At 63.4% G+C, this 55,992-nt stretch carries 52 protein-coding genes and 5 pseudogenes (1 of these 57 only partly in view); 38 read left to right on the top strand and 19 right to left on the bottom strand.

Features of this window, described 5'->3' with window-relative positions:
* Positions 1–702 carry the 3' portion of a PhzF family phenazine biosynthesis protein gene (locus tag FBY03_RS16650; RefSeq protein ID WP_147173476.1) on the top strand. It extends 171 nt beyond the left edge of the window, so 702 of the gene's 873 nt are visible here — the last part of the coding sequence; its start codon lies beyond the left edge, outside the window; its stop codon occupies positions 700–702.
* 69 nt (positions 703–771) lie between these two features.
* Positions 772–1,647: a neutral zinc metallopeptidase gene (locus tag FBY03_RS16645; protein WP_147173475.1), complete on the top strand. Its 876-nt coding sequence runs from the start codon at positions 772–774 to the stop codon at positions 1,645–1,647.
* Positions 1,648–1,949: 302 nt separating this feature from the next.
* Here the strand turns inward: FBY03_RS16645 and FBY03_RS16640 are convergent, their stop codons facing one another.
* On the bottom strand, positions 1,950–2,837 hold the full coding sequence (locus FBY03_RS16640; RefSeq protein ID WP_147173474.1) for a PA4780 family RIO1-like protein kinase: 888 nt from the start codon (positions 2,835–2,837) through the stop codon (positions 1,950–1,952).
* A gap of 108 nt (positions 2,838–2,945) precedes the next feature.
* Positions 2,946–3,836 (bottom strand): LysR family transcriptional regulator, encoded by an 891-nt coding sequence (locus tag FBY03_RS16635; RefSeq protein WP_147173473.1) that lies wholly within the window; start codon positions 3,834–3,836, stop codon positions 2,946–2,948.
* Positions 3,837–3,937: 101 nt separating this feature from the next.
* Here FBY03_RS16635 and FBY03_RS16630 point away from each other — a divergent pair, with 101 nt between their 5' ends.
* The 3 genes from FBY03_RS16630 (at position 3,938) to ada (ending at position 6,146) form a co-directional block, all read left to right on the top strand.
* On the top strand, positions 3,938–4,579 hold the full coding sequence (locus tag FBY03_RS16630; protein WP_147173472.1) for an NAD(P)-dependent oxidoreductase: 642 nt from the start codon (positions 3,938–3,940) through the stop codon (positions 4,577–4,579).
* Between the two features lie 95 nt (positions 4,580–4,674).
* Complete coding sequence (locus tag FBY03_RS16625) at positions 4,675–4,956, top strand: DUF2218 domain-containing protein (RefSeq protein ID WP_147173471.1); 282 nt, start codon at positions 4,675–4,677, stop codon at positions 4,954–4,956.
* A 146-nt stretch (positions 4,957–5,102) separates the two neighbouring features.
* Positions 5,103–6,146, top strand: a complete 1,044-nt coding sequence (gene ada, locus FBY03_RS16620; RefSeq protein WP_147173470.1) for a bifunctional DNA-binding transcriptional regulator/O6-methylguanine-DNA methyltransferase Ada — start codon at positions 5,103–5,105, stop codon at positions 6,144–6,146.
* Between the two features lie 107 nt (positions 6,147–6,253).
* Here the strand turns inward: ada and FBY03_RS16615 are convergent, their stop codons facing one another.
* Positions 6,254–7,825, bottom strand: a complete 1,572-nt coding sequence (locus FBY03_RS16615; protein ID WP_256677953.1) for a BCCT family transporter — start codon at positions 7,823–7,825, stop codon at positions 6,254–6,256.
* A gap of 373 nt (positions 7,826–8,198) precedes the next feature.
* Between FBY03_RS16615 and FBY03_RS16610 the strand changes: the two genes are divergently transcribed.
* The 8 genes from FBY03_RS16610 to FBY03_RS16575 all read left to right on the top strand — a co-directional run bounded on the left by FBY03_RS16610 (position 8,199) and on the right by FBY03_RS16575 (position 15,007).
* Positions 8,199–8,789, top strand: coding sequence for an amino acid synthesis family protein (locus FBY03_RS16610; protein WP_147173469.1), 591 nt, complete (start codon positions 8,199–8,201; stop codon positions 8,787–8,789).
* 25 nt (positions 8,790–8,814) lie between these two features.
* Positions 8,815–9,648 carry an alpha/beta fold hydrolase gene (locus tag FBY03_RS16605; RefSeq protein ID WP_147173468.1) on the top strand — a complete coding sequence of 278 codons (834 nt, stop codon included), beginning with the start codon at positions 8,815–8,817 and terminating at the stop codon, positions 9,646–9,648.
* Positions 9,645–11,126: an aldehyde dehydrogenase gene (locus tag FBY03_RS16600; protein ID WP_147173467.1), complete on the top strand. Its 1,482-nt coding sequence runs from the start codon at positions 9,645–9,647 to the stop codon at positions 11,124–11,126. Before FBY03_RS16605 ends, FBY03_RS16600 begins: the two co-directional genes overlap by 4 nt.
* A 34-nt stretch (positions 11,127–11,160) precedes the next feature.
* Positions 11,161–11,646, top strand: a complete 486-nt coding sequence (locus FBY03_RS16595) for a flavin reductase family protein (protein ID WP_147173466.1) — start codon at positions 11,161–11,163, stop codon at positions 11,644–11,646.
* 79 nt (positions 11,647–11,725) lie between these two features.
* Positions 11,726–13,177, top strand: coding sequence for an NAD-dependent succinate-semialdehyde dehydrogenase (locus FBY03_RS16590; protein WP_147173465.1), 1,452 nt, complete (start codon positions 11,726–11,728; stop codon positions 13,175–13,177).
* Positions 13,178–13,202: 25 nt separating this feature from the next.
* A complete protein-coding gene (locus tag FBY03_RS16585) occupies positions 13,203–13,595 on the top strand; it encodes a carboxymuconolactone decarboxylase family protein (protein ID WP_025164413.1) in 393 nt (130 codons plus the stop codon).
* 91 nt (positions 13,596–13,686) lie between these two features.
* Positions 13,687–14,439 (top strand): GntR family transcriptional regulator, encoded by a 753-nt coding sequence (locus FBY03_RS16580; protein ID WP_025164412.1) that lies wholly within the window; start codon positions 13,687–13,689, stop codon positions 14,437–14,439.
* 4 nt (positions 14,440–14,443) lie between these two features.
* Complete coding sequence (locus FBY03_RS16575) at positions 14,444–15,007, top strand: NUDIX hydrolase (protein WP_147173464.1); 564 nt, start codon at positions 14,444–14,446, stop codon at positions 15,005–15,007.
* A gap of 35 nt (positions 15,008–15,042) precedes the next feature.
* Here FBY03_RS16575 and FBY03_RS16570 read toward each other — a convergent pair whose 3' ends face one another.
* The gene (locus tag FBY03_RS16570) at positions 15,043–15,336 is read right to left on the bottom strand and encodes a DUF1330 domain-containing protein (RefSeq protein WP_147173463.1); all 294 of its coding nucleotides are present in this window, start codon (positions 15,334–15,336) and stop codon (positions 15,043–15,045) included.
* A 94-nt stretch (positions 15,337–15,430) separates the two neighbouring features.
* On the opposite strand from FBY03_RS16570, the gene ribBA reads away from it, so the two are divergent.
* The 5 genes from ribBA to FBY03_RS16545 all read left to right on the top strand — a co-directional run bounded on the left by ribBA (position 15,431) and on the right by FBY03_RS16545 (position 20,831).
* Positions 15,431–16,540, top strand: a complete 1,110-nt coding sequence (ribBA, locus tag FBY03_RS16565) for a bifunctional 3,4-dihydroxy-2-butanone-4-phosphate synthase/GTP cyclohydrolase II (protein WP_147173462.1) — start codon at positions 15,431–15,433, stop codon at positions 16,538–16,540.
* A gap of 364 nt (positions 16,541–16,904) precedes the next feature.
* Complete coding sequence (locus FBY03_RS16560; RefSeq protein WP_147173461.1) at positions 16,905–17,930, top strand: ABC transporter substrate-binding protein; 1,026 nt, start codon at positions 16,905–16,907, stop codon at positions 17,928–17,930.
* Positions 17,931–17,994: 64 nt separating this feature from the next.
* Complete coding sequence (locus tag FBY03_RS16555) at positions 17,995–18,846, top strand: ABC transporter permease (RefSeq protein ID WP_256677957.1); 852 nt, start codon at positions 17,995–17,997, stop codon at positions 18,844–18,846.
* A gap of 6 nt (positions 18,847–18,852) precedes the next feature.
* Entirely contained in the window at positions 18,853–19,662 is an 810-nt protein-coding gene (locus FBY03_RS16550; protein ID WP_147173459.1) for an ABC transporter permease, read from the top strand.
* Positions 19,663–19,679: 17 nt separating this feature from the next.
* Entirely contained in the window at positions 19,680–20,831 is a 1,152-nt protein-coding gene (locus tag FBY03_RS16545; protein WP_147173458.1) for an ABC transporter ATP-binding protein, read from the top strand.
* A 348-nt stretch (positions 20,832–21,179) separates the two neighbouring features.
* On the opposite strand, the gene FBY03_RS16540 is transcribed toward FBY03_RS16545, so the two are convergent.
* The 3 genes from FBY03_RS16540 to FBY03_RS16530 all read right to left on the bottom strand — a co-directional run bounded on the left by FBY03_RS16540 (position 21,180) and on the right by FBY03_RS16530 (position 23,880).
* Positions 21,180–21,731 carry a YdeI/OmpD-associated family protein gene (locus FBY03_RS16540; RefSeq protein ID WP_147173457.1) on the bottom strand — a complete coding sequence of 184 codons (552 nt, stop codon included), beginning with the start codon at positions 21,729–21,731 and terminating at the stop codon, positions 21,180–21,182.
* A 303-nt stretch (positions 21,732–22,034) separates the two neighbouring features.
* A complete protein-coding gene (locus FBY03_RS16535) occupies positions 22,035–22,823 on the bottom strand; it encodes an alpha/beta fold hydrolase (RefSeq protein ID WP_147173456.1) in 789 nt (262 codons plus the stop codon).
* Positions 22,824–23,313: 490 nt separating this feature from the next.
* Positions 23,314–23,880, bottom strand: a complete 567-nt coding sequence (locus FBY03_RS16530) for a hypothetical protein (RefSeq protein WP_147173455.1) — start codon at positions 23,878–23,880, stop codon at positions 23,314–23,316.
* A gap of 174 nt (positions 23,881–24,054) precedes the next feature.
* On the opposite strand from FBY03_RS16530, the pseudogene FBY03_RS16525 reads away from it, so the two are divergent.
* Positions 24,055–25,313 (top strand): annotated as a pseudogene (locus FBY03_RS16525) (IS4 family transposase).
* A 293-nt stretch (positions 25,314–25,606) separates the two neighbouring features.
* Here the strand turns inward: FBY03_RS16525 and FBY03_RS16520 are convergent.
* Positions 25,607–27,187: a P-loop ATPase, Sll1717 family gene (locus tag FBY03_RS16520; protein ID WP_147173454.1), complete on the bottom strand. Its 1,581-nt coding sequence runs from the start codon at positions 27,185–27,187 to the stop codon at positions 25,607–25,609.
* A gap of 126 nt (positions 27,188–27,313) precedes the next feature.
* On the bottom strand, positions 27,314–27,697 hold the full coding sequence (locus tag FBY03_RS16515; protein ID WP_147173453.1) for a hypothetical protein: 384 nt from the start codon (positions 27,695–27,697) through the stop codon (positions 27,314–27,316).
* Positions 27,698–28,226: 529 nt separating this feature from the next.
* On the opposite strand from FBY03_RS16515, the gene FBY03_RS16510 reads away from it, so the two are divergent.
* The gene (locus FBY03_RS16510; RefSeq protein WP_147173452.1) at positions 28,227–28,712 is read left to right on the top strand and encodes a flavin reductase family protein; all 486 of its coding nucleotides are present in this window, start codon (positions 28,227–28,229) and stop codon (positions 28,710–28,712) included.
* Positions 28,713–28,947: 235 nt separating this feature from the next.
* Here the strand turns inward: FBY03_RS16510 and FBY03_RS23540 are convergent.
* Positions 28,948–29,433, bottom strand: a pseudogene (locus tag FBY03_RS23540) (methyl-accepting chemotaxis protein); the annotation flags it as partial.
* A 369-nt stretch (positions 29,434–29,802) separates the two neighbouring features.
* Positions 29,803–30,894, bottom strand: a pseudogene (locus FBY03_RS23535) (cache and HAMP domain-containing protein); the annotation flags it as partial.
* 212 nt (positions 30,895–31,106) lie between these two features.
* Between FBY03_RS23535 and FBY03_RS16500 the strand changes: the two are divergent.
* Positions 31,107–32,150, top strand: a complete 1,044-nt coding sequence (locus FBY03_RS16500) for an LLM class flavin-dependent oxidoreductase (RefSeq protein ID WP_147173451.1) — start codon at positions 31,107–31,109, stop codon at positions 32,148–32,150.
* Positions 32,151–32,286: 136 nt separating this feature from the next.
* Here FBY03_RS16500 and FBY03_RS16495 read toward each other — a convergent pair whose 3' ends face one another.
* Positions 32,287–33,564 carry an acetyl-CoA C-acetyltransferase gene (locus FBY03_RS16495; protein ID WP_147173450.1) on the bottom strand — a complete coding sequence of 426 codons (1,278 nt, stop codon included), beginning with the start codon at positions 33,562–33,564 and terminating at the stop codon, positions 32,287–32,289.
* A gap of 258 nt (positions 33,565–33,822) precedes the next feature.
* Between FBY03_RS16495 and FBY03_RS16490 the strand changes: the two genes are divergently transcribed.
* The 11 genes from FBY03_RS16490 to FBY03_RS16440 all read left to right on the top strand — a co-directional run bounded on the left by FBY03_RS16490 (position 33,823) and on the right by FBY03_RS16440 (position 44,791).
* On the top strand, positions 33,823–35,178 hold the full coding sequence (locus FBY03_RS16490; protein WP_147173449.1) for a 3-oxoacyl-ACP reductase: 1,356 nt from the start codon (positions 33,823–33,825) through the stop codon (positions 35,176–35,178).
* Between the two features lie 61 nt (positions 35,179–35,239).
* A complete protein-coding gene (locus FBY03_RS16485; protein WP_147173448.1) occupies positions 35,240–36,094 on the top strand; it encodes a MaoC/PaaZ C-terminal domain-containing protein in 855 nt (284 codons plus the stop codon).
* A 103-nt stretch (positions 36,095–36,197) separates the two neighbouring features.
* A complete protein-coding gene (locus FBY03_RS16480; protein WP_147173447.1) occupies positions 36,198–36,503 on the top strand; it encodes a nucleotide pyrophosphohydrolase in 306 nt (101 codons plus the stop codon).
* Positions 36,504–36,645: 142 nt separating this feature from the next.
* Positions 36,646–37,395, top strand: coding sequence for a methyltransferase (locus tag FBY03_RS16475; RefSeq protein ID WP_147173446.1), 750 nt, complete (start codon positions 36,646–36,648; stop codon positions 37,393–37,395).
* Between the two features lie 271 nt (positions 37,396–37,666).
* The gene (locus FBY03_RS16470; RefSeq protein ID WP_147173445.1) at positions 37,667–38,263 is read left to right on the top strand and encodes a DUF4136 domain-containing protein; all 597 of its coding nucleotides are present in this window, start codon (positions 37,667–37,669) and stop codon (positions 38,261–38,263) included.
* Between the two features lie 55 nt (positions 38,264–38,318).
* Positions 38,319–38,891: a DUF4136 domain-containing protein gene (locus FBY03_RS16465; RefSeq protein WP_256677956.1), complete on the top strand. Its 573-nt coding sequence runs from the start codon at positions 38,319–38,321 to the stop codon at positions 38,889–38,891.
* A gap of 94 nt (positions 38,892–38,985) precedes the next feature.
* Positions 38,986–39,435 (top strand): DMT family transporter, encoded by a 450-nt coding sequence (locus FBY03_RS16460; RefSeq protein WP_147173443.1) that lies wholly within the window; start codon positions 38,986–38,988, stop codon positions 39,433–39,435.
* Between the two features lie 268 nt (positions 39,436–39,703).
* Positions 39,704–41,191 (top strand): SulP family inorganic anion transporter, encoded by a 1,488-nt coding sequence (locus tag FBY03_RS16455; RefSeq protein WP_147173442.1) that lies wholly within the window; start codon positions 39,704–39,706, stop codon positions 41,189–41,191.
* A gap of 213 nt (positions 41,192–41,404) precedes the next feature.
* Complete coding sequence (locus FBY03_RS16450; protein ID WP_147173441.1) at positions 41,405–42,256, top strand: universal stress protein; 852 nt, start codon at positions 41,405–41,407, stop codon at positions 42,254–42,256.
* Positions 42,257–42,406: 150 nt separating this feature from the next.
* On the top strand, positions 42,407–43,537 hold the full coding sequence (locus tag FBY03_RS16445) for a GGDEF domain-containing protein (protein WP_147173440.1): 1,131 nt from the start codon (positions 42,407–42,409) through the stop codon (positions 43,535–43,537).
* Positions 43,538–43,666: 129 nt separating this feature from the next.
* Positions 43,667–44,791, top strand: coding sequence for a GGDEF domain-containing protein (locus FBY03_RS16440; RefSeq protein ID WP_147173439.1), 1,125 nt, complete (start codon positions 43,667–43,669; stop codon positions 44,789–44,791).
* 116 nt (positions 44,792–44,907) lie between these two features.
* Here FBY03_RS16440 and FBY03_RS23530 read toward each other — a convergent pair whose 3' ends face one another.
* From FBY03_RS23530 to FBY03_RS16410, 7 genes and pseudogenes are all read right to left on the bottom strand, one after another.
* Positions 44,908–45,636: a methyl-accepting chemotaxis protein gene (locus FBY03_RS23530; protein ID WP_371920788.1), complete on the bottom strand. Its 729-nt coding sequence runs from the start codon at positions 45,634–45,636 to the stop codon at positions 44,908–44,910.
* Positions 45,637–45,774: 138 nt separating this feature from the next.
* Positions 45,775–46,794, bottom strand: a pseudogene (locus FBY03_RS23525) (cache domain-containing protein); the annotation flags it as partial.
* 281 nt (positions 46,795–47,075) lie between these two features.
* Positions 47,076–47,807 carry an ABC transporter permease gene (locus tag FBY03_RS16430; RefSeq protein ID WP_147173517.1) on the bottom strand — a complete coding sequence of 244 codons (732 nt, stop codon included), beginning with the start codon at positions 47,805–47,807 and terminating at the stop codon, positions 47,076–47,078.
* A 17-nt stretch (positions 47,808–47,824) separates the two neighbouring features.
* The gene (locus FBY03_RS16425) at positions 47,825–48,763 is read right to left on the bottom strand and encodes an ABC transporter ATP-binding protein (protein ID WP_147173518.1); all 939 of its coding nucleotides are present in this window, start codon (positions 48,761–48,763) and stop codon (positions 47,825–47,827) included.
* Between the two features lie 83 nt (positions 48,764–48,846).
* Positions 48,847–50,016 (bottom strand): ABC transporter permease, encoded by a 1,170-nt coding sequence (locus tag FBY03_RS16420; RefSeq protein WP_147173437.1) that lies wholly within the window; start codon positions 50,014–50,016, stop codon positions 48,847–48,849.
* Positions 50,017–50,028: 12 nt separating this feature from the next.
* Positions 50,029–50,952, bottom strand: coding sequence for an ABC transporter substrate-binding protein (locus tag FBY03_RS16415; protein WP_147173436.1), 924 nt, complete (start codon positions 50,950–50,952; stop codon positions 50,029–50,031).
* Positions 50,953–51,106: 154 nt separating this feature from the next.
* Positions 51,107–52,000: an EamA family transporter gene (locus FBY03_RS16410; protein ID WP_147173435.1), complete on the bottom strand. Its 894-nt coding sequence runs from the start codon at positions 51,998–52,000 to the stop codon at positions 51,107–51,109.
* A gap of 276 nt (positions 52,001–52,276) precedes the next feature.
* Here FBY03_RS16410 and FBY03_RS16405 point away from each other — a divergent pair, with 276 nt between their 5' ends.
* The 6 genes and pseudogenes from FBY03_RS16405 to FBY03_RS16380 form a co-directional block, all read left to right on the top strand.
* Positions 52,277–53,011 (top strand): AzlC family ABC transporter permease, encoded by a 735-nt coding sequence (locus FBY03_RS16405; RefSeq protein WP_147173434.1) that lies wholly within the window; start codon positions 52,277–52,279, stop codon positions 53,009–53,011.
* Positions 53,012–53,013: 2 nt separating this feature from the next.
* Positions 53,014–53,337 (top strand): AzlD domain-containing protein, encoded by a 324-nt coding sequence (locus FBY03_RS16400; protein WP_147173433.1) that lies wholly within the window; start codon positions 53,014–53,016, stop codon positions 53,335–53,337.
* A 509-nt stretch (positions 53,338–53,846) separates the two neighbouring features.
* Positions 53,847–54,518: a CsgG/HfaB family protein gene (locus tag FBY03_RS16395; protein WP_147173432.1), complete on the top strand. Its 672-nt coding sequence runs from the start codon at positions 53,847–53,849 to the stop codon at positions 54,516–54,518.
* A 19-nt stretch (positions 54,519–54,537) separates the two neighbouring features.
* Positions 54,538–54,897: a DUF4810 domain-containing protein gene (locus FBY03_RS16390; protein ID WP_218570790.1), complete on the top strand. Its 360-nt coding sequence runs from the start codon at positions 54,538–54,540 to the stop codon at positions 54,895–54,897.
* 6 nt (positions 54,898–54,903) lie between these two features.
* Positions 54,904–55,581: a DUF799 domain-containing protein gene (locus FBY03_RS16385; RefSeq protein ID WP_147173431.1), complete on the top strand. Its 678-nt coding sequence runs from the start codon at positions 54,904–54,906 to the stop codon at positions 55,579–55,581.
* A 157-nt stretch (positions 55,582–55,738) separates the two neighbouring features.
* Positions 55,739–55,900, top strand: a pseudogene (locus FBY03_RS16380) (IS4 family transposase); the annotation flags it as partial.
* Between the last annotated feature and the right edge of the window lie 92 nt (positions 55,901–55,992).

Genomic DNA, 55,992 nt, shown 5'->3' with positions numbered 1-55,992 from the left:
GATGCATACCAGGCGCGGATATTCACCATGGAAGAAGAGCTGCCCTTCGCCGGTCACCCGATCATTGGCACCGCGGCCCTGCTGCACCATTTGCACTGCCCTGGCGCCAGCGCCGAGTGGAGCCTGCAGCTGCTGGCGAAAAGCGTGACCCTGCGCACCCGCCGGCAAGACCTGGGCTTTTACGCGGAGATGGCCCAAGGGCGCTCGGAGTTCGGCGCCCTACTCGCCCACGAGCAGGCCTTGCGCTTCGCCGAAGCCTTTGGCTTAAGCGTCACCGAACTGGACAGCCGCTACCCCGCCACGGTGGTCAGCAACGGCCTGCCTTATCTGCTCTTGCCGGTCACCGCGCCGGGCCTGGCGCGCGCCAAACAGTGCCGCGCCTTCGCTGCCGAACTGGCCGCCCTGGGGGCCGACTTCGTCTATCTGCTGGACGTGGATGCCCGCGAAGGACGCACCTGGGACCCGCTAGGGCTGATCGAGGATATCGCCACCGGCAGCGCCGCCGGCCCGGTGGCCGCCTTTCTGGTGAAGTACGGCCTGCAGCGGCATGACGAACGCTTCAGCCTCAACCAGGGACGCTTCCTTGGCCGCCCCAGCCGCCTGGATGTCTGTGTGGCCGCCGATGGCCATGTCAGCGTTGGCGGCAGCGTGCAACTGCTGGCTCGCGCCGAACTGCTGGTCGACGCCAGCGAACTGGGCTGACCGCCGGACTGGCGTCGGCCACGCAGCAGGACGACACTCAACACCTGCCATGCACAAGGGAATCGAACCATGCGCTGGAAACGGGCACGACGCAGTGACAACGTAGTGGATGCGCGCGGCCGTAGTGGCGGCCGACGTTTCGCTGGCGGCAGGGGCTTGAGTCTCGGCGGTATCGCCGCGGTGGTGGTGATCGGCCTGCTGATGGGACAGGACCCGCTGCAGATCCTCGGCCAACTGGCCGGCCAGGCGACCCAGAGCAGCTCGCTCGGCCAGCGGCAGAACAGAGCACCGGCGACCAATGATGAGCAGTCGGAGTTCGTCCGCGCCATCCTTGGCGACACCGAAGACACCTGGCGCGCGATTTTCCAGAGCGCCAACCGCCAGTACCGCGACCCGACCCTGGTGCTGTTTCGCGGCGGGGTCGATTCCGCCTGCGGTTTCGCCGACTCGGCCGTCGGCCCCTTCTACTGTCCTGGCGATCAGCGGGTCTACCTCGACCTGGCGTTCTTCCGCGAGCTGGAGCAGCGCTTCGCCGCGGCTGGCGATTTTGCCCAGGCTTACGTGATAGCCCACGAAGTCGGCCACCATGTGCAGACCCTGCTCGGCGTCTCGGCCAAGGTCAATGGCGCGCGGCAACGTGGCGAACGGCTGGAAGGCGATAACGGCTTGCTGGTGCGCCAGGAGTTACAGGCCGACTGCCTGGCCGGGGTCTGGGCGCATCACGCCCAGCGCCGCCTCGACTGGCTGGAGAGCGGCGACCTGGAGGAAGCCTTGCATGCCGCCAATGCCATCGGCGATGACCGCCTGCAGCAACAGGCTCGCGGCCAGGTGGTGCCGGATTCCTTCACCCACGGCACCTCGGCGCAGCGCGTGCGCTGGTTCAAGGCGGGCTTCGAACAGGGTGACGTGAGCCGCTGCGACACCTTCCAGACCGCACGGTTGTAGGCTGACGCAGCAGCAATATCCATCGGAGTCGTCGCTGGGTGAGACGCCTGCGCGGTGGCCCGCGCAAGCAGCTGGGTGTGGCGCGACGTAACCCCGCATTGCTGACGCTGTGCTGGGTTACGCGGCGCTCGGCAACCTGTGTCGCCTGCGCCTCAACGGCATGCGCCGCTAAGCCAGCCTACGAGACGGCTGCGCTTACCTGGCAACTGGCCCGTTCACGAAGAATCTTTAACTAGAGACAGCACACCAGGGTGGATCGGCGTCCACCCTAGTGACCTATGTGGCTAGTGGGTTGCTGCTGGTTATTGCATCCAGGGCGGTGGCGGCTCTTCGCCCTTGGGCGCGTCCTCGGCATTCAACAAGGCCTGACGGCGCGCCTCATCGGCCAGCGCGGCCTTGATTTCATTGAGCACCGCATCGACATCCGCGTCTTCTTCCGGATCGGCGAATTCACCGGTCAACTTGCTCGCCGGGGTCAGTTTGCCTTCCTCATACAGCGCCCACATTTCCTTGGCGTACTTGCTGTATTTCAGCTCCGGGGCGAACTGGCCGAAGTAGGCGGACATATTGCCGACGTCGCGTTCGAGCATCTTGAACGCATGGTTGTTACCGGCCGCATCCACCGCCTGCGGCAGGTCGATGATCACCGGGCCCTCGGGGCCGAGCAACACGTTGAACTCGGACAAGTCACCATGCACCAGACCGGCGCAGAGCATCTTCACCACTTCCTCGATCATGAAGGCGTGGAACTCGCGGGCATCCTCCGGGTGCAGATCGACATCATTCAGGCGCGGTGCCGCATCGCCCTCCTCGTCGGTGACCAACTCCATCAGCAACACGCCTTCGAGAAAGTCGTAGGGCTTGGGCACCCGCACGCCGGCACCGGCCAGATGGAACAGGGCCGCCACTTCGGCGTTCTGCCAGGAGTCTTCCTGGCCCTTGCGCCCGTACTTGGTGCCCTTGGTCATGGCCCGTGCGTCACGGCTGTTACGGACCTTGCGGCCTTCCTGGTAGACCGCGGCCTGGCGAAAGCTACGCTTGTTGGCTTCCTTGTAAACCTTGGCGCAGCGCAGCTCATTACCGCAGCGCACTACGAATACCTCGGCTTCCTTACCACTCATCAGCGGGCGTATCACCTCGTCGACCAGACCAGCCTCGACCAGGGGTTCAATGCGTTTTGGCGTCTTCATCAGCTTTAACTAGGGGTCCTGTGTTGCCTATTGCGCGTAAGCAGCCCGTTATACGGCAATCCTCCGGCAGCGCCCAGCCTATACCGACCATTGCAGCCTTTAGTGTCGTTATCGCATGGACAAATGTTGCCGTAGTGCCTCGATGGCATAGCGCACCTTGGCCGGCTGGGCGTCACGTCGCGGGGTCACGATATAGATGCCGAATGCCGGCAACTGCCAGTCGCAGAGCAGCTCGCGCAGATCGCCCGTGGCCAGTTCTTCGCGCACCTCATGCGCGGGTTGCAGGGAGACGCCCATGCCGCCCAGGGTGAAGTTGCGCAAGGCCACGATGTTGTTGCACCCCACCCGACTCTCGATGCGCAGGCGCTGCACGTCGCCACCCGGTCCATGCAGGGTCAGTAACTTGTGCGGCAACTCGCCGTTCATCGTCAGCCAGTCCAGGCCGATCAAGTCCTGCGGATGGCTGATGGGCCGGCGCTGCACCAGGTAACTGGGCGCAGCGCACACCAGCATGCGCGTCTCGCCGATATGCCGCGCCACCAGGCTGGAGTCCTCGAGCTTGCCAACGCGGATCGCCAGATCGATGCGCTGTTCGATCAAGTCGATCTGCTCGTCCTGGAAGAACAGCTGCAGACTCAGCCCCCTGTGCGCCTGCAGCAGCGGCGCCAGAGCCGCACAGATCGGGCGCCCGGAAAACCCAACGGGCGCGGCGATGCGTAACTCGCCCACCAGCGCGTCGCGCAGTTCGGCCAGGCGTTGCTCGGCCTGCTCAGCCAATGCCAGCACCTGGGCGCAGCTTTGGTAGAAGACAGCCCCGGCCTCGGTCAGGGTCAGTTTGCGCGTGGTGCGATGCAGCAGGCTGACCTGGGTGCTGTCTTCCAATTTGCGGATCTGCTGACTGACCGCCGACGGCGTCATGCCAAGCACCTCGGCAGCCGCGACCATGGAGCCGCGATCGACCACGGTGGCGAAGATCGCCATGCGCTTGAGCTGCTCCATTAGTAAGCCCTACTTAATAGTGAAAGCCTTTTTAGCCTATTTTTCCGCCATTTATCCAGCTGCGATTATGTGTCCCACCAATCGCTCACCTGGAGACACCCATGAAAATTGCCCTGATAGGCGCCAGCGGCTTCGTCGGCAGCGCCGTCCTGCAAGAAGCCTTGAACCGTGGCCATCAGGTCACCGCTATCGTCCGCAATCCGCAGAAACTGCCGCCACACGCCGCGCTGACCGCTGTGGCCGCAGACGCCTACGATGCCGAGGCGCTCAGTGGCCAACTGACTGACCACGACGCGGTCATTCATGCCTTCAACCCGGGCTGGGGCACAGCCGATATTCGTCAGCGCTTTGTCCAGGGCACCCAGGCCATTTACGCGGCGGTCAAACAGGCCGCAGTCCAACGCCTGCTGGTGGTCGGTGGTGCCGGCAGCCTATACGTCGCGCCGGGCTTGCAACTGCTCGACACCGCAGACTTCCCCGCCGCCTACAAAGAAGGTGCAGAAGGCGCACGTCAGGCACTGCAACTGATCCAGAGCGAAACGGCGCTGGACTGGAGTTTCATCTCGCCGCCGGCGCATCTCCATCCAGGCGAGCGCACCGGCCAGTTCCGCCTCGGTAGCGATCAACTGCTGATGTCCGGTGCAGCGCCCGCAGGAATCGCCGTGACCGACCTGGCCGTGGCGATCATCGATGAATTGGAAAATCCGCAGCATATCCGCCAGCGCTTTACCGTCGCGTACTGAAGCGGCGCACACCTGCGCAGGTGCGGCCACCGACTCTCCCGCAACGCGCCTGAAGCACGACCACTTCCCCGCAATTTCCAAGCAATGGAGACGACATGCCCCTGACCGCCAATGCCTTTGTGCCCACGGCAACACCCGCGCGCTATATCGGCCGTCTGTGCAAACACTTCGCCCACAAGATTCCCGTTGCCTTCGACGAGCAGCAGGGCCGTATCGAATTCGCCTTCGGCCTGTCGCTCCTGCACGCGGAACCGACAGGCCTGCGCCTAAGCGTGGAGAGTGCCAAGCAGGACGACCTGGATAAACTCAAGCAGGTGGTCGCCAACCACTTCGAGCGCTTCGCCTGGCAGGAAGCGCTGACCCTCGACTGGCAATAGCCCACCCTGGCAACCGCTGTACTCGCAAGGTATTCGGCGCCCGCCGAACCTTGCGGTGTAGGGCCGGTCAGTTTGAAAGTGCGATTCGGATTGGCGGCGCCGGCGCAAGCGCCGACAATCGACCTATCGCCCACCGGAGCCGCGCCATGCTCGATCCCGACCTCTGCTGGCAAGCCGTCTGCAACCGCGATGCCGCGCGCGATGGCCAGTTCGTCTTCGCCGTCCGCTCCACCGGCATCTATTGCCGGCCCAGCTGTCCGGCACGCCGGCCGCTGCGCCACAACGTCAGCTTTCATCTTGACCCGGCCAGCGCCGAAAGCGCCGGCTTTCGCGCCTGCAAGCGCTGCTCACCGCAGGGCGCCAGCCCGGCCGAGCAGCTCGACCAACTGGTGGCTGCCGCCTGCCGCCTGCTCACCGAGCAGCAACCGACACCGACCCTGGAACAACTCGCCGCGCGCATCGGCCTGTCGCCCTCGCACCTGGTGCGCGCCTTCAAGGCCCGCACCGGATTGACGCCGAAAGGCTGGGCCAGCGCCCAGCGCCGCGCGCAGCTGGAAGCACGCCTGCCCCAGGCCGACTCGGTGCTGGATGCCGCGCTGGCCGCCGGCTATTCCGGCACCCGCGCGCTGTATGAGCATGGTGATGCGCTGACGCCTACGCAGCGCCGCCAGCAAGCGGCCGGTGAAGTGCTGCACTACGCCATCGCCGCCTGCCCGCTGGGCCAACTGCTGCTGGCCAGCAGCGCCAAAGGCGTCTGCGCCCTGCTGTTCGGCGACGCTGCCGAGCAGCTCGAAGACGAACTGCAGCAGCGTTTCGCCGCCGCCCAGTTGCAACGCGACGATGCCGAGCTGGGCGACTGGCTGCAGCAGGTGATCGCCCAGATCGAGGAGCCGCAGCGTGCCGCACAACTGCCGCTGGACCTGCGCGGTACGGCCTTCCAGCAGCAGGTATGGCGCGCCTTGCGGCAGATCCCGGCGGGCCAGACCCGGCGCTACGGCGAGCTGGCCGCCAGCATCGGCAGTCACCCGCGGGCGGTGGCCCGCGCCTGCGCCAGCAACCCGCTGGGCCTGCTGATTCCCTGCCACCGGGTGGTCGCCGCCAACGGTGCCCTGGGTGGCTATCGCTGGGGCGTGGAGCGCAAGGCCGCACTGCTGCTCCGTGAGCAGGAACCCGGCGTAGCCCCGTCTTAGACACCTGACGAAATCCGCAAGCCAGAAACGCAACCGCCGCCCAATGGGCGGCGGTTGCTAAAGCGGTGAAGCCGCAGCGCTGATGAGCCGCCGCGACCACCTTGGGCTTACGCCCGCTGAGCGCTTTCGATACTCAGGCGCTCGCCCTCTTCCTGATGCAGGGCGCGCACCAGGCAGTAACAGATCACCAGCAGCACCACGGAGAACGGCAGCGCCGCCGCGATGGTGGCCGCCTGCAAACCCTGCAAGCCCCCCGCCAGCAGCAACACGCCGGCCAACGCGCCAAGACCCATACCCCAGATGATGCGGAAGCGTTGCGGTGGGTTCTGATCGCCCATCGACAGGATGGTACAGATCACCAGGGTGGCCGAGTCGGCCGAGGTGACAAACCAGCTGACAATCATCAGGGTCGCCAGGCCGGCCATGGCCATGGTTGCCCACTCCACGTTCAGGCCCTCGATGGTCTTGTACAGCACCATGGTCACATCGCTGTTGGCCACCGCACTGAGGTCGACGGCGCCGGCCAGCTGCAGGTAAACCCCGGTACCGCCCATGATCACGATCCACAGGAAGGCGCCCAGGGTCGCGGCGAGCATGCCGCCCAGCACCACCTGACGCACGGTGCGGCCACGGGAGATACGCGCGATGAACATGCCGACAAACGGGCCCCAGGACAGCCACCAGCCCCAATAGAAGATGGTCCACCAACCCTGCCACTGACGCTCGGGGTTGGAGTCGGTCCATAGCCCCATCGGGATGAAGTTGGCCAGGTAGTCACCCAGGCTGGTGGCATACAGGCCGAGAAGGAACACGGTCGGGCCGGCCAGCAGGAGGAACAGGAACAGGATGCTGCTCAGGCGGATGTTCCACTCGCTGAGCCAGAGAATGCCCTTGCGCACCCCCGACACCGCCGACAGGGTGGCGACCACCGCCGTGCCTGAAATCAGGATCAACTGGTTGGTGGTGGACACCTCCAGGCCGAACATGTAATTCAGCCCGGCATTCATCTGCGCCACACCCAAACCCAGGGTGGTCGCAGTGCCGAACAGGGTACTGAAGATCGCCAGCAGGTCGACGGCATGGCCGATCGGCCCATAGATGCGCTCACCGATCAGCGGGTAGAGCGCCGAACGGATGGTCAGCGGCAGGCCGCGACGGTAAGCGAAATAGGCCAGGATCAGGCCGACGATGATGTAGATGCACCAGCCGTGCAGGCCCCAGTGGAACATGGTCACGCGCAGAGCGATCTGCGCCGCTTCCGGCGTATTGGCCGCCACCCCGGCCATGTCCATGAAGGGGTTGCCCTGCATGTGCATCACCGGCTCGGCAATGCTCCAGAACAGCAGGCCGGTGCCCACCGCCGCACTGAACAGCATGGCGAACCAGGAGAAGTTGCTGAACTCGGGGCGCTCGTCATCGCGGCCCAGGCGCAGGTTGCCGAAACGACTGAGCCCCACCCAGAAGGTGAAGAACAACACGCCGCTGACCACCGCCACGTAGTACCAGCCCAGGGAGCTTTCGATCCACTGCTTGATGCCGGTGTACAGGCCGTTGGCGAGCTCGCCGAAGAGCACGGTGAACAGCACGAAGCCCACCACCATCACCAGGGATGAGATGGCCATCGTCGGGTTAACGCCTGCGAACAGACGGTGGGAGCCTTGCATAGGATGTTCGCTCACGGGCGCGTCTCCTCCTTATTTTTGTAGTGGGCACACAAAGTAGTGTTCATCGCCAATGCCGGGCACCCCGCCCTGCCTGCACCTAGAAGACTCGAATCACACGCCTTCGACCTAGGGCTGCAACCGCCCGTCAAGCAACCTGGAATGGGCAGCAGCATTTGCTTGTATTACGGTATACCATAAACCGAATCACGGAAGCAAAGCCCGCTAGTCGGCAACCCTCGACAACCGCCGCAGGCTTAGAGCCTCAAGCCTTGAGGCCGACCAGCGGCACCGCCGAAAAGCTTGACTTGCACGAGATGTATTATGGTATACCATGATACCAAGCCAGCGCGATGCGCTTCACACTGCCTCATCTATCCAGGAGAGCCTCATGAGTTTTGAAATTCGCAAGATCGTCAGCTACGTCGAAGAAACCCTTATCGAAGGTGGCAAGGCGACTGACAAGCCGGTGACCATGGTGGGGCTGGCCGTAGTGATGAAGAACCCCTGGGCCGGCCGTGGCTTCGTCGAAGACATCCGCTCGGAGCTCAACCCCCACGCCTCCGAGCTGGGTGAGCTGATGGTCAAGCGTCTGACCGACGCCATTGGCGGCGCAGACAAGATCGAAGCCTATGGCAAGGCCGCCGTAGTCGGCGCCGACGGCGAGATCGAACACGCCTCCGCGGTGATCCACAACCTGCGCTTCGGCAACCACTACCGCCAGGCGGTGAACGCCAAGAGCTACCTGAGCTTCACCAACAAGCGCGGCGGCCCGGGCACCTCGATCCAGATTCCGATGATGCACAAGGATGACGAAGGCGCGCGCTCGCACTACGTCACCCTGGAAATGCACATCGAAGACGCCCCGCGTGCCGACGAAATCGTCGTGGTCCTGGGCGCCGCTAACGGTGGCCGCCTGCACCCGCGCATCGGCAGCCGTTACATCGACCTGGAAGAGCTGGCCGCCGAGCAGGCGCAGTAAACCCCGGTCAGTGCAGGAGCAAGCCATGATGTTACTCACCGCTGAACGCACCCCCGCCGGCACCAGTTACCTGGCGACCGGCCAGGGCCAACCCGTGGTACTGATCCACGGCGTCGGCCTGAATAAAGAGATGTGGGGCGGCCAGATCGTCGGTCTTGCTCCGCACTTCCGGGTCATCGCCTACGACATGCTCGGTCACGGCGCCAGCCCACGCCCGGCAACCGGCACCGACCTGCTCGGCTATGCCGAGCAGCTGCGCGAACTGCTCGAACACCTGCAGCTGCCACAGGCCACCATCATCGGCTTCTCGATGGGCGGCCTGATCGCGCGGGCCTTTGCCCTGCATTACCCGCAGCACACCCAGGGCCTGGTGGTGCTCAACAGCGTCTTCAATCGCAGCCCGGAACAACGCGCCGCGGTGATCGAGCGAACTCGCCAGGTCGCCCAGTACGGCCCCAACGCCAACGCCGAAGCGGCCTTGACGCGCTGGTTCAGCCGCGAATACCAGGCCGCCAACCCGGCGCAGATCGCCGCGCTACGCCAGACCCTGGCCAGCAACGACCCCGAGGGCTACCTGACCACCTACGAGCTGTTCGCCACCCAGGACATGTACCAAGTGGATCGGCTGGGCAGCATCCGCGTGCCGAGCCTGATCGCCACCGGCGAGCTGGACCCCGGCTCGACCCCGCAAATGGCCAAAGAACTGGCCGAGCTCATTCCCGGTGCCCAGGTTGCCGTGCTCGCCGAGCAGCGGCATATGATGCCGGTGGAGTCGCCGCGCCTGGTCAACCAGGTGCTGCTCGACTTCCTCAACCGCGCCCAGACCTCAGAGAACCCAGCAAAGGGGATCGTTGCATGACACTCACCCGCTTTCAGATGTGCATCGACGGCCAGTGGGTCGATGCCCTTTCCGGCAAGACTTTCCACAGCCTCAACCCGGCACTCGCCGAGCCTTGGGCGGAGCTGCCCGATGCCGACGAAGCAGACGTCGAGCGCGCCGTTCAGTCCGCGCAAAAAGCCTTTGAAAGCCCAGCCTGGCGCGGCCTGACCGCCACCGCCCGGGGCAAGCTGCTGCGCCGCCTGGGTGATCTGATCGCCGAGAACAAGGAACAGCTGGCCCAGCTGGAAAGCCGCGACAACGGCAAGCTGATCCGCGAAACCCGCGGCCAGGTCAGCTACCTACCGGAGTTCTTCCACTACACCGCCGGCCTGGCCGACAAGCTCGAAGGCGGCACCCTGCCGCTGGATAAGACCGACATGTTCGGCTACACCGTGCTCGAACCGCTGGGCGTGGTGGCCGCGATCATTCCCTGGAACAGCCCGCTGTACCTGACCGCGATCAAACTGGCGCCGGCCCTGGCCGCCGGCAACTGCATGGTCATCAAACCGTCCGAGCACGCCTCGGCGACCATTCTCGAACTGGCGCGCCTGGCCCTGGAAGCCGGCATTCCGCCGGGCGTGGTCAACGTCATCACCGGTTACGGGGCCAGCACCGGCGCCGCCCTGACCCGTCATCCACTGATACGCAAGATCGCCTTCACCGGCGGTGCCGCCACCGCCCGCCACGTGGTGCGCAGCAGTGCGGAGAACTTCGCCAAGCTGTCGCTGGAGCTGGGCGGCAAGTCGCCGAACATCATCTTCGCCGACGCCGACCTGGATAGCGCGGTCAACGGCGCAGTCGCCGGCATCTATGCCGCCTCCGGGCAGAGCTGCGTCTCCGGCTCACGCCTGCTGGTGCAGGACGAAATCTACGACGAATTCGTCGAACGCCTGGTCGCCCGCGCCCAGCGCATCCGCATCGGCAACCCGCAGGACGACAGCAGCGAGATGGGCCCCATGGCCACCGCGCAGCAACTGGCGGTGGTCGAAGGCCTGGTCGCCGACGCCTTGGCCGAAGGCGCGAAGCTGCGCCTGGGCGGCAAACGCCCCGCGATCGACGGCAACGGCTGGTACTACGAGCCAACCCTGTTCGAGTGCGACAGCAACTCGATGAAGATCATGCAGGAAGAAGTCTTCGGCCCGGTCGCCTCGGTGATCCGCTTCAAAGACGAAGCCGAAGCCCTGGCCATCGCCAACGACTCGCAGTTCGGCCTGGCCGCCGGCATCTGGACCCGCGACCTCGGCCGCGCCCACCGCCTGGCCCGCGACGTGCGCTCCGGGATCATCTGGGTCAACACCTACCGCGCGGTCTCGGCCATGGCGCCGATCGGCGGCTTCAAGAACAGCGGCTACGGGCGCGAGAGCGGCATCGACTCGGTACTGGCCTACACCGAACAGAAAACCGTGTGGATCAATCTCTCGCAGGAACCGATGGCCGACCCCTTCGTCATGCGTTGAGCGGCCAACCGCCCGAATTCAAGAGGTAGCAAAGATGATCGAACCAGGCATTTACAAAGAGGTGATGGGCTCGTTCCCCTCGGGGGTCACGGTGATCACCTGCCTCGACGAAGAGGGCGGCATCGTCGGCATCACCGCCAGTGCCTTCAGCGCGCTGTCGATTGACCCGGCACTGGTGCTGTTCTGCCCCAACTACGCCTCGGACTCCTACCCGGTGCTCTGCGCCAGCAAGCAGTTCGCCATCCACCTGCTGTCCGCCGACCAGACCGCCGAAGCCTATGCCTTCGCCGGCAAGGGCAAGGACAAGGCCAAGGGCATCGACTGGCACCTCAGCGAACGCGGCAATCCGCTGCTGAGCAAGGCCACCGCGATCATCGAGTGCGAGTTGTGGCGCGAATACGACGGCGGCGATCACGCGATCATCGTCGGCGCGGTGAAGAACCTGATTCTTCCCGAAACCGAAGTCACGCCCATGGTCTATCACCGCGGCAAGCTGGGCGCCCTGCCCGCTATTGCCTGAGCGAGATCAGCACACAGTCTTTTTGGGGGTCGTCTGCCTGCATCTTGGTAGCGACCCCTTTTTTACTTTCGGAGCCCACATGACCCCAGCAGCCGCACAACTGTTCCGCCAACAGGCCTTCATCGACGGCCAATGGTGTGACGCCCAGGACGCCAGCACCCAGGAGATCTTCAACCCGGCCAACGGCGCAACTATCGGCCGGGTGCCAAACATGGGCACCGCAGAAACCCAGCGCGCCATAGCCGCCGCCACTGCCGCCTGGCCGGCCTGGCGCGCACGCACCGCCAAGGAGCGCAGCAACATCCTCAAGCGCTGGCATGCGCTGATGCTGGAAAACGCCGACGCCCTGGCCGAGATTCTCACCCTGGAGCAGGGCAAGCCGCTGGCCGAAGCCAAGGGCGAGATCCTCTACGCCGCCAGCTTTATCGAGTGGTTCGCCGAAGAGGCCAAGCGCATCTACGGCGACACCATCCCCAGCCACAAGGGCGACGCGCGTATCGTCGTGAGCAAGGAGCCAATCGGCGTAGTGGCCGCCATCACACCGTGGAACTTCCCCGCCGCGATGATCACCCGCAAGGCTGGTCCGGCCCTGGCCGCCGGTTGCCCGTGCATCGTCAAGCCGGCGCCGGAAACGCCGTTCTCCGCCCTGGCCATGGCCGCACTGGCGGAACAGGCCGGCATCCCGGCGGGCATCTTCAACGTGATCACCGGCGACGCGGTGGCCATCGGCGGCGAGCTGACCAGCAGTGCCGACGTGCGCAAGCTGTCCTTCACCGGCTCCACCGCCATCGGCAAACTGCTGATGGCCCAGTGCGCCGCGACCCTGAAGAAAGTCTCGCTTGAGCTCGGCGGCAACGCGCCGTTCATCGTCTTCGACGACGCCGATCTGGAGCGCGCGGTCGAGGGCGCGCTGATCGCCAAGTTCCGCAATGCCGGGCAGACCTGCGTCTGCGTCAATCGCTTCCTGGTGCAGGACGGCATCTATGACGCCTTCGTCAGCCGTCTCGCCGAGCGCGTGGCCGAGTTCAAGGTGGGCGATGGCTTCGCCGCCGGCGTGACCCAGGGCCCGCTGATCAACGAGCGCGCCGTGGCCAAGGTCGAAGACCATGTGCAGGACGCCCTGGGCAAAGGCGCGCGCCTGCTGTGTGGCGGCGAACGCCATGCCCTGGGTAACGGCTTCTACCAGCCGACGGTACTCGCCGACGTCTCCCTGGAAATGAAGGTCGCCCGCGAGGAAACCTTCGGCCCACTGGCCGCGGTGTTCCGCTTCGGCAGCGAAGCCGAGGCCGTGCAACTGGCCAACGACACCGAGTACGGCCTGGCCGCCTACTGCTACACCCGCGACCTGGGCCGCGCCTGGCGTATGAGCGAGGCGCTGGAATATGGCATGGTCGGCATCAACGAAGGGCTGATCTCCACCGAGGTCGCACCTTTTGGCGGGATCAAGTCCTCCGGCCTCGGCCGCGAAGGCTCCAAGTACGGCATCGAGGACTACCTCGAGATCAAATACACCCTGATGGGCGGCCTGTAACAGGCCCGTATCGAAGGAGAGCAGCATGAGCAACGACAAGTACGAGAAAGGCCTGGCGATCCGCACCCAGGTGCTGGGCGAGGCCTACGTCAACAAGTCGATCGAGAATGCCGACGACTTCAACCGCCCGCTGCAGGAGCTGGTCACCGAGTACTGCTGGGGCCATGTCTGGGGCCGGGAGGGTTTGTCGCTGGCGGAACGCAGCATGATAAACTTGGCGATGATTTCGGCACTTAACCGGCCGCATGAACTGAAGCTGCATATTCGTGGAGCCTTGCGCAACGGCCTCAGCCGTGAGCAGATACGCGAGATCCTGCTTCAGGTCGGTATTTACTGTGGCGTGCCTGCGGCCGTGGACAGTTTTCGCATCGCCCGCGAAGCCTTCGCGGAAGCCGATGCCGAAGGCCAACCTCAATAGCGGGCGGCGCAAAGTGAGCTAAGCACCCTTGGTCCGTTGATCGGGGTGCTTTTTTGCTTTTTCTTCGGACAGCCCAACCAGAGCGGACCCCATGAAACGCTTGCCTCTCGACGACAGCTTCAAGGTCAATCGCAACCCCATTACCCTGCGCGAAATCGTGCTGGATAAACTGCGCAGCGCCATCATGAACTTCCAACTGCTGCCCGGCGATCGCCTGGTGGAGCGCGACCTCTGTGATCGTCTCGGCGTCAGCCGCACCTCGGTACGCGAGGCCCTGCGCCACCTGGAGTCCGAGGGGCTGGTCGAGTTCGCCGATGCCAGAGGCCCGCGAGTGGCCATCATCACCCTGGCAGACGCCTGCGATATCTACGAGCTGCGCTGTGTGCTCGAAGGCCTGATCGTGCAACTGTTCACCCTCAACGCCAAGGCCAAGGACATCCGCGCCCTGGAACGCGCCCTCGAGGAAAACCGCAAGGTCCTCGAAGAAGGCGAGCTGCAACAGGTGCTCGACTCGGTGCAGGGTTTCTACAATGTGCTGCTGGAAGGTTCCGGCAACCACATCGCCGCCACCCAGCTGCGCCAGTTGCAGGCGCGCATCAGCTACCTGCGCGCCACCTCGGTGTCGCAGGCCAACCGCCGTGGCAACAGCAACCAGGAAATGGAGCGCATCGTCGAGGCGATCAAGAGCGGCGACCCGCTCGCCGCGCACCAGGCCTCGGTCGACCACGTGCGCGCCGCGGCCAAGGTGGCCCTGGACTACCTCAAGTCCAAGCAGGACGAGACCGGCACGGTGCGCGAGATCGCCACGCCGATCGCCCTCAAAGAGCCCCGCATAGGACGCTGACGCCATGCCCAGCCCGCGCTTCTGCCCCAACTGCGGCGCCGACCGCCTGAGCCGCCAGGTGCCGGCCGGCGACACCCACCAGCGCCTGGTTTGCGCGGGCTGCGACTACATTCACTACGAAAACCCGAAGATCATTGCCGGCTGCATCATCGAGCAGGACGGCAAGTACCTGCTGTGCCAGCGCGCCCTCGAGCCGCGCCCCGGCACCTGGACCCTGCCGGCCGGCTTCATGGAGAGCGGCGAAACCACCGAACAGGCGGCCTTGCGCGAGGTGTGGGAGGAAACCGGGGTGCGCGCCGATATCGTCTCGCCCTATTCGATCTTCAGCGTGCCGAGGATCAGCGAGGTGTACATCATCTTCCGCGCGGTGGCGCTCGAAGTGACCGGCCAGTTCGGCGCGGAAACCCTCGACTACCGCTTCTTCGCGCCGGAAGAAATTCCCTGGGAGAGCATCTATTACCCGGCTATCCGGCAGATTCTCGAACGCTATATCGAGGAGCGCCAGGCCGGGGTCTACGGCATCTATATCGGCAATGACGACACCGGCAAGGTGCATTTCATCCGCTGAACCTGTGCCGCCCGGCCTTCAACTCAGTTGCAGGCTCAGGGCGCGCAGCCCTCGACTATGATCACTTCGGCAATAGCCGCGCCCTGCCGATGGCCGCAGGCGTCCTGGTACTCCGCCGAGTTGTAACAGGCCTGCGCCTGCTCGTAGGAGTCGAACTCGATCACCACGTTGCGCGGCGGCGTAGCACGGCCTTCCATGGCCTGCGCGCGACCGCCACGGGCGAGGAAGGTGCCGCCATACTTGGCGAACGCCGCTGGCGCCCGCCGGGTGTATTCGCCGTACTGCTCGGGGTCAGTCACCTCGACATGTGCAATCCAATAAGCCTTCATCGCCCTCTCCGTTACTCGTCAATATTACGTATTATGGTATACCATAAAATCTGCCAAACCACCGTCACCCATCGCAAACCGTGAGAGCACTGGCATGCCATTCAACAGTATCGAAGAAATCATCGAAGACTTCCGCCAGGGCAAGATGGTCCTCCTGGTCGACGACGAAGACCGCGAAAACGAAGGCGACCTGCTGCTGGCCGCAGAAGCCTGCACCCCGGCCGCGATCAACTTCATGGCACGCGAGGCACGCGGCCTGATCTGCCTGACCCTGACCGACCAGCACTGCCAGCGCCTCGGCCTGGAACAGATGGTGCCGAGCAACGGCAGCGCCTTCTCCACCGCCTTCACCATTTCCATCGAGGCCGCCACTGGCGTGACCACCGGCATCTCCGCCGCCGACCGCGCGCGCACCGTGCTGGCCGCCGTGGCAGCAGACGCCAAGGCCGAAGACCTGGTGCAGCCGGGGCATATCTTCCCCCTGCGCGCCCGCGACGGCGGCGTACTCAACCGCGCCGGGCACACCGAAGCCGGTTGCGACCTGGCGCGCCTGGCCGGCTACAGCCCGGCGGCGGTGATAGTCGAGGTGATGAACGAGGACGGCAGCATGGCCCGCCGCCCCGACCTGGAGAAGTTCGCCGCCCAGCATGGGATCAAGATCGGCACCATCGCCGACCTGATCCACTATCGCCTGAGCACCGAGCATACGGTGACCCGCATCGGCGAGCGCGAACTGCCGACGGTGCACGGCGACTTCCGCCTGATCACCTACGAGGATCGCATCGAAGGCGGCGTGCACATGGCCATGGTGATGGGCGAGATCAAGCGCGACGAGCCGACCCTGGTGCGCGTGCACGTGATCGACCCGCTACGCGACCTGGTCGGCGCCGAGTACACCGGCCCGCAGAACTGGACGCTGTGGGCGGCGCTGCAGAAGGTCGCCGAAGCAGGTCGCGGCGTGGTCGTGGTGCTGGCCAACAACGAGTCGTCCCAGGCCCTGCTGGAACGCGTGCCGCAACTGACCCAGCCGCGCCAGCAGTTCAACCGCTCGCAGTCGCGCATCTACTCCGAAGTCGGCACCGGCGCGCAGATCCTCAAGGATCTAGGCGTCGGCAAGCTGCGCCACCTCGGTGCCCCGCTGAAATACGCCGGGCTGACCGGCTATGACCTGGAAGTGGTGGAGACCCTGACCTTCGGCGAATAACCCCAAACGCCGGGAGGGCTCAACCCTCCCGCGCCTGCAAGCCAAGCGCAACAGCCTCCCCGTACGCCCCGCTCCGCCATCTCAGCCGCAACCCCAACCGCAGTCAGAGCCCCAGGCTCAAGCCAGCGCATGCACCACTCGCGTGGCGAACCGCCCACGACCATCAGTCGCCTCAATCCCCTCGTCACGACTCAGCAGTCACGCAAGGCTTGCAGATATCTTGGAATACCATAATATGATATTCCATAGGCCGACCATTCCAGTGGACGATCTAGGCACGTTGGCAGACCTCGAGCCACAGCAAACCCAGCTTTACTTTCATGCATAGCGGCTCGACAACAACTACAAAATCGAGGAATACAGCATGTTGCAGAGAAACCCCGTCACCGCCACCCTCGCCGCCCTGGCCCTGGTGGCCAGCGCCAGCACTGCTGTCGCCGCCGACAGCCTGAACTTCGTCAGCTGGGGTGGCAGCACCCAGGATGCGCAGAAGCAGGCCTGGGCCGAACCCTTCACCGAGGCCAGCGGCATCCACGTGGTACAGGACGGCCCGACCGACTACGGCAAGCTCAAGGCCATGGTCGAAAGCGGCAACGTGCAGTGGGATGTGGTCGACGTCGAAGCCGACTTCGCCCTGCGCGCCGCCAGCGAAGGCCTGCTCGAACCACTGGACTTCGGCGTGATTAAGCGTGAGACGATCGACCCGCGCTTCGTCTCCGACCACGGCGTCGGCTCCTTCTACTTCTCCTTCGTGCTCGGCTACAACCAGGGCAAGGTCGGCGGCAACGCCCCGCAGGACTGGACCGCGCTGTTCGACACCGCCACCTACCCCGGCAAACGCGCGCTGTACAAGTGGGCCAGCCCAGGCGTACTGGAACTGGCGCTGCTCGCCGACGGCGTAGCGGCCGACCAGCTCTACCCGCTGGACCTGGAGCGCGCCTTCAAGAAGCTCGACAGCATCAAGCAGGACATCGTCTGGTGGGGCGGCGGCGCGCAGTCGCAGCAACTGCTGGCCTCCGGTGAAGTCAGCCTCGGCCAGTTCTGGAACGGCCGCGTCTATGCCCTGCAGCAGGACGGCGCGCCGGTCGGCGTGAGCTGGAAGCAGAACCTGGTCATGGCCGACTTCCTGGTCATCCCCAAGGGTGCGAAGAACAAGGACGCCGCCATGAAGTTCCTGGCCAACGCCAGCAGCGCCAAGGGCCAGGCCGACTTCGCCAACCTCACCGCCTATGCGCCGGTCAACGTCAACAGCGTCGAGCAGCTGAATGCCGACCTGGCGCCAAGCCTGCCGACCGCCCACGTCAAGGATCAGGTCAACCTCGACTACGCCTACTGGGCCAAGCATGGCGAAGCCATCTCCGCGCAGTGGAACGAGTGGCTGGTCAAATAACATGACTACCGCCCAGTCCAGTCAATCGACCCACGTTGCCGGCGCCGCCCCGCGCGCCGCCGGCATGCCGAGCAGCTCGACTGCACAGCGCTGGCGGGGGTTTTCCAACCTGCTGCCGGCGCTGCTGTTCCTCGGCCTGTTCTTCCTCGCGCCTCTGATCGGTTTGCTCATGCGCGGTGTACTGGAACCCAGCCTGGGACTGGGCAACTACGAACAACTGTTCGCCAACTCGGCCTACAGCCGCGTGCTGCTCAACACCTTCTCGGTGGCCGGTCTGGTCACTGTGATCAGCCTGCTGCTGGGCTTCCCCCTGGCCTGGGCGATCACCCTGGTGCCGCGCGGCTGGGGCCGTTGGCTGCTGAACATCGTGCTGCTGTCGATGTGGACCAGCCTGCTGGCGCGCACTTACTCCTGGCTGGTGCTGCTGCAGGCCTCCGGGGTGATCAACAAGGCCCTGATGGCGATGGGCATCATCGATCAGCCGCTGGAGATGGTGCACAACCTCACCGGCGTGGTGATCGGCATGAGCTACATCATGATCCCGTTCATCGTCCTGCCGCTGCAGGCGACCATGCAGGCCATCGATCCGATGGTGCTGCAGGCCGGCGCCATCTGCGGTGCCAGCCCGTGGCGCAACTTCTTCAGGGTGTTCCTGCCGCTGTGCCGCCCCGGCCTGTTCTCGGGCGGGCTGATGGTCTTCGTCATGTCGCTCGGCTACTACGTGACCCCGGCGCTGCTCGGCGGCGCGCAGAACATGATGCTGCCCGAATTCATCATTCAGCAGGTGCAGTCCTTCCTCAACTGGGGCATCGCCAGCGCCGCCGCCGCGTTGCTGATCGGTATCACCCTGGTGCTGTTCTATTTCTACCTAAAGCTCCAGCCGGAATCGCCGGTCGGCGCCAGCAATGCGAGGTAACCGAGCATGTTGCTGACACCCAATGCCATGGGGCCGCGCCTGCGCATCGGCCTCTACCTGACCACCGGGTTGATCGCCCTGTTTCTGCTGCTGCCGATCCTGTTCATCGTGCTGCTGTCGTTCGGCTCCTCGCAGTGGCTGGTGTTCCCGCCGCCGGGCTGGACCCTGAAATGGTACGAGCAGTTCTTCGCCAACCCAGAGTGGATGGCCTCGGTCATGACCAGTTTCAAGGTTGCCGTGCTGACCACCCTGTGCGCCGTCGCCCTCGGCCTGCCGACCGCCTTCGCCCTGGTGCGCGGGCGCTTTCCCGGGCGCGAGCTGCTCTACGCCCTGTTCACCCTGCCGATGATCGTGCCCCTGGTGATCATCGCGGTGGCGGTCTATGCGCTGTTTCTCAAGCTGGGCTACACCGGCACGCTGTTCTCCTTCGTGGTCAGCCACGTGATAGTCGCGTTGCCGTTCACCATCATCTCGATCATCAACTCGCTGAAGCTGTTCGATCAGTCGATCGAGGATGCCGCGGTAATCTGCGGCGCCTCGCGCATGCAGGCGGTGTACAAGGTGACCTTCCCGGCGATCCGCCCGGGCATGGTGGCCGGCGCGCTGTTCGCCTTCCTGGTGTCGTGGGACGAGGTGGTACTCAGCGTGATGATGGCCAGCCCAACCCTGCAGACCCTGCCGGTGAAGATGTGGACCACCCTACGCCAGGACCTGACCCCGGTGATCGCCGTCGCCTCGACGCTGCTGATCGGTCTGTCCGTCCTAATAATGGTGATCGCCGCCGCCCTGCGCCGGCGCAATGAAGTCAGCGCCTGAGCGCCGAGGAGAACGACATGAGTGCCGTGATCAAAGAGTCCGCCCAAGCCGATCAACCCCTGGTCAGCCTGCGCAACCTGAACAAGTACTACGGCGACTTCGCCGCCGTCGACAACATCTCGCTGGACATCAAGGAGGGCGAATTCCTCACCTTCCTCGGCTCCAGCGGCTCCGGCAAGAGCACCACCCTGTCGATGCTCGCCGGCTTCGAGACGCCCACGTCCGGAGAGATCCAGGTCGAGGGCAAGTCGCTGATCAAGGTGCCGCCGCACAAGCGCGACATCGGCATGGTGTTCCAGCGCTACTCGCTGTTCCCGCACCTCTCGGTACGCGACAACATCGCCTTCCCGCTGACCCTGCGCAAACTGCAGACCGCCGAACGCGAGCGCCAGGTCGACGCCATGCTCAAGCTGGTGCAACTGAACGACTTCGCCCATCGCCGCCCGGCCCAGCTGTCCGGTGGCCAGCAGCAGCGCGTGGCGATTGCCCGCGCGCTGGTCTACGAGCCACGCATCCTGCTGATGGACGAACCGCTCGGCGCCCTGGACAAGAAGCTGCGTGAGGAACTGCAAGACGAGCTGCGCCACCTGCACCGGCGCCTCGGCATCACCATCGTCTACGTGACCCACGACCAGGAAGAAGCCATGCGCCTGTCGCAGCGCATCGCCATCTTCAGTCACGGCAAGATCGTCGGCCTGGGCAGCGGTTACGACCTCTACCAGAACCCGCCGAACGCCTTCGTCGCCGCCTTCCTCGGCAACTCCAACTTCCTCAGGGTCAAGGCCCAGGGTGACGCCGCCGCGCAGTTCGAGAGCCAGTCCCTGGCCATGCGGCCGACCGCCGGCCTGCACGCCGCGCAGGAGCTGTTGCTGATGGTGCGCCCGGAAAAAGCCCAGGCCCTGACCAGCCAGCAGGCGCTGCAGGAGCCCCTGGCGGCCGGCTGGAACGAGATCGGCGCCACGGTCAACGAAGTGGTATTCCTCGGCGAAAGCCTGACCTACAACGTGGTCACCGCCGGCGGCACGGCGCTGACGGTCAAGGCCCTGTCCGGCAACCTGCAGCCGCTGCAAGCCGGCGCCGAGGTGCGCGTTCGCTGGGCTGCGGCCGACGCCTGCGTGTACAGCGAATGGAGCGAGAGCGACCTGAGCAAGACCGCCGGCGCGCACTAAGCCCCTGACGCAATACAAACAAACCCCTTGCTCTTCCGCGTGAAGGCAAGGGGTTTGGTTTTTTATGGGACTGGTTAAACCCTGAGCCGAACCGCCTTCGTAGGCTGGGTTAGCCGCGCAGCGGCGTAACCCAGCAGCGGCGCCACGACGAACACCACTCACACCAGTGTCGCCCAACCTCGGCAAATCCAACCGCAGCAGCCGGAGGACAGGCACGCGTTGTCCACCCTCCCCGACTCTCAACTTCGCGTAGCGTGCAAAACCGCGGAGCGTTTTCCGCCAATGGTTATCCAGGCTAGCTCGCTGCACCGATTTGTTCGGCGTATTCAACGCCACGCGCCAACCCAATCAATCTGCGGCTTCAGGCGCGCGGAAGGCCTTGCTGTAGTAGCCAGACGGGTCGAAACAGCAAATCCGCCTTTTCCCCGAAGAAAGCATGGCGCAGGCATCGCTAATCCGTTTTGCTCGGGTCTTGGATTGTTTGGCTGATGTAATCCAATGTATCCAGTCCAAACGTGCGATCGTTGTTGTCTCGCCCCAAACGCTCCGGGCTTCGGGAGCTGCCGCCAATGCTTCGGCCAGATCTGAAGGCATCTCGGGCTCAGGTTCTTGCTCCACAGCTTCGATCTCTAGGGTGACGACGTCGCCAACAACTGCGCCCGCTGCGTCCTTAAGCTCTTTACTTACCTTTAGCCAATGGCTCAATTGGCCATCCGGCTCGAGCGTAGCCTTGAAACGGTGGCCGTTAATCTTGCCGTCGACGGTAGTCCTTCCGCGTCTCGGAAGCTTCTCACTCACATCCTTTGGCAGAACTACGAATGCCCAAGAAGACTCACCGCCAGGATGCAGAGGACTAAGCAGTTTGGCTTGGAATTGAGATGTTCTGTCCACCTGAGTCATTGCGATCACACTCCGGATACGCCTAACGAGGCGGTAGAAAAACTAAAAGACACCTGTTGAAGCTGAGCCTCTGGTTGTTCTTCGGCCCAACACTGGCGTTTCTCGTGAAATCTAGCCTATTCATCTCGCTCAATTCCTACAGCTTCCACGTAGTTCAACGCTCTCGAATGAGCCATGAGCTTTTCCTACCGCCTTAACGCCCTGGTTCGGGAAGGGCCTGGCCGAAGGCGAGGACATCCCACTGGCAGCGCTTGTTAGGTTTATTCGAGTGCAAGCAAAGCGGCAAGTATCAGTTGACGGCTGTCACTTCGCCAGCGGCGCATCGAGAAACCCGCCGATCATCGGCACCAGCCACCCGGTGCGCGCCGTCACCTGCATGTGGTCGGTGCCGGGGAGCACGGCAAGCTGTGCGTGCGGGAGGAGCCGGAACGCCTCCACGGCATGCTCGGGGCGTATGACGTCGGCGTCGCCGACGATAACCAGTGCCGACGCGGTGATGCCGCGGATGGCCTCAGCCGGGATGTCCTCGAAGGCGCGCATGCGCTGGGCGGCCTTGTCGTGAAACATTCGCAGGTTCTCGGGGTGCGGCGCGACCTTGAGGTACTCCTCCTGCAGTTCCTTCGGCATGTTCTCCAGTGTGGCCTTAGCCATCGCCTGCCAAAGCCAGGGATAGGCACCCTCGCGCTTGAATAAGGCCGATGCCAATACGAGCTTGTGCACGACCTTCGGATGCCGGATCGCCACCTGCAACGCGATGGTGCCGCCGTTGCTGAATCCGAAGAGATCCGCCTTCTCGATGAGCAGATACTCCAGTAGCGCCGCAGTGTCGTCCGCGGACTGCTCGAAGCTGAACGGCCGGTCGGCGATGTCTGCCGTGTGTCCATAGCCCTGCTGCTCGAAGGCGATGACCTGCCGCACGCGCGCCAGCGCCGGTAGGATCTGACCGAAAGACGTCTGGATGGTGTCGCCGCCGCCATGCAGCAGTACGAGCGGCGGTTGCGCGGAATTCGCGACGCCGTGAATCTCGAAATAGATTCGCAGGCCGTTGACGGGAGCGTAGCCAGTCCGCACAGCTTGTTTGTTCTGGTTCATGGCCGGTTGCTCCGAGGTTCCGGCTGCCTTTGTGTGACGACGCCCAAGGTGAGGAGGCAAGCCCCTGCGGCCAGCGGCAGACTAAGAACGGCGATGCGCTTGTTCATGATTCGAGCAACGGTTGCCATGAGACCCTCCGGATAAGGAGACGACGCCGCCGGTTGAACTTGACCGGCCAGCCCTCCGCCCCATCTACATAGACGAACGAGGGGGAATGAAATCGACAATACCCGGGGCTGATATGCCTAATGTTATAGGTTAAGAGGCGGGCTTTAGCTTGTCCCAGTGGGCGAAGCCAACGATTTGAACAAGGCCGATAACAATGCTGATCCTGGTGATCGATTGGACGCTTGGCCCCCGTTGCGCGAACTACAGAGTGGCCAGGGCGATAGCGCCCAACACAGGCCTGATATACGAATGCAACCGCACTGACGACAGGGCAGGAAAAAGCATTACTCACCGTTTGCGGGGAGAGTCCATATACCAATTGTTATGGTGCTGAACACTCAAATAGTAGCTGCACTTGACTGAAGTAAAGTTTTTCAATGTCAAATGGAATAATAAATGGATCTACACAACCAAGTTGCTTGTACAAAAATACAACCTTGCAAATTAAGCAGGCTGCTAGCTTGATGATGTCATTGTTATGAGTTTTATTTGCACTTGACTCATAAATATACCTGCCATGGGTAAATAGGTCTTTGTTTGTGGCCAAAATTTCAAGATCAACTGAGTCAAGCAGGAAATTCTTAATTTTTTCAGGTAGCGCATGGTAGAGCACTATCAAGTCGTGGGCGTTTGCCTGCTTGGGCAGAGCCTCTTTCTTGCTGAATTCGTAAGTTTCATTAAGTTGCCCATGGTTGCCAGTTACTTTGGCATGGAAACTTTTTAGTAGGATTTCGATGGCTAGAGCACACATCACAGTTTGGATGCCCATTCTTTGATGTGGTGATGTTGTACAAATCATGTAGTAATCGTACGCGCTCTCGACCATGTAAGGTCTAAATTCAATAGATGTAATTCCAGAGATATCCGGACAGAACTTAACATCGCCCAATGGACTTTCCTTCGGAGCCATAACGTTTGGTTAAGGGGCGGGCTTTAGCCCAATGACATCAACTTAAGGAAGTTACCTATAAATATCATATAATTAGCGCTCAATTCAGCGCATAGGAGAAACCCTTTTGGCCCCTCATTCCACACTGTTTGACACCGCCCAGCAAACCCTGGCTTGAAAATTGTACAAAAAATAACCAGCCAGCTAGATTGTCCCACCTTCATCGCTACCCACCGCCGGCACCCTCAAGACTTTACCCGTCGACGCCAGCTGACCTTCAAGAATCTCGTTCTGTTCTTGCTCAATCAGCCGCGCACCGCCCTACAAACCGAACTCGATCAGTTCTATCGCGTGCTCAACCAGGCCTCGACCGAGTCCCAGGTGGTCACTGCGCAGGCCTTCAGCAAGGCTCGCAGCAAGCTCAAGCCCGAGGTCTTCGAGAGCCTCAACCAAGCCCTTCAGCAACAGATCGACAACCTCGGACTGCGCCAGAGGTGGCGTGGGCTACGCGTACTCGCCGTGGATGGTTCGACCGTTCATTTGCCGCTGGAGCCGGCCATGACGCGCTTCTTTGGCAGCCACTCCGAATTTCCCGTTGCCCGCCTGTCCATGCTCTACGACGTCGCCGACGGCCAGACGCTGCATAGCCTGATCGTGCCCATCGAGGTTGGCGAGCGCGATTGCGCCCACCTGCACCTCGCGCATCTGCCCGCCGACAGCCTGACGCTGTTTGATCGCGGCTACCCCGGGCACTGGCTATTCGCACTGTTCGAGCAGCAAAGGCGGCATTTCCTGATGCGTCTGCCTTGTGGCTACAACGCGCAGATCAATCAGTTTCTCCGCTCGGGTCAGGTCGAAGACACACTGTTCTTCGCCGCCAGTCATCCCGAGGCGCGCCTGTTCTGTACCGAGGCCGGCGTCGATCCCACGGGCCGGGTCGAATTGCGCCTGATCCGGGTCGAACTAGCGAGCGGTGAAAGCGAAGTGCTGGTGACCTCCCTGCTGGATCGACAGGCCTTCCCGACCGAGGTGTTCGCGGATATCTACCACCGCCGCTGGGGTATCGAAACGGACTACCGCCGCCTCAAGCAGACGCTCTGCCTGGATAACTTCAGCGGCCGTAGCGTAACGGCTGTGAAGCAGGACTTTCACGCCAGACAACTGCTGAAGAACCTGGCGCTGCTGATGCAGCACCTGCTGCAACCGGTCATCGAGCAGCGCCACAAAGACCGTAAGCTGCGCTGGAAGGTGAACTTCACCCAAGGCGTATCACGCCTCAAGAACACCCTGATCGATCTGCTGGTACGCCCCTGGCCAACGTCCTGACGTTGATGACCAACAGCCTCAGTGCCGTGCGTCCGGGACGCAGCTACCCACGCCAGCGCAAGCGCGCGGCCAGCCGTGGTTGTGAGGGCTACAAACCGACACGCTGAGAACCCGCACCACCGCCCGAACTGCCGTACAAAAAGCTGGCCAGAAGCGGCCGGCACGCGCTCGCCCGGAAAACGCGAAACCCGCTCGTTAAGGCGAACCGGCGACCATTAAGCTGCCGTCAGGGCTGCATATGCGCTGAATCGGGGAGCAAAACTGGTGGCAGTTCGGCTGTAACCGAGCGCTCAAGCTCTGGGGTTGCTTGCCCCGGGCAGGGCTGGGGGCTTAAGTTGATGTCATTGGGCTAAAGCCCGTCCCAGTGAGCGCAGCGAACGATTTGAGCGAGTTGTTATAGCTATAAACCCTTCTTGAACTCCTTTCCAACATTCAGCGCCTTGGCAAGCCCATAGAATATTTGATATTTGGCACCTGTTTTAACTTTTGGAGAGATATTGGCATAGCTTCTGTCTCTAAAGCACCAATGAATAAATTGCTTGTTGTCAGCAGTGAGTTCCATGTAACAAATAACATTCAGACCAAAAAGAAACTGCAGGAAATCATTTGCGGTTGCCATAAATTGAGGACGCTTCGCCGAAATTGACTTGATATGAAGTTGCAAACTACTAAATGACTTCAAGTATAGCTCATAGTCAAATGTATCTTTTCCTGAAAGGTATTCGAAAAATTTTAGGAAAATATCATACTGGTCTGAGCCGTAATAAAAAGAAAGATGATCCTTTACTTCCCCGAGCAAATAGTTTGAGTATTCCCTTTGGAAATGGGGATTTTCAAAGTCATCAATTGTGAAATCATCGTTGTTGCTCCCGTTTGAATTTGATTTTAAAAGTTCAAGCATCGTGACAATATCGCGTGGTCGGTAATATGACCAACGCAAGAAATTGATAAACGACGTCGGCGCATTGTATTGGTCAAAGACATTGGGCGAGTTCCATGGGAAATAATGATCCCATGCATCACCCTTTTTGGGGTGAGGTGCTTGCTGAATGGCAAGCATGTGATCAACCACTTCAAAAAGCTGAGAACTGCGGTGGTTGATATAATCAGTGCGCCAATCAAGGAATACTGCGTTGTCGCGAATCTTAGTGTTCTGATTTTGCAACCCAATAGACTCGAATATATCCGGCCGAATTAAAAGAACTGCCCTCATCCTTCCTTTTCCGCCTTTAATAGTTGGGAAGAAATCATTATTTATTTCCCAAACTGCGTGCGCCAATCCCTTTATGCACTCAAGGTATTCGTCGTATGGGATTGATGATGGCCTTATATCGATACCATCGATAAATAGTATATGATTTTGTGTCAGGCGAATTTGAGAAAAAGCTTCTTCGAATTGTTTTTGAATATAAAATAAATTTATCTGAAAGCGACTTTCAGAAAAGGTTACTGAATCTTTAGCTTCACCTTTCAAGGTAGCATGTTTATGAAGAAGCTCTGCTGCTAGCTTGGATTCCTGAACAAAGCTAAGTGCCTGAATTATTTCTGGTGAAAATGCGCTGAGATAGTACTCGTCGATTGCTGCATTTAAGGAGGCGAACTTTGTATAGTTTAGTAACTTTGATATAGCACCCTCTTGCTCTTGAACTTGCTTTGATATTAGAAGATAAAGAATTACCTTCCAAATGCTAGAAAAATCAGAAAGCGCTAGGTGCTTTTCTCTTTTTAATGAAATGAATTTCTGATATTCAGTTTCTCTTACATATCTGGTGCTTGCAACACTCTCTTTATAATTGTTATTTGACAAGTATACAGAATAAGCAGTTTTGCCCGTGCCCTTCTCACCAATCAAAAATGAAATATTTGGTTGACAGAGATCATCTAGATGTGAGTCTCGAATGAATATTTTATTTAATAACTCTTTGTTTTCGCGGCGCTTGTAATTTTCAGCGTCCGCATAACCAAGTTCTAATTCCTTGATTTTTTTTCATTGGAACCTCGGTATAAAGTAATGGGTATGACGGTTAAGCTAAGGGGCCGACTTTGCCGGTCCCAGCGAGTGAAACGAGCGGCTTGAGCGCCTTGTTATAGGAATTCACCGCGGTAATTACTTGGTTCGATAATAATGAAATATGCTTTGAGCCTTTGTGTAGCCGCAATAAGCCAAGTAACAGAAGGCAACAATGGCTACTGCTGGGCCTGCCGCATTCATTCCGGTCATAAATGTTGTATAGATTGAGCCAAGAATTACTAGCGCCACGTAGCTGGTAAGCTTTCTGTTTGTTGCAGATAGAGTTAATGGCACCACTGCGAGAGCAATTATATGAATTGCAATGGTAGTAATGATTTCTAAAATTAGCTTCGTTGGAATGGTATCGGTTTGTGCTTGGGTTATTTGAATAATGGCTTGGTACGAGAAATAATTTAAAACAGCCACAACAACTGTGCTGATGAAAAATATTGGGGCGAATTTCTTGATTGCGTTGTACATAAAATTAGACTAATTCCTATAACGATAAATAGACACCAAGTGGTGTGATAACGCTTTTGCGAGTTTGCTGGATAACATTCCTTGTCCTCTCATCTGCCCTTGTCTAGGCCGGGCGTTGTGGCGGTCGGGTGACCGTATAAGGGCGTTATACACCAGCCTGAACCGGGCTCTTCGGCGGCGTGTTTCGAGACTATGGCATTCGCGGCGGCGAAGTCCATCGGAACAGGCAGCGCAACCGGTGGCCGTTACTCGGCAGCAGCCAGGCCATTTCTCATCGACCATAGGCAATCGAGCTACGGCTTGCCTCGTGCCCCATGACCTCCGCCCGAAAGCACACTCCAAGCCATCCAGCAAAGCGCCCTGAGTCTGCTACGCCCGTCGGCAACCATTCGCCCCACTAAAAAACCACTTGCATAGCCAATATTACGGTATACCATCAGACACAGGCTCACCGTCATCCATGCCGGGCAGCCCTTCTCTCGTTCCACAGCGCTGCCGGGTGCAGCCATGCTCTGCAGAGGTGTTCCAGATGATCGATGCAAATGCCTATAAACAAGTCATGGGCTCTTTCCCCTCTGGCGTGACCGTGATCACCACCCTGGACGATAACGGTGGCATCGTCGGCATGACTGCCAGCGCGTTCAGCTCGCTGTCGATGGACCCGCCGCTGGTGCTGTTCTGCCCCAACTACAGCTCCGACTCCTACCCGGCGCTGATCAAGAGCAAGCGCTTCGCCATTCACTTGTTGTCCGCCGAGCAGCAGAGCGAGGCCTATGCCTTCGCCCGCAAGGGCAGCGACAAGGCGCAGGGTATCGAGTGGAGCCTCAGCGCGCTGGGTAACCCGGTGCTGAGCAACGCCACGGCGATCATCGAATGCGAGCTGTGGCGTGAATATGAAGGCGGCGACCACGCCATTCTGGTCGGCGCGGTAAAGAACCTGATAGTGCCGGAACAGGCGGTGATGCCGATGATCTACTGCCGCGGCAAGATGGGCGCCCTGCAAGCCTTCGCGTAACGCTCCGCCGCACACGCCAGCCGCCGTGCGCGGCTGCTGGCGTTGCAACTCCTCGCACGCCCAGCGCACCACTCCCCGCCTAACTCAAAGCCTCGCTCCCTTGCGCCCCGCTTTCCGGCGGCACGCGCCTGACTGTGGCCGTCAGCACGCGACGCTCGGTTCGCTCAGGCTATGCATCCTTTCATCCCTCATCCCTGGGCCCCGGCACATTGGCCGGAGCCCAGACGACTAGCGATCAGGTCTTGAAGCGCAGGACCAGGCTGTTCAGCTCATCGGACAGGTCGGTGAGCTTCTGCGCGTCATCGCTGGTGGAGCTGGCCAGCTTGGCCACCAGTTGCGCATCGCCGTGAATCTGGCTGATGTGCCGATTGATGTCCTCGGCGACCTGATGCTGTTCCTCGGCGGCGGTGGCGATCTGGCTGTTCATGTCGCGAATCACGTCCACCGACTCGCGGATCAACTCGAAGCTGGCGCTCGCCGCATTGATCGAGCTGACGGTCTGCTGCGACACCTCCAGGCTGCCGTGCATCTGCTTGCCCATCTGCTGGGTGCGCTGGGCCAGCTTGCCGAGCAGGCCATCGATCTCGCCGGTGGTGTCGGCGGTGCGCTTGGCCAGGGCGCGCACCTCATCGGCGACCACGGCGAAGCCGCGACCCTGCTCGCCGGCCCGCGCCGCTTCGATGGCGGCATTGAGCGCCAGCAGGTTGGTCTACTCGGCAATCGAGCGGATGGTGCCGAGAATCGACTGGATCTCGCTGCTGTCCTGCTCCAGCTGCTGCATGGCGTTGGCCGAGTGTTCGATCTCATGGCTGAGCTGGTTGACGCTGGTGACCGCCGCATCGATCTGCCGCTGGCCGTCATGCGCCTGGCGCTGGCCGCTATCGGCGGAGTCGGCGGCCTGGCTGCAGGAACGCGCCACCTCATTGGAGGTCATGACCATTTCATGGAAGGCGGTGGAGACCATGTCCACGGCTTCACGCTGACGCCCGGCGGCCTCGGCCATGTCCTGGGCGACCGCGCTGGAGCTGCCGGAAGCCCGGTGGATCTGCACCGCCGCCTGGCCGATGCGCTGGATCAGTTCGCGGATGGCACCGAGGAACTGATTGAACCAGCCGGCCAGTTGCGCGGTTTCGTCGCTGCCGCGCACCGCCAGGCTGCTGGTCAGGTCGCCCTCCCCCTGGGCGATGCTCTCCAGACCGCCGGCCACCGCGCGGATCGGCCGCACGATCAGCCCGGCGAACCAGGCGCCGACGCAGGCGAACAACAGCGCCAGCAGCAGCGCGATGCCGGCGATCACCCAGGTCAGGCGGGTGGCGGCACTCATCACCTCACTCTCGCGAATCAGGCCGACGAAACGCCAGCCCAACTGCTCGGAAGGCCAGATATTGGCCATGTAGCGTTCACCATTAAGTTCGATCTCCACCAGGCCCTTGTCGGCACTGCCGAGCTGGGCGTAAGCAGTGCCCAGCTCGGCCAATTTCTTGAAGTTGTGCGCGGGATCGCTCGGGTCCACCAGCACCGCGCCGTTGTGTTCCATCAGCATCAGGTAGCCGCTGTCACCCAGCTTGATCTGCTTGACGATGTCGGTGAGCTGCTTCAGCGACACGTCGATATTCACCACCCCGCCCAGACTGCCCAGGCGGTTGGCGAAGCTGCGCACGGTGCTGACCAGTACCACGTCATCATCCGCCCAGTAATAGGCCTCGGTGCGCTGGGTCTGGCCCGGCTGAGCCATGGCGCGCTGATACCAGGGACGACTGCGCGGGTCGTAGCTGTTCAGCTTGGGATCGCCCGGCCAGAACACATAACCGCCCTCAAGGGTGCCCAGCGACAGGTAGGCATAGGCCGGGTGGCTGGCGGCCAGGCCGGCGAACAGCTCGAACACTTGCTGGTCCTGCTCACCCATCGGCGTGCCGGCGGCATCGGCCGCGACATAGCTTTTCAGCTTGCCATCGATGGCCTGCAACTGCGGCTGGCCGGCGAGGAACTCGACGTTCTGGCTGATGCCCTGGAAGAACAACTGTATGGCATTGTCGACCTGACGGATCTCCCGGCCACTGCTGTCGAGGAAGTCCGTGCGCGCCTCGCTGCGCAGATTGAGGATGATCAGCACGGCGACCAGAACGACCGGTACGCAGGCGATGACCGCGAATGCCAGGGTGAGCTTTTGCTTGATGTTCATCCTCTATCCTTACTGTGAGGGCTGTCCGACGGGCAGAAATATTTTGCAGATATTCCGTATTATGGTATACCACTAATACGCGATGTGCGGAGCCTTATCATTGGTTGCCCTGGCGTCACCGCAGATTCACATCGATACAGCGCGCAGCGCTCTTTACCCACGTGGCCAGCCCAGCGCTGAGGCCGAATACACCCAGCTTCGAGGTAAGCGTCATGAAATTTTCTTTGTTCGTGCACATGGAGCGCTACGACGAGCAGATCAGCCATCGTCAGCTGTTCGAGAACCTCACCGAACTGACCCTGATGGCCGAGGCCGGCGGCTTCAGCACCGTATGGATCGGCGAACACCACGCGATGGAATACACCATCTCGCCGAGCCCGATGCCGCTGCTGTCGTACCTGGCCGGCAAGACCACGACCATCCGCCTCGGCGCCGGCACCATCATCGCGCCGTTCTGGCACCCCATCCGGGTGGCCGGCGAATGCGCCCTGCTCGACGTGATCAGCAACGGGCGCATGGAAGTGGGCCTGGCCCGCGGCGCCTACCAGTACGAATTCGACCGCATGGCGGGCGGCATGCCGGCCTCCTCCGGTGGCCAGCACCTGCGTGAGATGGTCCCGGTGGTACAGGCGCTGTGGCAGGGCGACTACGCCCACGATGGCGAGATCTGGAAGTTCCCCACCGCCACCTCCTCGCCCAAGCCGATCCAGCAGCCGGGCCCGCCCGTGTGGATCGCCGCACGCGACCCCGACTCGCACAACTTCGCGGTCAAGCACGGCTGCAACGTGATGGTCACCCCGCTGATGAAGGGCGACGAGGAAGTGGTCGACCTGATGAACAAGTTCGAAACCGCCCTGGCCAACAACCCCGAGGTGCCGCGCCCGCAACTGATGGTGCTGCGTCATACCCACGTACACAGCAACGACGATCCCGAGGGCTGGAAGGTTGGCGCCAAGGCGATCTCCCGTTTCTACCGCACCTTCGACGCCTGGTTCGGCAACAAGCAGACCCCGGTCAACGGCCTGCTGGCGCCAAGCCCGGAAGAGAAGTTCAAGGAGCGCCCGGAGTTCGAACTGGAGAACATCCACAAGAACACCATGATCGGCACCCCCGAAGAAATCATCGCGCGGATCAAGCATTACCAGGAACTGGGCGTCGACGAATTCAGCTTCTGGGCCGACAACGGCCTGTCTCACGCCGAGAAGAAGAAGTCCCTGGAGCTGTTCATCAAGCACGTGGTGCCGGCTTTCCGTTAACCCGCCCGCTTGCAGCGCAATAAAAGCCAGATCAGTGATGATCTGGCTTTTTGCGTTGTGCGATGCAAAAGCTCAGAAGAGCTACCGGGAGTGAGCACCGCACCTGAACCCAGGTATTGCGCCCAGGGTGCTGGCGCTATTTCTCCAGAATGGCGGTCACCCCCTGACCGCCGGCCGCGCAGATCGAGATCAGCCCGCGCCCCTCTCCGGCCACCGCAAGCAGCTTGGCCAGGTTGGCGACGATGCGCCCACCGGTGGCGGCGAAAGGGTGACCGGCGGCCAGCGAGCTGCCCTTGACGTTCAGCTTGTTGCGGTCGATGGCGCCCAAGGGCTTGCTCAGGCCCAGCCGGGTCTTGCAGTACTCGGCGTCTTCCCAGGCCTTGAGGGTGCAGAGCACCTGCGCGGCGAAGGCTTCGTGGATCTCGTAGTAGTCGAAGTCCTGCAGACTGAGGTTGTTGCGCGCCAGCAGGCGCGGCATGGCATAAACCGGCGCCATCAGCAGGCCTTCGGCGCCGCTGACGAAGTCCACCGCCGCCGCTTCGCCATCCTTGAGGTAGGCGAGAATCGGCAGGCCACGGGCCTTGGCCCAGTCTTCGCTGGCCAGCAGCACCAGCGCGGCGCCATCGGTCAGCGGGGTGGAGTTGGCGGCGGTCAGGGTGCCGCGCGGGCCGCGCTCGAACACCGGTTTGAGGCTGGCGAGCTTGGCGAGATCGATGTCCGGGCGCAGGTTCTGGTCACGGGTCAGGCCATTGAAGGGGCTGATCAGGTCGCTGTGCCAGCCCTCGGCATAGGCCGCGGCCAGCTTCTGGTGGCTGGCAACCGCCAGCAGATCCTGCTCGTCACGCGGGATGGCCCAGGTTTGCGCCATCAGCTCGCAATGCTCGCCCATCGACAGTCCGGTGCGCGGTTCGCTGTTGCGCGGCAGCGACGGTAGCAGATGGCGGGGACGCAGCTTGAGCAGGGTCTTCAGCTTGTCGCCGGTGGATTTGCCGCGATTGGCCTCCAGGAGAACCTGCCGCAGCCCTTCGCTGACCCCGATCGGCGCATCGGAGGTGGTGTCCACCCCGCCGGCGATGCCGCACTCGATCTGCCCGAGGGCGATCTTGTTGGCCACCAGCAAGGCCGCCTCCAGGCCGGTGCCACAGGCCTGCTGCAGGTCATAGGCTGGGGTTTGTGCCGCCAGACGCGAACCGAGCACGCATTCGCGGGTCAGGTTGAAGTCCCGCGAGTGCTTGAGCACCGCGCCGGCGACCACTTCGCCCATGCGTTCGCCATGCAGGTTGAAGCGTTCGATCATGCCTTCCAGGGCACTGGTCAGCATCTCCTGATTGCTCGCCGTGGCGTAGGCCGCATTGGAGCGGGCGAAGGGAATACGGTTGCCGCCGACTATGGCGACCCGACGCAGCTGGGTCATGCTGGACTCCTTGCGAAATGAGTGGGCCAGGAGCCTGTCGGACTTGATCGCCGGTAGCGAGGGAAAGTCCGACAGACGCCTGAGCACAAGGCTAGGGTCTGTTACCGTTTCATTCGCAATGAAACGGCAACAGACCCTAGCGTAGCGCCTATAAATCACAGCGGCCGATGCGCCCGCCAGGCAATCCCGGCCAGGTCATGCAACCTGCGACCGAGTCCTGTGGTCAACCCTTGGAGTCAGCCAGCTGGAGCCCGTTCCATGTCCGATCGATATCTCGCCTTCGCCAACTCCACAGCCGGCCGCCGCCTGGTCAAAACCCTTGGCCTGCCCGCGCCCCTGCCCCTGGAGCGCTGGCGCGGCGGGCGCACGCGGCCGATCGACGGCGCCCTGCTGATCGGCGGCGAGGGCGCGCTGAACGAGGCCGTAGTGCCGTTCGCCCATAAGCTCACCGATGCCTTGTACGCCGCCCACGAAGGCCAACACGCGCTGCCGCGCTGGACCGCCGAGCACGGGCCAAGGCTCAAGGCGCTGCTGTTCGATGCCAGCGGCCTGACTCGTTTCGAGCAACTGATCGAGCTGCGCGATTTCTTCCAGCCGACCTTCAAGGGCCTGGCTAATTGCCCACGCGTGGTACTGCTGGGCCGTGCCCCGGAGTCGCTGAAAGACCCGATAGCGGCCAGCGTGCAGCGCTCGCTGGAAGGCTTCAGCCGTTCGCTGGGTAAGGAGATTCGCCGGGGCGGCGGCGTCCAGCTGATCTATGTCGGCAAGGGCGCCGAGGATCAACTGGAAGGCGCCTTGCGCTTCTTCCTCTCGCCCAAGAGTGCCTACGTGTCCGGCCAGGTCGTGCGCCTCGGCCGTTGCAGCGAACAGGTCAAGGACTGGACCCGCCCACTGGCCGGCAAGCAGGCCCTGGTCACCGGCGCCTCGCGCGGCATCGGCGCGGCGATCGCCGAGACCCTGGCGCGCGACGGTGCCGAGGTCGTGCTGCTGGACGTGCCGGCGGCCAAGGACGCCCTCGACGCGTTGGCTGCACGCCTGGGCGGGCGCGGTGTGGCGCTGGACATCTGCGCCGAGGACGCGCCGGCGCAACTGGTCGCGGCCCTGGCCGATGGCGTGGAGATCGTCGTGCATAACGCCGGCATCACCCGCGACAAGACCCTGGCGAAGATGAGCGAGGGCTTCTGGAACGCGGTGATCGACGTCAATCTCAAGGCCCCGCAACTGCTGACTCAGGCGCTGCTGGATGCCGGCACCCTGCAGGACAACGGCCGCGTGGTGCTGATCGCCTCGATCAGCGGCATCGCCGGCAACCTCGGCCAGAGCAATTACGCCACCAGCAAGGCCGGGGTAATCGGCCTGGCTCAGGCCTTCGCACCGGTACTGGGCAAGCGCGGCATCAGCATCAACGCGGTGGCGCCCGGCTTCATCGAAACCCGGATGACCGCCGGCATCCCCTTCACCTTGCGCGAGGCCGGCCGGCGGATGAATTCCATGGGCCAGGGCGGCCTGCCCCAGGACGTCGCCGAAGCTGTGGCCTGGCTAGCCCAACCCGGTTCCGGTGCGCTGAGCGGACAAGTGCTGCGGGTCTGCGGGCAAAGCCTTCTGGGCGCCTGACGCGCGTCTCATCCGCCGCAGCGCTCGCCGACCGGGCTTGTTCACGCAGAGGAGTTGACGCATGACCCACGACTGGCACGATCTGCTCGCCCCACCGGCCCTGCCCGGCCTGTTCGCGCGCGCCCTGGTGCGCCGTCGCGCCACCGGCAAAACCTTGCCGAGCCATGGCGTTCGTTGCCAGATCAGCGTCGACCCCGAGCATTTGGCGCGTTACCGGCAGATCTGCGGCTTCGCCGACAATGGCCTGCTGCCGCCGACCTACCCGCACCTGCTGGCCTTCGCCCTGCAGCTGCAGTTGCTGACCGACCAGCGCTTCCCCTTCCCGCTGCTCGGCCTGGTCCACCTGGAAAACCAGATCCGCGTGCTGCGCCCGCTGGGCGGTCTGGGCCCATTCGACGTCAGCGTGCAGGTGGAGAAGCTGCAGGCCCATGAAAAGGGCGCGCAGTTCAGCCTGATCACCCGCCTGCAGGACCAGCTCGGCCTGCTCTGGGAGGGCGATAGCCGCATCCTCTGTCGCGCCGTGCACCTCGAGGGCCCGCTACCCGTCCGCGAGGAACAGGCCGAACTACCGCTGACCACCATCGCCCACTGGCAGGCGCCCGGCGACATCGGCCGGCGTTACGCGAAAATCGCCGGCGACTACAACCCGATCCACCTGTTCGACGTGACCGCCAAACTGTTCGGCTTCCCCCGCGCCATCGCCCACGGCTTGTGGAACAAGGGCCGCGCCCTGGCCGAACTGGGCGAGCGCCTGCCCAACGCCGGTTATCAGGTACAGGTGCGCTTTCAGAAGCCGGTGCTGCTGCCCAGCTCGCTCAGCTTGCTGGCCAGCGCCAAGGCGCCCGGCGGCCAGTTCCAATTGCGCGGCCAGGACGAGCTGGCGCATATGGCCGGTAGCTGGCGAGCGCTGGACTAACCGTGCGCCGCTGGGTTCGCCGGCATGCCGCGCGGATCGACGCTGCGCCGGCTTGCACCGTGACGACTTCCGGCCGAAGCTATGCGGCTGAAAGGAGCTGCGTATGAACCTCAACGAACTCACCGCCCGCCTGCACGCCATCCGCGACCAGAACGACTGGCGACAATTCCACAGCCCGAAAAACCTGGCCATGGCCGCCAGCGTGGAGATGGCCGAGCTGGTGGAAATCTTCCAGTGGCTGAGCGAAGAGCAGTCGCGCCGGCTCGCCCCCGAGCAGCTGGCGCATGCCGGCCAGGAGGTCGGCGATATCGTGCTCTACCTGTTGCTGATGTGCAGCGAACTGGGCATCGACATGGAACAGGCGGTGCGGGCCAAGTTGGCCGATAGCGAAAGGCGTTTCGGCAAATGAGAAAGCCTGCAGAATCGTCGCGAGCGGCTCGAGAGCCAGGAAGGGCCGCAGCGAGAACCGAGGCAGTACAGGCCGGTACGGCGAGGTTCGAGCAAGGACCTGACGCCGCTATCGCGACGCGCAGCAGATACTGGAGGCTTTCTTGAGCGATCGGCATTTCGATGAACTGGCGACCCGCTTCGCCGAGAAAATCTATGGTGGGGCCAAGGGCGCGATTCGCCTGGCGGTACTCCAGGCCGACCTCGCCGAGGCCCTGCCGGACCGACCGCTGCGGGTGCTGGATATCGGCGCCGGCCTCGGCCATATGTCTTTGTGGCTGGCCGAGCGCGGTCATCAGGTGACCCTGGCCGAACCGGCCGAACCGATGCTCAGCGGTGCCCGCGAGCGTTTTGCCGCCGCCGGCCAAGCGGCGACCTTTATCCAGGCGCCCTGGCAGGACTTGCTCGGCCAGCTCACCGAGCCCTATGACCTGGTGATCTGTCACGCGGTGCTGGAGTGGCTGGCCGAACCGCATAAAATTCTGCCGGTGCTGCACCAGCTCTGCGCGCCCACTGGCTGGCTGTCGCTGGCCTTCTACAACAAGGACGCACTGATCTACCGCAACCTGCTCAAGGGCCACTTTCGCAAACTGCGTAAAGCCGAGTTCGCCGGCGAAAAGCAGAGCCTGACCCCGCAGCGACCGCTCGACCCGCGTGAGCTGGCGGCGCAACTCGACGGCGACTGGCAGGTCGAAAGTCAGAGTGGCGTACGGGTTTTTCACGACTACATGCCGCCGGAATTTCAGCTCAAGGCCGAGCTGATTGACCTGCTGGAAATGGAGTTGGCCTACCGCCGGCATCCGAGCTTTGCCGGCCTCGGTCGCTACCTGCACTGGGTCTGCCGACCACGTTGAAGTCAACCGACGTGACCCTAGCCCGGATGTAATCCGGGAATGAGCCGGGGAGCCAACCTGGCCTGTACGACTGGCCAGACCCCGGATGACATCCGGCTGCACAGCCGGAAATAGAGTTGGTCCACCGCCACGTTGAGGCCAACTGACGTGACCCTAGCCCGGATGTAATCCGGGAATGAGCCGGGGAGTCACGGTGGCCTGTACAGCTGGCAAAGCCGCGGATTGCATCCGGGCTACACAGCGGCGCTGCAAGGCGCTGGCGGAGAACGCAATGAAGCGCTTGCCCCTGTTGTTGCTGCCCTTACTGGTCGCGTGCCAGAACAGCAACCCCTATACCGCGGACTCCAGGCCCATCCCCCCCGCCCCTGCGCAGGCGGCCAATCAGCTGGACCTCAGCGCCTACCCGGCGGCGCCGCGCGACTACGCCCGCTACCAGCGCTGGGCCTGGCTGAACGACCGCCTACCAACCGGCAGCGCCTGGGCCAGCTCGGCCCTGGTGCAGGAAGCGCTGAGCAACGCGCTCGACCAGCGTGGCCTGCGCCCGGTCCAGGCCGGTACCGCGGCCGACCTCAGGGTCAGCACCGACCTGTGCCTGGAGCGGCGCATTCGCCAGGTCGCCGACCGTTACGCCAGCGGTTACCGGCATGACCCCTACGGTGACGACTTGAGCCTATGGGGCAGCGCACCGCTGGTGCGCACCTATGAGGAAGAGGTGGTCGTGGTGGGCATCGAGCTGTTCGACGCGCGCGACGGCCAAGCGGTGTGGCGCGGCAGCGCGCAGGTGCTCAGCGACGGCAGCCAGGCCGAGCGCGCCGACGCCTTGCGCGCGGCGCTCAAGCGCGCACTGGAGCACTATCCACCAAACTGAACAGTTCCAGCCTCAGACGCCCGGCGCCTGCGGCACTTTAATCTCGGGAGGCTCAATCATGCGCCTGCACCTGTTACTGCTTTCCACCCTGCTGCTGAGCGCCTGCCAGACCGCGCAGCTCAATCGCGACTTCGACCCGAACCGCGACTTCGCCGCCTACCGCAGCTGGCGCTGGCAGGAACCGGCCGTGCAATACCGTCCCAACGACCCACGGCTCAATAGCGACCTGACCGAGCAGCGTCTGCGCACCGCGGTCAGCGAACAACTCGACCAACACGGCCTGCGCCCGGCCCCCGGCAACACCCCGGCCGACCTCAGGGTGCAGGCCTGGGTGATCGTCGATAACCGCCAACAGCAGATCAGCACCGGCTACGGCGGCGGTTGGGGCGCGGGCTGGGGCCATCAGTGGGGCGGTGTCTGGGGCGGCCCGGCCTATGTCGAGACCCGCACCGTGGATTATCAGGTCGGCACCCTGCAGATCGACCTGTTCGACGGCAAGGACGGCAAGCTGGTATGGCGCGGCAGCGCCGAACAAACCCTGCGCAGTAGCCAGGCGAGCCCGGCCGAGCGCAGCGCGGCGCTACGCGAGACGGTGGTCAAGGTACTCAGCCAGTACCCGCCCCGTTAGCGCCTGGCATCCGCTATCACCAGCGGTGCACCAGTCCTGACGGAGCCGGCAGCTTTTGCGGCATACTGGCGCGCCCGCCCTGCTGGAGATGCCCATGCCCGCCCCGATCTGGTGGTTATTCGCCCTGCCCTTTGTCGCGGGCGCCTGCCTGCCGCTGCAAGCAGGGATCAACGGCCAGTTGGCCAAGCACGTTTCCAGCACGCTCGGCGCCGCCTTGATCTCCTTCCTGGTTGGCAGCCTGGCGCTGCTGGTGATGGTCCTGGTGCAGCGCGAAGCGCCCACCCTCAGCGCCCTCAAGGGACTGACCTGGTGGCACTGGAGCGGCGGCCTGCTCGGCGCCTTCTTCATCTTCATCGCCGCCTTCGCCGGGCCGCGCATCGGTGCCCTACTGCTGATGGCGTTAGTGCTCGCCGGCCAACTGAGCATGGCCCTGACCCTCGACCATTTCGGCTGGGCCGGCTTTCGCGAGGCGCCGATCAGCCTCGGCAAGCTCGGCGGCTTGCTGCTGATCGTCGCGGGCATCTGGCTGATTCGCCGCAGCTGAAGCGCCTCGACCTTGCCTGTCGCGGCCCGCTAAAGACCCCGCGGTTACCGACGCCCCGCCCGTGCCCTCGAGCCGGCTGGAGCGGCCAAGCCGAGTGCGCGCCAGGCCCCGCTGTGTTAGTTTGTGCGCCCTTTTTTGCGTGTGCGAGCCGGCCTGTAATCGCCGCACTCGTGTTGCAATCGCGCACACGCCGTCTCACTCATCCGACATTCGCCCCTGCCGCCGCGTACTCGATGCGCCAGCGGATCATCGCCATCGGGAACACGCCATGCTGCACAGCCTGAAAAACACCTGGTTCTTCAACATCCGCGGCGACGTGCTCGCCGGTCTGGTGGTCGCCCTGGCGTTGATCCCGGAAGCCATCGCCTTCTCGATCATCGCCGGGGTCGACCCCAAGGTCGGCCTCTACGCCTCCTTCTGCATCGCCGTGGTGATCGCCTTCGTCGGCGGCCGTCCGGGGATGATCTCCGCGGCCACCGGGGCCATGGCCCTGGTCATGGTGACCCTGGTCAAGGATCACGGCCTGCAGTACCTGCTGGCCGCCACCCTGCTCACCGGGGTACTGCAGATCGGCGCCGGCTACCTCAAACTCGGTTCGCTGATGCGCTTCGTTTCGCGCTCGGTGGTCACCGGTTTCGTCAACGCCCTGGCGATCCTGATCTTCATGGCCCAATTGCCGGAGCTGACCAACGTCACCTGGCACGTCTACGCCATGACCGCCGCCGGCCTGGGCATCATCTACCTGTTCCCCTATGTGCCCAAGGTCGGCAAGCTGATCCCCTCGCCGCTGGTGTGCATCCTGGCGATGACCGCGGTGGCCATGTACCTCGGCCTGGATATCCGCACCGTCGGCGACATGGGCGAGCTGCCGGACACCCTGCCGATCTTCCTCTGGCCCGAAGTGCCGCTGAACCTCGAGACCCTGGCGATCATCTTCCCCTACGCCGCCGCGCTGGCCGTGGTCGGCCTGCTCGAGTCGATGATGACCGCGACCATAGTCGACGACCTGACCGACACCAGCAGCGACAAGAACCGCGAGTGCAAGGGCCAGGGCGTGGCCAACATCGCCTCGGGCCTGCTCGGTGGCATGGCCGGCTGCGCGATGATCGGTCAGTCGGTGATCAACGTGAAATCCGGTGGCCGTGGCCGCCTGTCCTGCCTGGTGGCCGGCTCGGTGCTGTTGCTGATGGTGGTGTTCCTCAGCGACTGGGTCAGCCAGATCCCCATGGCCGCGCTGGTCGCGGTGATGATCATGGTCTCGATCGGCACCTTCAGCTGGGACTCGCTGCGCAACCTGAAGAGCTTCCCGCTGTCGACCAACATCGTCATGCTCGCCACCGTCGCGGTCACCGTCTACACCCACAACCTGGCCTACGGGGTGTTCGTCGGCGTGCTGCTGGCGGCGATGTTCTTCGCCAACAAGATCGGTCACTTCCTGTACGTCGACTCCGAAGTCGACAACGACGGCAGCCTGCGCACCTACCGCGTGGTCGGCCAGGTGTTCTTCTCTTCCGCGGACAAGTTCACCGCTGCCTTTGATTTCAAGGAAGCGCTTGATAAGGTCGTCATCGACCTGTCCCGCGCGCACTTCTGGGACATCACCGCGGTCGCTGCCCTGGACAAGGTGGTACTCAAGCTGCGCCGCGAGGGCACCGAGGTCGAAGTGCTCGGCCTCAACCAGGCCAGCGCCACCATCGTCGATAGGTTCGGCGTGCACGATAAGCCGGATGCCGTCGACAGCCTGATGGACCACTAACAGGCCGTTGCAAAACTACTGCGCTAGGCTATGCGGCGTTGAAAGCGGCCTAAAAATGCTCATTTACAACGCGTAAACTGCGCTTTTGACTCACTACGCTCGCCCTATGGGCCAGCCTGCGGCTGTTACTCCGCTTCGCTACGTTGCGGCCGCTTTCGCCTTGCCTAGCCGTCGCTCGCTACATTTTTCAACAGCCTGTTAAGGAGAACACCCATGCCGCATGTCTTCGCCTGTATCGACGGCTCGCCCGCCGCTCCCGCCGTATGCGACTACGCGGCCTGGGCCAGCCTGCGCCTGCAGGCGCCGCTGAGCCTGCTGCATGTGCTGGACCACGCCCAGTACCCACAGCCGAGCGACCTGAGTGGCGCCATCGGCCTGGGCAGTCGCGAGCACCTGCTCGATGAACTGGCGGCCCTGGATGAGAAACGCAGCAAGCTGGCCCTGGAACAGGGTCACCTGATGCTCGAGGCGGCCAAGGCGCGCGCCACTGCCGCCGGGATCGACAATGCGCAGCTGCGCCAGCGTCACGGCGACCTGGTCGACAGCCTGGGCGAACTGCAAGAGAACATCCGCCTGCTGGTGATCGGCCGCCAGGGCGAAGCCAGCGCCAGCCTCGGCCAGCACATCGGCAGCCACCTGGAGAACGTCATCCGCACTTTGCAACGCCCGGTGCTGGTCAGCTGCGGCGAGTTCAAGGCGCCACAGAGCTACCTGTTCGCCTTCGACGGCAGCGCCACCGCGCGCAAAGGTATCGAGATGATCGCCGCCAGCCCGCTGCTCAAGGGCCTGGTCTGTCATCTGGTGATGATTGGCGCCGAGAGCGACGAGGCCTGGGCACAGCTCAAGGGCACCCAGCAGGTACTCGATGAGTCGGCCAGCGAGGTTCATCTGGCGCTGCGCAGCGGCGAGGTCGAATCGAGCCTGCACGCCTATCAGGCCGAGCACGGCATCGACCTGCTGGTGATGGGCGCCTACGGCCACTCGCGGATTCGCCAGTTCCTGGTCGGCAGCACCACCAGTCATCTGCTGCGTTCCAGCACTGGCCCGCTGCTGGTCCTACGCTAACCCGACACTCCCGCGCCATGCCCTGGTCAGGCCGAACCCTCTGGATTCGGCCGCAACTCCACACCCCTTCATGATGCCGAATAGCCATCGACCACTACTGCCGCTGCAGAAACGCTATGCTCTAACACGGCTGCTTTAGTGATTGTTGCCATGACTCACAACGAATTACCCCATGACCCTGCGACCTTCACCCTATGGCGCGAAGCCCAAGACATTCGCGCTCGCTCGCACCTGGCTGGCTTTTATTACCTGATTGCCTGGTTGCTGGTGTGGATAATGGGTGGTGAGCCGACCGCGCAATTCACCGTCGGCTTGGCCGGCACCGCTTTTTTTGGCTTGTTCTTGCTCCTGCGCCTGGTCAACCGCCTGCCGGAGCAGTACACCCCGCGACTCCTGCAAGGCTGGCTCAATCGACAGTGGGCGCTGATCCTGCTGGGCGCCCTGGGCTGGGGCCTGGCTTTGGGCTGGACACTGTACAGCCCCGACTTCAAGGGTTCGCGGGTTATCGCGATGATGGCCACCATCGCCTTCAGCACCGCCAGCGTCTATCACCTGGCCATGCGCAAACACCTCTCCCTGCTGATCCTGCCGCTGCTCTACCTGCCCGGCCTGTTGGCCCTGGCACTGGACTGGCAGGAGCAACGGGGGCACTTCATCGCCCTGATCGCCTACCTCAGTTACCTGATCTTCGCGCTCAACCGCAACCGTCAGGTGTATCAAAACCACCTGGCCATGGAGCTGAAACTGCTCGAGCAGCAGGAAAGCCTGGAGATACTCAGCCGTACCGACAGCCTGACCCAGCTGGGCAACCGTTATCACTTCAACAGCCTGTTTCCGGCAATGGTCGCCAACGCTCAGCGACAGAGTAATTCGCTGTCCTTGGTGCTGCTGGATATCGACTATTTCAAGCAGATCAACGATGCCCACGGCCACGCCTGCGGCGATGCCTGCCTCAGCGCCTTTGCCGAACTGATGCGCCAGGTATTCCGCCGCGACAGTGATGCCTTGCTGCGTCTGGGCGGTGAAGAGTTCGGCGTGCTGATGCCCGGCACCTCCTTGGAACAGGCCCACCTGCTGGCGGAAAGCTTCCGCCAGGAACTGGCGCAACACGGCTTCAGCGTACAAGGGCAGAACCTGCCACTGACCAGCAGCCTGGGGGTAGGTTGCTTCGACAAGCACCGCGACGTCAGTGCCGAAGCCTTCTTCAAGCGTGTCGACGACGCGCTGTACCGGGCCAAGAATGCCGGACGCAATTGCCTGATTCTGGCGTCCGTGGCGTGAGCCAGCCGTAGCGCCGGCAGCGTTGACTCACCGCCGCCGCTCACCCGGCGGACACCCGGCACCTGCCAGACATACCAAATTGCCATCACTCCGCTAGGCTTAACGAGTGACCCTTGGAGTCTGCAGTCTATGCCAGCCGAGCCTGCCGCTGTTTCCAGCTCGTGTTTCCCGCTCTGGCGCGAAGTCAACGATGTATATACTCGCTCCCGATTCGCCGGCTATTACTACCTGCTGACCTGGGCGCTGCTGTGGCTGACCAGCGCCCACCCCTGGCAGAATCTCTGGGTCTGGGCCGGCGGTAGCGTTGTGCTGCTGAGCTTCTTCTTCCTGCGTAACTTCAGCCGCCCCAGCAAACAGCAGGCGCCGGCCCAGCTGCAGCACTGGCTGAGGCTGCAGTGGACGATCATCCTCCTCCACTCGCTAGTCTGGGGCCTGATGCTGGCGGGCATCCTGTTTCATCCAAACATCAGCGTCTCGCACTTTCTGGTCATGCTGATCGTGGTGGTGTTCAGTACCGCCCTCGCCTTCACCTACCCCATGCGCATGCTGCCCTGCGCCCTGGCGATACTCCTGGTTTACCTGCCCAGCAACCTGGTCAAGTACCAGCAGGGCACCAGCGCGCTGGGCGAATCCGTGGCCCTGGCAATCTACCTGGGCTATCTGGGGCTGTTCCTCTATCGCTGGAACCGTGAGTACCGCATCGGCCTCGAGCGTGAGCTGCGCCTGATCCAACACAGCGAAGAGCTGGAGGAGCTCAGCCGCACCGACGCCCTGACCACTCTGGGCAACCGCCTGCAATTCAATTTACTGCTGCCCAGCTGGCAGGCGAATGCGCGCCGACAGAACAGCCCGCTGTCGCTGATCCTGCTGGATATCGACTACTTCAAACAGGTCAACGACCGCTTCGGCCACAGCGCCGGCGACCTCTGCCTGCACGCCTTTGCCGAACGCATGCGCCAGGTGTTCCGCCGCGACAGCGATGTGCTGATGCGCGTGGGCGGCGAGGAGTTCGCCGTGCTGATGCCCAACACCCCACTGGAGCAGGCCGTACAGCTGGCAGAGCACTTTCGCAGCGATCTGGTCAGCCATCCTCTGCAACTGAATGATCAGGCCCTGCCGCTGACCTGCAGCCTGGGGGTGGGCAGTTACCTGCCGCTGAGCGATGACTCGACCGAGAGCTTCTACAAGCGCATCGACGACGCGCTGTATCGGGCCAAAGCCAAGGGCCGCAACCGCCTGGAGCTGGCCGAGTGACCCGCCCCGCGCGCGGGAAAAATCGCTACGTGCTTGCCATGCTTCGCGCAGCAGAAGGTCGAGCAACTGGCTGACCACCGTCCCGTCGTAATCGCGACGGAACGGCGCAGTGTCGCTTAGAGCCGGAACCGACCCATCTGCCCGGCCAGGTCATCGGCCAAGCCACTCAGGGTCTGGCAATCCTCGCGGCAGGCACGCACCTCGGCGGCGGTGGCATGGGCCAGGTCGGCGATGCCCTGCACGTTGCGGTTGATTTCCTCGGTCACCGACGACTGCTCTTCGGTCGCCGCCGCGACCTGGGTATTCATGTCGCTGATGCTTTCCACCTGGGTGGTGATCGCCCCAAGCGACTGCCCCGTGCGCTGGCTGGCCTCGACCCCGGTGCTGGTCGCCGCTTGCCCGGCATGCATCGAGCTGACCGCCGTGTCCGCGCCCTGCTTCAGGCGCTGGATCATCTGCTGAATTTCATCGGTGGAGGCCTGGGTCCGGCTGGCCAGGGTACGCACCTCGTCGGCCACTACGGCAAAACCGCGACCCAGCTCGCCGGCACGCGCGGCCTCGATGGCCGCATTCAGTGCCAGTAGATTGGTCTGTTCGGAAATCCCGCGGATCACCGCCAGCACCTGATCGATGGACGCCACCTGCTCGGCCAGCTCGCTGACCGCCGCGGCCGCGCCGCCAATGTCGGTGGACATCCGTTCGATGTGCTCGATCGACTGGCCAACCACCAGCCCGGCCCGCTGCGCCTCATCGCGGGCGCTGTGCGAAGCCTCGGCGGCGCTGCTGGCGTTGCGCGCGATTTCCTGCACGGTCAGGCCCATTTCATGCACCGCGGTGGCGACCATGTCGGTCATCTCCTGCTGCTGGCCGGAGCGCCCGGCGGTGTTCTCCACCACCTGAACGACCTGGCCGACCGCACTGCGCAGGCGTTCGCTGGTGGCCAGCACCTCGCCGATCAGGCTGCGCTGGCTGCCGATAAAGCGGTTGAAGCCACGCGCCAGATCGCCCAGTTCATCGGCCCGCGACTCGTCCAACTGGCGGGTCAGGTCACCACCACCGCCACCGATTTCGACCAGCGCGGCGGTCACCTGACGGATCGGTCTGACCAGACCACGGGCCAGCCACACCACCAGACAGAGGAACACCAGGGCGACGCCGACGCCGATCAGGCTGCTCATCAGCAGCGCCTGACGCGCCTCGGCATAGATTTCCGCCTCAGGCACCTCGCTGACCAGCAGCCAGTCCAGGCTGTTGAATTGCTGCGCCAGGGCCAGATACGTCTCCCCGTCGCGCTCGAAGCGCACGACCTTGCCCGCGGCGCCGAGCAACTCGGCCGCCGGGGCTTCGCCCAACAGTTGCGACAGGCGCCCACTGCCGTTCAGCTCGGCCTGCGGGTGGACCTTGATATTGCCCTGGCCATCGACCAGAAACACCTGGCCCTGCTCACCGAACCGGAAGTCGCGGATCATCTCCGACATCGCCTTGAGGCTGTAGCCCAAGCCGGACACCCCCAGGGTCTTGCCGTCGCGCTTGATCCGCTGGTTGATGAACAGCGTCGGCAGGCGCGTGCCCTTGTCGATGTCGATCTCCAGCACCCGGTCGCGGCTGCTATCGACCAACTTGTAGAACCACTGGTTCTCCGACTGGTTACGGTTGATCGTGCGCACCAGACCGGCGCCGGTGGTGTAGTTGCCGCTCGCCAGTACGGCAATCGAGGTGGTCATGGCGTTCTGCTGAGCGCGCACCCCCTCCAGGTAGCGGGCGAACTCGTCACGCCGCTCCGGGTCCTCGCCTGCGGCCAGCCAGTCCTGCACCAGGCTGTTCTCGGCAATCCCGGCATTGGCGGTGATCGGCGCGGCCAGCACCCGCTCCAGGTCATTGCGGATCGCCAGCACCCGCGCCGGCAATGCCTCCTCGACCAGGTAGCGCTCGGTCAGGCGGTTGACCACCGCCGAATAGATGCCCACCACGATCAGGATGCTGGCGAGCAGGGCCGCGCCCATGCTGAGGATCAACTGCCATTGAATGCTGCGTTGCCAGAGGCGCATGGAGAGTCTCCTGTTGTTGTTCTCAGAGTGCCAGGCCGGTCATTGTATACAAAAGTGTTCACAGGATGACCGGCAATTACCCCCACTTATCGACCCAGGAGTCAGGCCCTTGAGCGCGACCATCAACAACCAGGCCTCAGGCCGACCAACGGCAGCATTGCCCCAGGCCAGCCCCCCCGGTTAGCCCGCTCGGTTTGGCCAAGGTCTGAAACGCTGCCCGCCCGCGCGCCCCGTCGTCAGAGGCCCTGACGCGCAGCGATCAGTTGCTGCAAGCGCTCGAAACCGCTGTCGACGCTGACGGCCAGCAGGCCGATCAACAGCGCCCCCTGCAGCACATAGGCGGTGTTGCCATTGACCAACCCGGCGATCACCGGATCGCCCAGGGTACTGGCGCCGATGGTCGAGCCAATCGCCGCGGTGGCGATGGTCACTGTGACTGTGGTGCGGATACCGGCGAAGATCACCGCCGCCGCCAGCGGCAGCTCCACCTCGAACAACACCTGCCGCGGCGTCATGCCCATGCCTTGCGCGGCTTCCAGCACCGCCGGCGGCACGCCCTGCAAGCCGGCCAGGGTATTGCGCAGCCCCGGCAGCAGGCCGTAGAGCACCAGCGCGACTATGGTCGGCAGGCTGCCGAAACCGAGCAGCGGCACCGCCAGCGCCAGCACCGCGACCGGCGGAAAGGTCTGGCCGATGGAGGCGACCTGACTGACCAGTGGCAGGAAGTCCCGGCCCCAGCCGCGAGTGGCGAGAATCCCCGCGGCCACACCCAGGCTGACCGACACCAGCGCCGCCGCGCCGACGATCAGCAGGTGATTGAGCAGCAGCTGGGCAAAGCTGTCGCGCCGGTAGATGACCGCCCCCGTGCCTGGCTGGACCTGGCGGAACAGCGCCTCCAGTTCAGCCATGCCGAGCACCGCCGCCAGCAACAGCAGCGACCAGGCCAGCGGCGCCAGCCAGGGTCTCAACCCGGATAACCCGGCGCTCATGCCGTCGCGCCGTGCAGCAACGCGCTGATCGGCAATAGCCCGACTGCACGGTTCTCGGCATCGCGCACACAGAGTTCGCCGACGCGGTGCCAGAGCATCAACGACAGGGCCTGACGCAGGCTGTCCTGAGCGCCGACCGAGAAGGCTGGCGGAGTGCCCTGCAACGGCAGCATACGCTCGGCGACATGCTGCAGGCTGGCGCGCTTGAGGCCGCGCTCGCCCTGGCCGAGCAGGCTCTCGACAAAGGCATTGGCCGGGTGATTCAGCAGGTTGACCGGGGTGTCGTGCTGGACGATGCGGCCCTGGTCCATGACCACGATGCGCGTCGCCAGCTTGAGCGCCTCGTCGATGTCGTGTGTGACGAAGACGATGGTCTTGTGGATCCGCGACTGGATGCGCAGCAGTTCGTTCTGCAGGCTGTCGCGGGTGATCGGGTCGAGCGCGCCGAAGGGTTCGTCCATCAGCAGGATCTCCGGGTCGCCGGCCAGCGCCCGCGCCACGCCGACCCGCTGGGCCTGGCCGCCGGACAGCTGGCTGGGAAACTTGTGGGCGAAGTCGGCGTAGGGCAAGCCCAGCAGTTCCAGTAACTCATGCACCCGCGTCTCGATGCGCGCGGTCGGCCAGTGCAACAGGCGCGGCACCACGCTGATATTGCGCGCCACCGTCCAGTGCGGAAACAGCCCGGTGTTCTGGATCACGTAACCCATGCGTCGGCGCAGCAGCTGGGCATCCAACTGGGCGATGGCCTGCCCGTCGATGCGGATGTCGCCACTGGAACAGTCGATCAACCTGTTGAGCAGGCGCAGGGTGGTGGATTTGCCGCAACCCGAGGTGCCGACTATCACGCAGATTTCGCCGCTGTCGATCCGCAGGGAAATGCCGTCCACCGCCGCCACGCCTTCGAACAAGCGGCTGACGTTGTCCAGCTCGATCATCGGTCGTGCACTCATGCTGCCACTCCAGGCTGAACTCGGCCGCTCACTCATGCGCCCACTCCAGGCTGAACTCGACCGCTCACTCATGTGCCCACTCCAGGCTGAACATAACCGGCCAGGGCACTGAACAGCGCATCGGCGAACAGCGCCAGGACGATGGTCGGCAGCGCGCCGAGCAGCACCAGGTCCATGGCGCCCTGACCCAGGCCCTGGAAGATAAAACTGCCGAAGCCCTCGGCGCCGATCAGCGCCGCCACCGCGGTCAGGCCGATGGCCTGGATGCTGGTGATGCGCACGCCTTCGAGAATCACCGGCAGGGCCAGTGGCAGGCGCACCTGGCTGAACACCTGCCACGGGCTCATGCCCATGCCGCGCGCCGACTCGATCACCTCCGCCGCCACCGCCTGCAAGGCCACGCTGGTGTTGCGCACGATCGGCAGCAGGCTGTAGGCAATCAACGCCAGCAGCGCCGGGGCCCAGCCGATGCCGCGAATACCCAGCTGCTGCAGCAGCGGCGAGTGCGCCGCCAGGTAGCTGAGCGGTGCGATCAACAGGCCGAACAGGGCCAGGCTGGGAATCGTCTGGAAGAAATTCAACACACCGAACACCGAGCGCTGCAACTGCGGCTGGCGCCGGATCAGCAAGGCCAGCGCCACGCCGAACAGCAGGCTGAACCCCAGGGCGCCGCCGACCAGACCCAGGTGGCCGCGCAACGCCTGCCAGAACTGCGCGCTGCGGCTGCCGTACTCGCGCAGCAAGGCCAGCGGCTCCAGATATCCGCCGTGGATCAATAGCCCGGTGATCAGCAGCAACCCCAGCGGGCCCAGGCGCCACCAGCCTGCGGCCGGCGCCAGACGCTGACGCACCTCGACCAGCAGCAACAGGGCGAAAAACAGCAGGCTCCAGCAGCCCGTCGCCAGGCCCGCGCGCGCCTGGGCTTGATCAGCCGGAATCTGCGTATGAATGAACCAGGCCAGGCTCGCCGGCCATTGCAGCAACAGCAGGATGATCAGCAGCAACATGCCGCGATAGCGGGCCGGCGAGGGCCGTAGCGCCAGCGCGGCAAGCGTGAGCAGCGCCGCCAACAGGGCCACGGCCCAGGCCGAACCCAGGGTGGCAAACAGCCCGAAGCCGCTGCCGGGGACGATGCGATTGGCCTGCACGCTGGCGAAGTCGCCCAGCAACAGGGTGCCGATGGCCAGCGCCACCAGGGTCAGCACCACCCGATTGCTCGCGCTCGCTAGCAGCCCCATGAGCGAGCGAACTCAGGGCTTCAGGCTATCCAGGAAGGTCGTGGCCACCAGACGCGGGTCGGCGCCATTGACCGCCACCTCGGCATTCAGTTTCTGCAGCACCTGCAGGTTCAGCGCGGCGAATACTGGCGCCAACAGGCTTTCTATCTGCGGGTAGGCCTTCAGGGTGTCGCCACGCACCAGCGGCGCCGGCTGATACACCGGCTGCACGCCGCGGGTATCCTCGAGCACCCGCAGGTCCAGCGCACTCAGGCCGCCGTCGGTGCCATAGCTCATGGCGCCATTCACCCCATTGGTCTGCAGTGCCGCCGCGCGCAGGGTGGCGGCGGTGTTGCCGCCGGAGAGAATCACCAACTGCTCTGGGCGCAGGCTGAAGCCATAGGCCGCCTGGAACGCCGGCAGGGCACTGGGCGACTCGACGAACTCGGCGCTGGCGGCGAACTTGAACTCACCACCGGCCTTCAGGTAACGGGCCAAATCATCCAGAGTAGCCAGCTTGTTGGCCCGTGCCAGATCCCCGCGCACGCTCATGGCCCAGGTGTTGTTGGCGTTGGCCGGCTGCAGCCAGACCAGTTGGTTCTGCTCCTGATCCAGCTGCTTGACCGTGGCATAGGCCTTGGCCGCATCCTTCCACACCGGGCTGTCGCCGAGGTCGAAGAAGAACGCGCCGTTACCGGTGTACTCCGGGTAGATATCGATCTCCCCGGCGATCAACGCGGCACGCACGATACTGGTGCCGCCCAACTGGATCCGCTCGGTCACCGGCACCCCGCCGCGCTCCAGCGCCTGGGCAATCAGATGCCCGAGCACCGCGCCTTCGGTATCGATCTTCGACGACACCACCACCGGCTCGGCGGCGAAAGCACTGCCCAGGCTGAACAGCGAACCGGCGAGCAAGGGCAACAGCAGGCGTTGGCAACGAGCGAGCAGAGACATGGGAGACCTCGTGAGCAGTGATGGCGGGCGCAGCACTAACAGCGTCTGGATAGAAGGGTAAGACAGCCCGGCGCTGTCGTCCAAGCGCTGCGGCATATCAGTCCGGGCTGATCGCCCCTGTGCAACCTTTCGCGGCACCCTCCGAGGGCGCAGGTTACAAAGGCCGGCCTTGCACCTGAAGGAAGCGGCCGAACAGCCGCGCGCCGAATACATTGACCAGCAGCCCGACCATGACCAGCAGCGCTCCGGCCATTTGCAGTGGACTCAACTGTTCGTCGAGCAGCCACGCCGACGAACTCAGCCCGATCACCGGCACCAGCATGGAGAACGGCGCAATCTGGCTGGCCGGGTAGCGCGACAACAGGCGGCTCCACAGGCCGTAGCCGAGCAAGGTCGCAACAAAGGCCAGGTACACGATCGCCAGAATCGAGGACAGGCTTATGCCTCTGAGGGAGCTCTCGATCAGCGCCGGGCCTTCCAGCAACCAGGACAGGGCGAAAAACGGCAGCGGCGGAATCAGACTGCCCCACACCACCAGCGCGAGCAGATCGACCCGGCCGACTTTCTTGGTGATGATATTGCCCATGCCCCACATGACCGCCGCACAGATGGTCAGCGCAAGACCGGCCAAGGTCATCGCCCCGCCACTCTGCAGGCCGATCAGCAGCAGCCCGGCGGCCGCGACCAGCAGACCGAGCAAATTACTCGCGCGCAGTCGTTCGCCGAGCAGCAGCGCCGCCAGGAACAAGGTGAAGAAGGCCTGGGACTGCAGCACCAATGACGCCAGCCCCGCCGGCATGCCGACCGCCATCGCCGAGAACAGGAAGGCGAACTGACCCAGCGAGATGGTCAAGCCATAGGCCAGCAACCAGCGTAACGGCAGCGCGGGCCGCTTGATGAAGAAGATCGCCGGCAGCGCCGCCAGGCTGAAACGCAGCGCCCCGAGCAGCATCGGCGGCACACCGTCCAGCCCGACCTTGATGACCACGAAATTCAGGCCCCAGGCGACGATCACCACCAAGGCGAGGGACAAATCTTTCGGCGACATGCCGCTGACTCCAGGGCGGGCGAGAAAGCCTCTATAAAAGCATTCGCCGGCATGCAGCCGCCAATACAGTCAGGACTTAATCGGGCTGCACAGTCGATCTAAGCGGTGCGATCACTGGCTTGGCTGAGTACCTTTCAGGGTCGCGAATGGAACACCCGTACTGCGCCAGGCGCATTAAGCTTGTGCCTATGCTCCGGCTGTATATAGCCCTCAAATCAGGGGGCGCGGACGCCGGTCGCGGCAAGCACTTACAGACGGGCACAGTCAGGAGACGCCATGGCCCTTACAGCACACCCAGCCTTCAGCGCCGGGGCCAAGGCGGTCGCGCCACTGCTTCCCGGGATGATTCCGTTCGGCATGATCGCTGGTATCGCCGCCATCGACGCGGGGCTGTCGCCCGGCGCCGCACTGGCCATGTCGGTGGTCATCTTCGCCGGTTCGGCGCAGCTGGTGGCCGCCCAGCTGATGAGTGTCGACACCCTGCCGCTGGTGATCATCCTCACGGCGCTGGTCATCAACCTGCGCTTCACCATGTACAGCGCCTCGATCGCCCCCCACTTCCAGGGTCTGAGCTGGCGTTGGCGCTGGCCCATGGCCTACCTGCTCACCGACCAGGCCTACGCACTGAGCATCACCCGCTACACCCTCGACCCCCAGGGCTCGGCCAAACACCTGTACTACCTGGGCACGGCGCTGCCGATGTGGCTGACCTGGGTGGGGGCCTGCGCCGCCGGGATCTTCCTCGGCGCCGGAGTGCCCGCGAGCTGGTCGCTGGACTTCACCATTCCGCTGTCATTCCTGGTGCTGCTGATCCCCTCAATTATCGACCGCGCAACCCTCGCCGCCGCCGTGACCGGTGGCATAGTGGCCGTCGCGGCCGCCAGCCTGCCCTACAACCTGGGCCTGTTTCTGGCGGCCGCCAGCGGCATAGGCGCCGGCCTGCTGGTCGAGGCGCTGCAGCCGCCCAAGCCCGTCCCCATGCAGAGCAACTCGCCAACCGGGGAGGACTGACGATGCCCAGCAGCACCGCCTGGCTGATCATTCTCGCCATCGGCATCGGCACCTTCGCCCTGCGCCTGTCGTTCATCCAGCTGTTGGGGCGGGCCAGCCCTCCTGCGTACCTGCAACGCGCCCTGCGCTTCGTGCCGGCCGCGGTGATGGCCGCGCTGGTGCTACCGGCTCTGGTCAACGTCAACGGCGCGATCGATCTGTCGCTGGGCAACGAACGCCTGCTGGCCGGCGCCCTGGCCGCATTCGTCGCCTGGCGCACCCGCCAGGTCCTGTTGACCCTCGCGGTGGGCATGGCGGCGCTCTGGCTGCTGCAGGCCTATGGCTGAGGCTTGGGTGTGACTGCCTCTTGGTAGCATCTATCGATACACATTTGAAGGATCGGCGTCTTTTGATTGTCTTGGCTGGCGGCACTCAAGGCTTGCCAGGATGCCTGCTGGTTAAAAACCAATCACTCCGACTGCTTTAGCTCGATTCAGCCAAACAGAGTGCAAACCGCCAGGTGACCCACGTCACAACTGGCACGACCGCACAGTGAATGGCCACTGGCCACCCACCCCTGGTTTTTGTAGACTCCGCCAGCCAAAACGATAGGTGCTCGGTCGTGCGGCGGCCATAAAGCCGCAGCAGCCGGCCTTGTCCGCACTCGGATGTACTCGGCCGCCTACCTGGACGGCGCGCCAACAAAGGACGCAATGGTCATGGATGCACCAAAGATTTTCACTTCAGCACGCCCCACCCCTCTCTATTCGCTGCCCGCGCGCGCCCAAGGCACTGCTCGGTAGCGTCACTCCGCCCGTTACACGCATCGCCAAACCCATCCAACGAGAACACTCACATGAGAACAACGCTACTTGCCGTCAGTCTGATTGGTCTGATTGGCCTGCTAAACGGCTGCGCGACCGAACAATCGCGCACCCTCGAAGTCGCCAAGGTGGCCTCGGCCCAAAGCGTTTATCACGGCCCGCGCAATCCGATTGCCGTGGGTAAGTTCGACAACCGCTCCAGCTACATGCGCGGTCTGTTCTCCGATGGCGTCGATCGTCTCGGCGGCCAAGCCAAGACCATCCTGATCACCCACCTGCAGCAGTCCAACCGCTTCAGCGTGCTGGATCGCGACAACCTCGCGGAAATTCAACAGGAAAGCGTGATCGCCAAGAAGAGTCAGCAGCTGCGCGGCGCCGATTTCGTGGTGACTGGCGACGTCACTGAGTTCGGCCGCAAGGAGATCGGCGACCATCAACTGTTCGGCATCCTCGGTCGCGCCAAATCGCAAATTGCCTATGCCAAGGTCAACCTGAACATCGTCAACGTGCGCACCTCCGAAGTGGTTTTCTCGGTGCAAGGCGCCGGCGAATACAGCCTGTCAAATCGCGAAATCATCGGCTTCGGCGGTACCGCCAGCTACGACTCCACGCTCAACGGCAAAGTGCTCGACCTGGCAATCCGCGAAGCAGTCAACAACCTGGTTGTCGGTGTCGACACGGGCACCTGGCGCCCGGCGCAATAACTCAAGGAAGACAACCCAGATGACTATCGAGATGAAAAAGTACGGCGCATTGCTCACCCTGGCCTCGGCCACACTCCTGGGTGGCTGCGTCAGCCAACCCAAGCCGCTCTACCACTGGGCCGGCTACCAGGAACAGGTCTACGAACACTTCAAGCACGAGAGCGGCCCGCAGCAGCAGATAGCCGCCCTGGAAGCCAGCCTGCAGGAAGCACGCGCCCACGACGCCACACCGCCTCCCGGCTTTCATGCCCACCTCGGCATGCTCTACGCCGAAATCGGTAGAGCCGACCAGGTCCGCCAGCAGTTCGAAACCGAGAAAAGCCTATTCCCCGAGTCCGCTGTCTACATGGACTTCCTGCTGCGCAACGCTGGGAGATAAGCAATCATGATCCGTCACATCCCCGTTAAAGCGCTGGCCTTGCTGCTCCTGAGCGGCCTGATCACCGGCTGCGCCACCCCCACGCCCTACGACTACACCGCGTTCAAGCAGAGCAACCCGGCCTCTATCGTGGTGCTGCCGCCGATCAACAAGTCGCCGGACATCAAAGCCAGCTACAGCCTACTCTCGCACGTGACCCTGCCCCTCGCCGAGGCGGGCTACTACGTCTTGCCGGTGGCGCTGGTGGACGAAACGTTCAAGCAGAACGGCTTGATGAATGCCGACGAGATGCACATGGCCCCACCGGCCAAACTGCACGAAATCTTCGGCGCAGATGCGGCCCTCTATATCGAGGTCAGCGAATACGGCAGCAGCTACAAAGTGGTGACCAGCGAAGTGGCGGTGACCGCCAACGCCAAACTCATCGACCTGCGCAATGGGCAGTTGCTGTGGGCAGGCAACGCACGGGCCAGCACCGCCGAAAACCAGAACAACAGCGGCGGCGGCCTGATCGGCCTGCTGGTCACCGCGGCAGTCAACCAGATCATCAACACCCTCAGTGACCGCGGCCACGAAGTCGCCGGCATCGCCAGCCAACGCCTGCTGACGGCGAACACGCCCAACGGCATCCTCCACGGCCCGCGCGCACCACAGCCCACGCAAACCCAGCTGGCGGCGCAGTAACAAACGCTCCCAGCAACACGCACAAGACCGGCTGCATGCCGGTCTTGTCGTCTAAAGGGGTCCGTCTAAAGGGGTCGGCGTGATTTGTTATCAACCACTGGCCGGCCTCGACTGCCCTGGCCCACCACCCGCCCAAGCTGCCTCTCTACCGAGTTGCGAACACCGGCGTGTTACCGGAAATATCGCCGAAGATAAGCGCAGTCGGCAGAATGCGCATCGTGAGCGCGAACCCTGGTTACTGGCCAGCAACCTACCCGTGGAGCAATGGACTGCTGCAAAAGTCGTCGCCGTTTACAAGGAGACAAAAGGGACAGACAAAAGGGGACACCCATTAGCCGGTCCTACGTCAAGATCCAAAGCCTACCCGCCCTGCTTTTTTAACAGCAGGGTGTTCCCGTTGCTAAACCTGAT

The sequence above is a fragment of the Pseudomonas sp. SJZ079 genome, assembly GCF_007993865.1.
Lineage (GTDB): Bacteria > Pseudomonadota > Gammaproteobacteria > Pseudomonadales > Pseudomonadaceae > Aquipseudomonas.
This window is presented reverse-complemented; position numbering and strand designations above follow the sequence as displayed.

What these genes read in the sequence shown, in the direction of transcription:
- FBY03_RS16645 (WP_147173475.1), top strand. Translation starts at nt 772, where the DNA reads ATGCGCTGGAAACGGGCACGACGCAGTGACAACGTAGTGGATGCGCGC.
- FBY03_RS16640 (WP_147173474.1), bottom strand. Translation starts at nt 2,837, where the DNA reads ATGAAGACGCCAAAACGCATTGAACCCCTGGTCGAGGCTGGTCTGGTC.
- FBY03_RS16635 (WP_147173473.1), bottom strand. Translation starts at nt 3,836, where the DNA reads ATGGAGCAGCTCAAGCGCATGGCGATCTTCGCCACCGTGGTCGATCGC.
- FBY03_RS16630 (WP_147173472.1), top strand. Translation starts at nt 3,938, where the DNA reads ATGAAAATTGCCCTGATAGGCGCCAGCGGCTTCGTCGGCAGCGCCGTC.
- FBY03_RS16625 (WP_147173471.1), top strand. Translation starts at nt 4,675, where the DNA reads ATGCCCCTGACCGCCAATGCCTTTGTGCCCACGGCAACACCCGCGCGC.
- ada (WP_147173470.1), top strand. Translation starts at nt 5,103, where the DNA reads ATGCTCGATCCCGACCTCTGCTGGCAAGCCGTCTGCAACCGCGATGCC.
- FBY03_RS16610 (WP_147173469.1), top strand. Translation starts at nt 8,199, where the DNA reads ATGAGTTTTGAAATTCGCAAGATCGTCAGCTACGTCGAAGAAACCCTT.
- FBY03_RS16605 (WP_147173468.1), top strand. Translation starts at nt 8,815, where the DNA reads ATGATGTTACTCACCGCTGAACGCACCCCCGCCGGCACCAGTTACCTG.
- FBY03_RS16600 (WP_147173467.1), top strand. Translation starts at nt 9,645, where the DNA reads ATGACACTCACCCGCTTTCAGATGTGCATCGACGGCCAGTGGGTCGAT.
- FBY03_RS16595 (WP_147173466.1), top strand. Translation starts at nt 11,161, where the DNA reads ATGATCGAACCAGGCATTTACAAAGAGGTGATGGGCTCGTTCCCCTCG.
- FBY03_RS16590 (WP_147173465.1), top strand. Translation starts at nt 11,726, where the DNA reads ATGACCCCAGCAGCCGCACAACTGTTCCGCCAACAGGCCTTCATCGAC.
- FBY03_RS16585 (WP_025164413.1), top strand. Translation starts at nt 13,203, where the DNA reads ATGAGCAACGACAAGTACGAGAAAGGCCTGGCGATCCGCACCCAGGTG.
- FBY03_RS16580 (WP_025164412.1), top strand. Translation starts at nt 13,687, where the DNA reads ATGAAACGCTTGCCTCTCGACGACAGCTTCAAGGTCAATCGCAACCCC.
- FBY03_RS16575 (WP_147173464.1), top strand. Translation starts at nt 14,444, where the DNA reads ATGCCCAGCCCGCGCTTCTGCCCCAACTGCGGCGCCGACCGCCTGAGC.
- FBY03_RS16570 (WP_147173463.1), bottom strand. Translation starts at nt 15,336, where the DNA reads ATGAAGGCTTATTGGATTGCACATGTCGAGGTGACTGACCCCGAGCAG.
- ribBA (WP_147173462.1), top strand. Translation starts at nt 15,431, where the DNA reads ATGCCATTCAACAGTATCGAAGAAATCATCGAAGACTTCCGCCAGGGC.
- FBY03_RS16560 (WP_147173461.1), top strand. Translation starts at nt 16,905, where the DNA reads ATGTTGCAGAGAAACCCCGTCACCGCCACCCTCGCCGCCCTGGCCCTG.
- FBY03_RS16555 (WP_256677957.1), top strand. Translation starts at nt 17,995, where the DNA reads ATGCCGAGCAGCTCGACTGCACAGCGCTGGCGGGGGTTTTCCAACCTG.
- FBY03_RS16550 (WP_147173459.1), top strand. Translation starts at nt 18,853, where the DNA reads ATGTTGCTGACACCCAATGCCATGGGGCCGCGCCTGCGCATCGGCCTC.
- FBY03_RS16545 (WP_147173458.1), top strand. Translation starts at nt 19,680, where the DNA reads ATGAGTGCCGTGATCAAAGAGTCCGCCCAAGCCGATCAACCCCTGGTC.
- FBY03_RS16540 (WP_147173457.1), bottom strand. Translation starts at nt 21,731, where the DNA reads ATGACTCAGGTGGACAGAACATCTCAATTCCAAGCCAAACTGCTTAGT.
- FBY03_RS16535 (WP_147173456.1), bottom strand. Translation starts at nt 22,823, where the DNA reads ATGAACCAGAACAAACAAGCTGTGCGGACTGGCTACGCTCCCGTCAAC.
- FBY03_RS16515 (WP_147173453.1), bottom strand. Translation starts at nt 27,697, where the DNA reads ATGTACAACGCAATCAAGAAATTCGCCCCAATATTTTTCATCAGCACA.
- FBY03_RS16510 (WP_147173452.1), top strand. Translation starts at nt 28,227, where the DNA reads ATGATCGATGCAAATGCCTATAAACAAGTCATGGGCTCTTTCCCCTCT.
- FBY03_RS16500 (WP_147173451.1), top strand. Translation starts at nt 31,107, where the DNA reads ATGAAATTTTCTTTGTTCGTGCACATGGAGCGCTACGACGAGCAGATC.
- FBY03_RS16495 (WP_147173450.1), bottom strand. Translation starts at nt 33,564, where the DNA reads ATGACCCAGCTGCGTCGGGTCGCCATAGTCGGCGGCAACCGTATTCCC.
- FBY03_RS16490 (WP_147173449.1), top strand. Translation starts at nt 33,823, where the DNA reads ATGTCCGATCGATATCTCGCCTTCGCCAACTCCACAGCCGGCCGCCGC.
- FBY03_RS16485 (WP_147173448.1), top strand. Translation starts at nt 35,240, where the DNA reads ATGACCCACGACTGGCACGATCTGCTCGCCCCACCGGCCCTGCCCGGC.
- FBY03_RS16480 (WP_147173447.1), top strand. Translation starts at nt 36,198, where the DNA reads ATGAACCTCAACGAACTCACCGCCCGCCTGCACGCCATCCGCGACCAG.
- FBY03_RS16470 (WP_147173445.1), top strand. Translation starts at nt 37,667, where the DNA reads ATGAAGCGCTTGCCCCTGTTGTTGCTGCCCTTACTGGTCGCGTGCCAG.
- FBY03_RS16460 (WP_147173443.1), top strand. Translation starts at nt 38,986, where the DNA reads ATGCCCGCCCCGATCTGGTGGTTATTCGCCCTGCCCTTTGTCGCGGGC.
- FBY03_RS16455 (WP_147173442.1), top strand. Translation starts at nt 39,704, where the DNA reads ATGCTGCACAGCCTGAAAAACACCTGGTTCTTCAACATCCGCGGCGAC.
- FBY03_RS16450 (WP_147173441.1), top strand. Translation starts at nt 41,405, where the DNA reads ATGCCGCATGTCTTCGCCTGTATCGACGGCTCGCCCGCCGCTCCCGCC.
- FBY03_RS16445 (WP_147173440.1), top strand. Translation starts at nt 42,407, where the DNA reads ATGACTCACAACGAATTACCCCATGACCCTGCGACCTTCACCCTATGG.
- FBY03_RS16440 (WP_147173439.1), top strand. Translation starts at nt 43,667, where the DNA reads ATGCCAGCCGAGCCTGCCGCTGTTTCCAGCTCGTGTTTCCCGCTCTGG.
- FBY03_RS23530 (WP_371920788.1), bottom strand. Translation starts at nt 45,636, where the DNA reads ATGGTCGCCACCGCGGTGCATGAAATGGGCCTGACCGTGCAGGAAATC.
- FBY03_RS16425 (WP_147173518.1), bottom strand. Translation starts at nt 48,763, where the DNA reads ATGATCGAGCTGGACAACGTCAGCCGCTTGTTCGAAGGCGTGGCGGCG.
- FBY03_RS16420 (WP_147173437.1), bottom strand. Translation starts at nt 50,016, where the DNA reads ATGGGGCTGCTAGCGAGCGCGAGCAATCGGGTGGTGCTGACCCTGGTG.
- FBY03_RS16415 (WP_147173436.1), bottom strand. Translation starts at nt 50,952, where the DNA reads ATGTCTCTGCTCGCTCGTTGCCAACGCCTGCTGTTGCCCTTGCTCGCC.
- FBY03_RS16410 (WP_147173435.1), bottom strand. Translation starts at nt 52,000, where the DNA reads ATGTCGCCGAAAGATTTGTCCCTCGCCTTGGTGGTGATCGTCGCCTGG.
- FBY03_RS16405 (WP_147173434.1), top strand. Translation starts at nt 52,277, where the DNA reads ATGGCCCTTACAGCACACCCAGCCTTCAGCGCCGGGGCCAAGGCGGTC.
- FBY03_RS16400 (WP_147173433.1), top strand. Translation starts at nt 53,014, where the DNA reads ATGCCCAGCAGCACCGCCTGGCTGATCATTCTCGCCATCGGCATCGGC.
- FBY03_RS16395 (WP_147173432.1), top strand. Translation starts at nt 53,847, where the DNA reads ATGAGAACAACGCTACTTGCCGTCAGTCTGATTGGTCTGATTGGCCTG.
- FBY03_RS16390 (WP_218570790.1), top strand. Translation starts at nt 54,538, where the DNA reads ATGACTATCGAGATGAAAAAGTACGGCGCATTGCTCACCCTGGCCTCG.
- FBY03_RS16385 (WP_147173431.1), top strand. Translation starts at nt 54,904, where the DNA reads ATGATCCGTCACATCCCCGTTAAAGCGCTGGCCTTGCTGCTCCTGAGC.